Source organism: Streptomyces sp. HmicA12 (assembly GCF_000373565.1).
Classification (GTDB): Bacteria; Actinomycetota; Actinomycetes; order Streptomycetales; family Streptomycetaceae; genus Streptomyces.
The window spans coordinates 56,489-113,606 of sequence record NZ_KB891813.1; the positions used below are offsets into that span (position 1 = coordinate 56,489).

Genomic DNA, 57,118 nt, shown 5'->3' on the forward strand with positions numbered 1-57,118 from the left:
GGGAAAGGGGCGCACCGCATGACACCGCTGGCCACGCCCGCCTCCGCATTCGGGTCTGACGACAGGACCGTCTTCATGGCACCCCGCGCCGACTGCATCGCCGACTCCGCCGGCGGCCTCACCTTCGACGTCACCGACCACGGTGCGTCCGGCCCCGCCCACCTCGTGCTCCTGGAACGCGGCAGGGAACAGGAGGTCCGCCTCCCGCTCGCCCCGGTCGGCGACGGACGGCTGCGTGCCTCGCTGCCGATCGGCGTCGCGCTGCCCGAGGGACGCTGGGACGCGTACGCGCAGGTCGACGGGGGAGAGCCGGTGCGCCTCGAACCCGGGGTGAACGATCTGCGCTCGCTCGTGGACCGGGCGCCGAGCGGATCGCGCGGCTACGTCGCCGTCCGTATCCCGTACGCCACGAAGCACGGGAACCTCTCGGTACGCAGCTGGCATCGCGCCCCGCACGCCGAAGCCGGTGAACTGCTCATATCGGGTGCGGAGTTGACCGTGTGCGGGCGGGTCTACGGCACGCCGTGCACACCCAAGGCGTACGCCGAGGTACGGGCGCGGGACGCCGCCGGGACCGTGCTGCGCGGGGAGCTGGACGTGGCCGTCGACGCCGGGGCCGGGACCGGGTTCGTGGTGCGGATCCGGTACGACGAGCTCTCCGAGGGGCGCTGGGATCTGTGGGTGCGGCCGGGCGGCGAGGACGGGCCCGAGGTGCGGGTGGCTCGGTTGCTCGACGACATCGCCGACAAGAAGCCGATCTTCGCCTATCCGGTGACCCGGGTTGAGGTCGGGGGGCGGGAGCTGGGGGCCGAGCCGTATTACACCGCGGACAACGATCTTTCCGTTGTGGTGCGTGCGGTGACGGACTAGGGCCTGTCCGGCGGATCCGCCGGACAGGCCCTAGTCGCCGGGGGCGTCTCCCGCCGTTCCCCGCGCCCCTGACGGGGCACAATCGGCGCATGCTTGAGACCTCCGCCCGGTTGTTGCGACTGCTCTCTCTTCTTCAGGCCCACCGGGAGTGGTCCGGGCCCGAGTTGTCCTCGCGGCTCGGGGTCAGTGCGCGGACCGTGCGGCGGGACGTCGAGCGGTTGCGGGAGCTCGGCTATCCGGTGAACGCCAGCCCGGGGACCGGGGGCGGGTACCAGCTGGGCGTGGGGGCCGAGTTGCCGCCGCTGCTGCTCGACGACGACGAGGCCGTCGCCGTCGCGGTGGGGCTGCGGACGGCCGCGGGGCAGGGGATCGCCGGGATCGGGGAGACCTCCGTACGCGCCCTCGCCAAGCTGGAGCAGGTGCTGCCGCACCGGCTGCGGCGACGGGTGGGCGCCCTGAACGCCTACACCGTGCCCATGCTGCGCGGCGCCGGAGCCGCCGCCGTCGACCCCGGCGTGCTCAGCGAACTCGCCGCCGCCTGCCGGGACATGGAGCGGCTGCGGTTCGCGTACGTGGGACACGGAGGCGAGGAGAGCCGGCGGACCGTGGAGCCGCTGCGGCTCGTGTGCAGCGAGCGGCGCTGGTACCTGGTGGCGTGGGACGTGGAGCGGGACGACTGGCGGACCTTCCGCGCCGACCGCATCACGCCCAGGCCGCCGCACGGGCCGCGTTTTCAGCCGCGTACACCCCCTGCCGACGACCTCGCCGCGTACGTCTCCCGTGGCGTCTCCACGCGCGCGTACGCGACCGAGGCGGTGGTGCGGCTCCTGGTGCCGGTGGAGGAGGCGCGACAGCGGATCTCGCCCACCGCCGGGGTCCTGGAGGCCGACGGCGAGCACAGCTGCCTGCTGCGCACCGGAGCCGTCAGCCTCGACGTGATGGTGTGGCACATCGCCTCGGTCGGCTACGAGTTCGAGGTCGTCGAGCCGGACGGGCTCGCCGACTCCCTCAGGTCGGTTCGGGACCGTCTGGACCGTGCACTGCGGCGGTCGTCGACGACTGAGGATGCTCCTCGAACGCCGCGAACTCCGGATGGTGCAGATCGAACGCCGGGGACTCCGAGCGGATCCGGGGCAGCGTGACGAAGTTGTGCCGGGGCGGCGGGCAGGACGTCGCCCACTCCAGGGAACGGCCGTAACCCCAGGGGTCGTCGACCTCGACCTTCTCGCCGTACTTGGCCGTCTTCCAGATGTTGTAGAGGAACGGCAGCGTCGACAGTCCCAGGACGAAGGCGCCCAGGGACGAGATCGTGTTCAGGGCCGTGAAGCCGTCCGCCGCCAGGTAGTCCGCGTACCGGCGCGGCATGCCCTCCGCGCCCAGCCAGTGCTGCACCAGGAACGTGGTGTGGAAGCCGACGAAGAGCGTCCAGAAGTGGATCTTGCCGAGGCGTTCGTCGAGCATCTTGCCCGTCAGCTTCGGCCACCAGAAGTAGAAGCCGCCGAACGTCGCGAAGGCGACCGTGCCGAAGACCACGTAGTGGAAGTGCGCCACGACGAAGTACGTGTCCGAGACGTGGAAGTCCATCGGCGGCGAGGCCAGGATGACGCCGGTCAGGCCGCCGAACAGGAACGTCACCAGGAAGCCGACCGACCACAGCATCGGGGTCTCGAAGGACAGCGACCCCTTGAGCATCGTGCCGGTCCAGTTGAAGAACTTCACGCCCGTCGGCACCGCGATCAGGAACGACATGAACGAGAAGAAGGGGAGCAGTACCCCGCCCGTCACGAACATGTGGTGCGCCCACACGACCACCGACAGGCCCGTGATCGCCATCGTCGCGCCGACCAGCATCGTGTAGCCCCAGATCGGCTTGCGGCTGAAGACCGGGATGATCTCGCTGATGATGCCGAAGAAGGGCAGCGCGATGATGTAGACCTCGGGATGGCCGAAGAACCAGAACAGGTGCTGCCAGAGCAGCGCGCCGCCGAACTGGGCCTCGAAGACGACCGATCCGAAGCGGCGGTCCGCCTCCAGACAGAGCAGCGCGGCCGCGAGAACCGGGAACGCGAGCAGCACGAGGATCGATGTGAACAGCGTGTTCCACGTGAAGATCGGCATCCGGAACATCGTCATGCCGGGCGCCCGCATCCCGATGATCGTGGTCAGGAAGTTCACCGAGCCGAGGATCGTGCCGAACCCGGAGAGCGCGAGCCCCATGATCCACAGGTCGGCGCCGAGACCGGGGGAGCGGGTCAGGCTGTTGAGCGGCGCGTACGCGAACCAGCCGAAGTCGGCGGCCCCGCCCGGCACGACGAGCGAGCCGAGGACGATCAGGCCGCCGAAGAGGAACAGCCAGTACGAGAGCATGTTCAGGCGGGGAAACGCGACGTCGGGGGAGCCGATCTGCAGCGGCATGATCTCGTTGGCGAACCCGGCGAACGTCGGGGTCGCGAAGAGCAGCAGCATGATCGTGCCGTGCATCGTGAAGAGCTGGTTGTACTCCTCGTTGCTCAGCACCTGCAGCCCGGGGCGGGCGAGTTCGGCCCGCATCAGCAGGGCCATCAGCCCGCCGACCAGGAAGAAGCCGAAGGCCGTGATCAGGTAGAGGTGGCCGATCTTCTTGTGGTCGGTGGTGGTCAGCCAGTCGACGACGATGCGGCCAGGACGCCGCTCCCGGACCTGTTCCGCGGTGTGCGGTCCCGCCTCGACCCCGGTCGTTCCCATCGCTTGCCCCCTCGCCGCGCGCGCCTCGGGCCTGCTTCGAACTCCCGCCATGATGCTCGCGCCGACCCCGCCGCGACAGGGGGCGTACCCCTCTTTGTGGCATGGACAGGCAATTCCCGGACGACCTCAACTCGCCTGCCCGGCCGCCCGATTCGGAATGGCGAGAGAATGCGCGGAGCCGGTGGCGAGAATTGGCCGGGCGGCTTCGAGACAGTTATTGCGCGGCGATGCGGAATTCCGCGTACCGAGGCGCCTCGGTGGCGGGAAGGGGCCGCGTAAGAAGTAAGCAGAAAGTAAGGAACCCCTCGAACGTGTGAGGGAGTTCCGGGGAAACGACGCGTCGCGATTCGTCGTGATCTTGTGACGGAAGTGTGACAGTCGGACCCTGCGGCGGGGGTAGGGCGGGCGAACCTGGCGTCGCCCGAGCGCACCGCCTACGGTGGCCGTATGGCACCCATACCGGGATCACAGCCCCCGCCCGCAGAACCTCAGGACACCCCCGACGCCTACGTCGGCCTCGACGCGGAGAGCGCCGAGCGGCAGGCCCGCGGCCGGGGCTGGTCGGCCGTCCGGCAGCTGCCGCCGGGGGCGATCATCACCATGGAGTACCGCGCGGGGCGGCTGAACTTCGAGGTCCGCGACGGCACGGTGACGCGCTGCTGGAAGGGGTGACGCTCCCTCCGGTCCGAGCATGTGCGAAGGCCCCCCGAGCCGTTGGGCTCGGGGGGCCTTCGTCGTGCGGGGAGGTTGTGCGTACCGGCCCCGCTGTTCTTGGGACACCGCAGTGGGAGTGGTGCGGCTACGCCCGCTGCGGGTTCGTCGCGGCGGCTCGCGCCGTTGCCCGCGCCCCTTCGGGGCGCCTGCTGCCCGCCGGTGACACGGGTGTGCGTGGCGTGTGCGGGCCCTGTGGCAGCAGCGCCGAGGGGCGGGCGGTCGAGCGGGTCGCGCCGACCGGCTCCCGGGAACGTGCCGGGGCCGGTGCCGGGAGGGGCGTGGCGGGCGAACCGGCGCGGGAGCGGCCGCTCCACACGCGGTCGCGCACCGCGAGGATCCGGGCCTCGATCTTGGCGACCAGCGGCTCGCACCAGGGCAGCGCGAGCAGGATCAGCAGGCCCGCGGCCCAGCCCAGAAGCACGTCGCTCAGCCAGTGCGTACCGAGGTAGACGGTGGTCAGGCCGACGCTGAGGGAGATCACCGCGGAGACCGCGGAGAGCCAGCGGCGGGCCCGCGGGGTGGAGGCCAGGTAGGCGAGGATGCCCCAGGTCACCACAGCGTTCGCGGTGTGGCCCGAAGGGAATATGTCGCCGCCCTGCCACATCTCGTTCGAGCCGATCAGGGTGGCGTAGTGCGGTCCGGCCCGGCCCATGCCGTACTTGGCCGCGCCCACCGTCGCGTTGAGCAGGAGCAGCGCGGTGCCGAACATCAGCAGCGGCCGCAGTGTGTGCTGCCGCCACGAGCGCCAGCCCAGCCACGCCGTCACCATCACCGCGGTCGGGCCGCGCTGGCCGAGGACCACCCAGTAGTCCAGGAACGCGTGAATCTCCGGCCACTGCTGGTAGGGCCGGAAGAACATGACCTGCCAGTCGAACGCGACCAGCCAGGACGTGGCGAGCACGGCCACCACGATGGTGAGGTAGAAGGACAGGGTCAGCCCGAAGAGCACGACCCGGTGCCGGCTCATCGTGGGCATGCCCACGTGAGTCGGCCGTTCGGGCTCGCGGTCGAGCCGGGCGAAGACCCGCTCGACTCGGCGGGTCAGGTTTCGTTCGGTACGCACCCAATCGACGCTACAGCGACCGCGCGGTGGGCCGGCCCGAATCAGAGGCTTTGTGATGACGATGTGATGTGGGATTGATCTCAGCACGAGGTTTATTCCCCGGAAACCGATAATCGGTGAGCGCCGTTCCCGTGAATTCAGAGATCGTTCTCGTGATCTCGTTATATGCAGCTTATGAATCCGTTCACCGCTCGCTGGCACGGAATTCTCCGTCCGGTCAGGGGGCGGGCGCGGTCGATCACGGCGGCCCCGAGCCGTTCAGCCAGAACGCCCCGTAGCCCGCCGAGATCAGCGCGAGCCCGCCGACCACCCACACCGACCTGCTGATACGCCACCGGGCCAGCGCCACCGCGAGCGGCAGCAGCAGGGGGAACGCGGGCAGCATCAGCCGCGGCTTCGATCCGAAGTACCCCGAGGAACACAGAGCAAGCGCGAGAACGATGCCCGTGTAGACGAGGAGTGGCACCGGCTGGCGCTGCCGTACCCCGATCACGTACAGCCAGATGACGAGCGCGACCCCGACGATCAGACCGGTCCCGGCGAGCGCCCCGGGAAGTGACGTGAACTTGTCGGCGACGAACCGGGCGAAGGCCACGCCGCCGTCGAAGCCGTTGCCCCACTGCCCCTGCACGTCGAGATAGCCGAGGAGCAGGTCCCCGGTGCGGTGCCCGACCCACAGGACGTACGCGGCCGCGCCCGCCGGCGCGAGCACCACCCCGGCCACGAGACGCCACCCCGCTCGACGCTCGCGCCGCACCCACAGCGCGGCCGCCACCCAGACCGCGGCCACCACGGCCGCGCCGACCGGCCGGGTCAGCCCGGCGAGCGAGGCGAGCAGGCCGGCCGTCACCCAGTGGCGTCGCAAGGTCGCGTACAGTCCCCACGCCGCGAGCGCCGTGAACAGCGCTTCGCTGTACGCCATCGACGCCACGATGCCGACCGGCAGCGCTCCCCACAGGACCGCGAGCGTGATCCCCGTCCGGCGTCCGTACAGGTGGTCGCCGACGGCGAAGATCCCCCACGCCGCCGCGAGCGACGCGAGCCAGCTCACCACCATGCCCGCCTGGCCGTACGAGAGCGGGGTGAGCTCCGACACCAGGCGCTCCAGCCAGGGCAGCAGCGGGAAGAACGCGAGGTTCGAGTGGACACTGCCGTCGGGCAGCGTCACCGACCAGCCGTACCCGTGCTCGGCGACCCGGGTGTACCAGAGGGAGTCCCAGCGCGCGGTCAGCAGCGTCAGCCAGCTCTTGCCCTCGGCCGCGCTCCACAGGGCTAGCGCGAGCAGGCCGAGCGCGCGCACCCCCGCGTACCCGAGCAGGGCCGGGGCCGCCCGCCGCGGCGTGGGCCCCTCTTGCCGGTCTTGTCGATCAACGTCCGTCACGGCCCCGATTATCGGCGCTCGCCGCTCGGCTTCCGTGCGGCACCCCCTTCCGGCGAGTGGCGCACGCCACACGGGTCGCACCGCTCCATGAGAGCTCTGCCACGTGTCAGTGGCCTGAACTCGCGTACTCTGACGGCTCACTCGCCTTTCGCTGCGGGGCCGGGAGAACGCTCCTCCCGACCGGAGACCGAGGGACATCCCCAGCCCCCGGATCCGCCGAACGCGAGGACCACTGGGAGGTACGCACATGTCCGGGACGAGCACGGCCGCCGGGCGGCTGCGTGCGCGGCTGGCCGCCACGGGCGTCCGCACCAATCGCTGGGTCGTCCTTGTCGTCCTGTGCACGAGCCTGCTCCTGGTCGCACTCGACTCGACCATCCTGTACGTGGCTCTGCCCTCGGTCACCGAGGACCTCAAGCCCACCTCGGTCGAGCTGCTGTGGATCGGTGACGCGTACCCGCTGGTGTGCGCCTCGCTGCTGATCCTCTTCGGCACGCTCGGCGACAGAGTCGGCCGCCGGAAGATCCTGCTGCTCGGGTACGCCCTGTTCGGCGCGGCCTCCGCGCTCGCCGTGTTCTCCGACACCGCGCAGGTGCTCATCGCGGCCCGCGCGCTGCTCGGCATCGGCGGCGCGATGATCATGCCCGCGACGCTGTCGATCCTGCGGGACGTCTTCCCCGACCGGCACGAGCGGGCCGTCGCCATCGGCGTGTGGACCGCGGTCGCCGCGATCGGCGCCGCCACCGGACCCGTGCTCGGCGGCTTCCTCGTCGAGCACTACTGGTGGGGCTCCGTCTTCCTCATCAACATCCCGCTGATGGCCGTCATGCTGCCGCTGTGCCGGGTGCTCGTGCCCGAGTCCAAGGGGCGGGCGGACGGGCCGTGGGACCTGTTCGGCGCGCTGCTCGCCGCGCTCGGTGTGCTCGGTGTCGTGTACGGCATCAAGGAGTTGGGCATCGAGCGCGATCTGCTGGCGCCGGGTGCGGTGCTGCCGTTCCTGGCGGGCATCGTGCTCCTGATGCTGTTCGTACGGCGGCAGCGGCGCCGCGAGCACCCACTGATCGACATGCGCCTCTTCACGCGCGCCGCGTTCTCGACGTCCGTCGGCTGCATCGTCATCGCCATGCTGGCGCTGGTGGGCCTCGAGCTGATCGCCGTCCAGTACCTGCAGCTGGTGCTCGGGCTCAGCCCGCTGGAGACCGGTCTGCGGATGCTGCCGCTGACGTTCGCCGCGATGATCGCGGGCGTGCTCGGCTCCGCCAATCTGCGCCGCTTCGGGCCGCGCGGCATGGTCTCGTCCGGCTTCGCGCTCACCGCCTGCGCGGTGCTGCTGCTGTGCCTGATGGGCGAGCAGGACCGGCCGTGGCTGTTGAGCTTCGGCTTCATACTGCTCGGCTTCGGCTTCCAGACCACGCTGTTCGGGGCCTACGAATCGATGCTCACGGAAGCCCCGGCCGACGACGCAGGGGGCGCCGCCGCCATCGGTGAGACCTCGTACCAGCTCGGCGCGGGCATGGGCATCGCGCTGCTCGGATCGGTGATGAACGCCGCGTACGCGCCCGGCCTCTCCCACGTCACCGGGGTGTCGGGGACGGCGAGCGGCGCCGCGGGGAACTCGCTGGGGGAGGCGTACCAGGTCGCCGCGCGGCTCGGGGGCGCGACGGGGCACGCCCTGCGGGACGCCGCGCGCGCCGCCTTCGTGCACGGCCTGCACGTGACGCTGATCGTCAGTGCGGTGCTGCTGTTCCTCGGCGCGGTGGCCGCGCTGCGACTGCCCCGCCGGATGGAGTGCGAAGCACCGCCCGCAGAGGTCACCGCCCCGCGCAGGCCGTCACGCACCGAGTCGCCGGTCGTCTGACCGGGGGTGCGGGCCCGGCGGAGGCCGGTTGATTGCCCGGGGCCGCCCGTCCGGCCGGGGCCGGCTGTTGGACCGTGGCGGGGCGTCCGACAAGGGGCCCGTCCGACAGTGGCGGGTCTTCCGCCTGCGGTCGGCCGCCTGGTCGTGTGGGGCTGTCCGGTGGTGGTTGCCGTCCGACCGGGGCCGGCTGTCTGGCCATGGCGGGCGTCCGGCCGTGGCGGGGCGTCCGGGAAGGGCTCGCCGGACGAGGCCGACCCTGCCCGATCGTGGTGGGGCGTCCGGCGGGGGTGGGGCGTGCGCGTGCGGTTGGCTGCCTGGTGGTCGTTGCCCGTCCGACCGTGGCTGGCCGCGCCTGACCATGCGTGGCTGATGGCCCACGGTGGGTCGTCCCGTGGTGGTCGGTCGTGCGGCCGGGGCCGGGGCCGGCCGTCGGGCCGTGGTGGGTCGGCCGTGGGCGGCTGTCCGACCGGTTGGTCGTCCCGCGGTGGTGCCCGTACGACCGTGCCTGCCTGGTCGCGGCTGGTCGACCGGCGGTTGCCCGTCCGGCCGTGGTCGGCCGTCCAGCGGTGATCGGTCGTTCCGCCGTGACCGGCTGTTCTGTTGTGGGCGGGTGGCCGGGCGCGCGTGGGCGCCTGGTCGTGGGTGGTCGTCCGACCGTCGGGTGGGCGGGGACCGCGACCGCCCACCCGACGGTCAGCTCTGGTTGAAGAAACCGTCCTGCTGAACCTTGGCATCCCGGCCCGACACGATCTCCGTGTCCGCGGGGGTCAGCAGGAAGACCCGGGTCGCGACCCGGTCGATCGAACCGCGCAGGCCGAAGATGAGCCCCGCCGCGAAGTCGACGACGCGCTTGGCGTCGGCCGGCTCCATCGACGTGAGGTTCATGATGACCGGGACGCCGTCCCGGAACATCTCCCCGATCCGGCGCGCGTCCCTGAAGCTGTCCGGGGTCACGGTGCCGATGCGCCGGCCCGTCTCCTCCGCCTTGTCCTCGGCGACCTTCACGCGCGGGTCCGTCACCCAGGCGGCAGCGCCTGCGGCGGGCTCGGGGCCCTCGTCGTAGTCGTCGTCGTAGTAACGCTCGTCATCGTTGTCGTCGACGAGGCCAAGCCAAGCACTCGCCTTGCGCACCGATCCCATGGACGCCTCCTCTCACAGCGGTTCCTCTGAGTTCCGCATGTTGTGCATCCCAATGTTCATCCATGATGCGGATACCGCGCCAAGTGGATAGTCGCCGCGCGGGGTTTTCGTGACGGTACTGGTGCAGAGTCAACACGGTGTTGCCCCGGCGTTCCCAAGGGCTGTACGGGCTCCGGCTGCTGACTGTGAGTGAAATATGATTCTTCGCGGCGTATGGGTGACCTCCGGTGCGTACGGGTGAACGAGGAAGCGTACGACGGGTCGATACGATGCCGTCGTTCACGGTCACTTGGGCCTCGACGGGATCCGCCGGTCCCGTCGACGCACCGAGTTGACGCTTCGTCATCCGGCGCACGGGGGAGTCGCCTTGTTCGGGATCGTCCGGCCCTGCAGCCATCGGCTCGGGGAACATCTCAAGACCCAGTGGATGGCCCATCTCTGCGGCCTCTGTCTGGCGCTGCGCGGTGACCACGGGCAGTTCGCCCGGGTCGTCACGAACTACGACGGTTTGCTGGTATCGGTTCTGACGGAGGCTCAGGCCGAGCGGTCCGGGACGGCCGGGGACTGGCGGCGGCAGGCCGGACCCTGCCCGCTGCGCGGCATGCGGACCGCGTCCGTGGCGCAGGGCGAGGGGGCACGGCTCGCGGCGGCCGTCTCGCTCGTGCTCGCCTCCGCGAAGGTGCGCGACCACGTCGACGACCGGGACGGGCTGTTCGCCCGCAGGCCGGTCGCCCTCGCCGCCCGGAAGGTCGCGGCGAGCTGGGGCCGGGCCGGGGCGCGGACGGGAACCGACGTCGGGTTCGACACGGCGGTGCTGCTCGACGCCGTCGAGCGGCAGGCCGGGATCGAGGCGCTCGCCGGACCCGGTACGTCCCTGCTGACGATCACCGAGCCGACCGAGACCGCGACCGCCGCCGCCTTCGCGCACACGGCCGTGCTCGCCGGACGGCCGCACAACGCCGAACCGCTCGCCGAGGCGGGCCGGCTCTTCGGGCGGCTCGCGCATCTCCTGGACGCCGTGGAGGATCTGACCGAGGACGCCGCGTCGGGCGCCTGGAACCCCCTGGCCGCCACCGGCACCGGCCTCGGCGAGGCGCGGCGGCTCGCCGACGACGCCGTGCACGGGATCCGGCTGGCGCTGCGCGAGGTCGACTTCGTGGACGCGAAGCTGGCGCATCTGCTGCTCGCGCACGAGGTGGGCCGCTCGGTGGACCGGGTGTTCGGGGTGACCGGGGCGTGCGCGCACGCCGGCGGGCACTCCGGAGGGCAGGGTGGCTGGGCGCCGACCGGGGCGCCCGGGAGTCCGTACGTGCCGACGGGATCGGGCGCGTACGAGTCCAACAATCCCTACGGGGGCGGCAACCCGGGCGGCCCCGGCCCCGGCGGGTTCGGCGGGCCTGGCGGTCCCGGTGGGCCAGGTGGCCCCGGTGGCTTCGGTGGCGGGCCCTCCTTCCAGCCGCCCAAGCCCGGCAAGCGTGGCTTCCTCGCGGGGTGCGCCGTCGCCGTCGGGCTCTGCTGCACCTGCAAGGTGTGCTGCGCCGACGAGTTCGAGGGGCCCTGGTCGCGCAAGAAGCGGGAAGGCTGCTGCACCAACTGCGACTGCCCGGACTGTTCGTGCTGCGAGGCCTGTTCGTGTTGCGAGTGCTGCTCGTGTTGCGACTGCGGGCTGTGAGGCAGTGGCCCTGTATACGAGGCCGAGGGGGCCGAACGCCGGTGGCCGGGTCACCTGCGTGCCTTCGATGAGGCTGTTTCCGGGGCGTAAAACAAACACATGATCCGGTGACCGCAGTGCGAGAGATGTCGTTGGCCGGGCGCAGAAGCAGCGTTTCTGCCCCATCAACTGGCCCTCTCCATAAGGCACTTCAGTGGATCTCCAATCGCCGGCCTGGTTCAAGGCCGTCTCGTCCGGGACGGCCTCGTCCCGGACAGCCCCGTCCAAACCCAGAACCAACAGGACCATCCGTACGCGGCTGCTGCGCATCCTCGGACTCGCGCTCGCCGTGCTCCTCGCCCTCCTCGGGGTCTTCGCCGCCGAGCAGATCTCCGGCTACCGGGGCGCCTCCGCCACCGCGGCCAACGCACGCCTGGAGATCACCCTGCAGGGGCTCGTCCACGAGATGCAGAAGGAGCGTGGACTCACCACCGGATACGTCGGCGGCGTCCGCCAGTTCAGCGCCAAGCTGCCCGCCCAGCGCAAGGCCACCGACACCGCCCGCACCGCCCTGGAGGACGCGCTCGCCCGGGACGGCGGGTCCGCCGAGGCGCAGGACGCGCTCGGGCGGCTCGGCGGGCTCGCCAAGATCCGCAGGAGCGCGGACGGCGGCACGGGGCAGGTCAAGGCCACCTTCGACTACTTCACCGACACCATCGCCGAGCTGGTCAGGGCCGGCCGCGGCCTCGGCGACGTGGACGACGCGCGGCTGCGCGACGCCTACCAGTCGCTCCAGGTCCTGGGCACCGCCAAGGAGTTCATGGGCCAGGAGCGCGCCATCGTGCTCGGCTCCGTGCGGGCCGGCGGGCACTTCCGCGGTACCGACTACAGCCGGTTCATGGAGATCAGGTCCGGCCGGCTCGCCGCGCTGACCTCCTTCCCGCGCACCGCGACCGAGGCACAGCGGCACCGGCTCGCCGCCGCCTTCGCCACCCCCGACGCCGAGCGCGCCCTGGTGTACGAGTCGACCGCCGTGCGCGGCGCGGGCCGGCTCGCCGCCCGTGACGTCCCGCCCATGGCCTGGTGGGACACGATGACGTCGACCATCAACGGGCTGCGCGACGTGCAGATCTCGATCGGTGCCGACGTCGAGGCGCGGGCCGCCGAACTGGAGAGCGCGGCCCAGCGCGACCTGCTGCTCTTCGTGCTGCTCGCGCTCGCCGTGATCGGCGCCCTCGGCGCCCTCGCCTACGACTGTGTACGGTCCGTCTCCGCGCCGCTCAGCGGGCTCGCCCAGGAGGCCCGCGAGGTCGCCGGGGTCCGGCTGCCGCGGGCCGTCGCCGATGTGCAGGCCGCGTCCGGCGGCGCGGCGCCCGCACCGCCCGCGCCGCTCGGGCTCGACGCCCGGGCCGGCGCCGAGGTGCGCGAGGTGGCCGACGCCTTCGACAAGGTGCAGCGCGCCGCTTTCGACCTGGCCACCGAGCAGGCCGTGCTGCGCAGGAACGCCACCGAGTCGCTGGTCAGTCTCGGCCGGCGCAACCAGAACCTGGTGCGTCGTCAGATCGGCTTCATCAACAAGCTGGAGCACGAGGACGCCGACCCGGACACCCTTGCCAACCTGTTCGAACTCGACCACCTGGCCACCCGTATGCGCCGCAACGCCGAATCGCTGCTCGTGCTCGCCGGGGAGTCGAGCCCCAGGACCTGGGCGACCCCGCTGTCCGTCACGGACGTGCTGCGGGCCTCCCTCTCCGAGGTGGAGGAGTATCGCCGCGTCACCCTGCGCCGGGTCGAGCCCACGCAGGTATCCGGCTCCGTCGTCGCCGAACTCGCCCACCTGCTGGCCGAGTTGGTGGAGAACGCGCTGAGCTTCTCGCCGCCGGACTCGGACGTGGAGATCGAGGGGCGGCGCACCAGCGCCGGCTATCTCATCGCCATCGTCGACCACGGGCTCGGCATGGACACCCAGGCCCTCGCCGAGGCCAACGTGCGGCTCTCCGGCACCGCCAGTTTCATGGCCGAACCCACCCGGTTCCTCGGCCACTTCGTGGTCGGCGCGCTCGCCCGCAAGTGCGGCATCGAGGTGCGGCTCGGTGAGGCGCCCGCCGCCGGTGTGGTGGCCCGGGTGCTGATCCCCGCCACGCTCCTCACCGAGTCGGACGCGTCGGCACCGAAGACGGTGACACCGAAGGCGGCGGCCGCGAAGGCGATGGCGGAGGAAGCCGCTGCCGACGCGGCCGATGCCCTGCTGCCCTCCCCGCGCAAGGAGTTGGCGCCGACCGGAGCCGCCCCCGCGGCCAGGTCCGCGTCCGCGTCCTCCTCCGCTTCCTCCTCCGCGCCCGCCTCGTCGGCCGCCCGCACCCGCAACGGGCTCGTCAAGCGCCCGCAGCGCAGCTCCATCGCGAAGGCCGTGAACGAGACCGGTGCGTCCACCCGGCCCGCCCCCGAGGCGCCCGCCGTGGAACGGAGCCCCGAGGACGTCTCCGGAATGCTGTCCGGGCTGCGCAGTGCCCATATGCGCGGCGGTATCAGCGTGGAGCGGGAACGGGCCGCCCAAGAAGGAGCCAAGCAGGAGACCGGCGAAGGGCAGGGCGACAAGTGACCACCGTCGACATGCGGGGCGACTCGCAGACCTTCAACTGGCTGCTCGCCAACTTCGTCCGCCACACCGACGGAGTGCGGGACGCCGTCGCCGTGTCGTCGGACGGGCTGCTCATCGCCGTGTCCGAGGGCCTCGGGCGGACCGAGGCCGACCATCTGGCCGCCATCGTCTCCGGACTCTCCAGCCTCGCGCGCAGCGCGTCCAAGCGGTACAGCTTCGACGGGGTGAAGCTCATCATGATCGAGATGGGGCGCGGCTTCCTGCTCGTCTCCGCGATCCGGGACGGCTCCTGCCTCGGGGTGCTCGCCGACAGCAGCGGTGAACTCGGGCTCGTGGGCTACGAGATGGCCGTGCTCGCCGAGCGCGCCGGGGACCTGCTCACGCCCGCGCTCATCGCCGACCTGCGGGAGACGCTGCCGCGATGAGCGAGTCCAGCGGGTCCGGCGGGCCCGGTGAGAGCGGTGAGTCCTTGGAAGCGTTCGTACGCCCCTTCATCATCACCGGCGGGCGCGCGCTGCCCGCCCAGGCCGATCTGCGCCTGGAGACCCTCGTGGTCGCGGTGGGCGTCCCGGACGGCGGCGCGGTGCCGCTCGCGTTCGAGCACCAGCGCATCGTGACGATCTGTCGGGAACCCACCACGGTCGCCCACGTGGCCGAGGCCATCGGCGTGCCGCTCGGTGTCGCCAAGGTGCTCATCGCCGACCTCGTCGTCGGCGGCCGGCTGTCCTGCTCGCAGCCTGCCGAGCTGCCGCTCCATACGCTCGAAAGGATCAGGGACCATGTCAGGGCGCTCTGAACGCGTTGCTCCGCTGGCCGTGAAGATCGTGATCAGCGGTGGGCTCGGGGTCGGCAAGACCACCTTCATCGGGGCCGTCTCCGAGATCGAACCGCTCGACACCGAGGCAGCGATCACTCAAGTCTCGGTCGGCGTCGACTCGCTGGACGGCGTCGAGGGGAAGACGACCACGACGGTCGCCCTCGACTTCGGGCGGATCACCCTCGATCCGACGATCGCGCTGTACCTGTTCGGTACGCCCGGGCAGGACCGGTTCTCGTTCCTCTGGGACGACCTGGTGGAAGGGGCGCTCGGCACCGTGGTGCTCGTCGACACGCGGCGTATCGAGGACTGCTTCCCCGCGCTCGACTACTTCGAGGCGCACGGTGCGCCGTTCGTGCTCGCCGTGAACCGGTTCGACGGGTCGGAGCGGTTCGAACTCCAGGAGATCCGGGAGGCGTTGGGGGTCGGCGACGGGGTGCCGGTCGTCGAGTGCGATGCGCGGGCGCGGGCTTCGGTCCGGGATGTGCTCGGGGCGCTCATGGACCAGGTCATCGGGGTGCGGACCCGGGGGCGGCGGGTGCCGGCGATGTCTCGTTGACCCGGGTCGCCCCCGGCCCCGCTTCTTCCTCCGGCGGGGTCGGGGGCGCCTGTTCGTGTGACGGGTGCGCTTTCGTGGGCGGGTGCGGGTGCGGGTGCGGGTGCGTGGGGGCTTCTCGCGCAGTTCCCACCGGCCCTGAAGCGAGCTCCGCTCGCCCAGGGGCGCGGGGAACTGCGCGAGAAGCCCCCACCGGCCCGCGGACGACGAGCTACTCAGTCCTTGATCTCCGGCGGGGAGATCTGCGACTTCCCGATCGCCGACGGAGTCGTACCCCACTTGGCGAGGATCTTCCGGTACGTGCCGTCCGCGATCAACCTGTTCACCGCGGAGCGGAACGCGGGGGCGAGCGGCGTGCCCTTCTTGAAGGCGAAGCCGACGTCCAGGCGGTGGAACTCGTTGAGGAAGCGCAGGCCCTGCTGGTGGGCGACCCCGTAGCGCAGGCCGTTGATCGTGCTCATCACCACGTCGGTGCGGCCCTGCTGGAGCGAGGACCAGATCGCGCTCGGCTCCGCGTACGTCTTCACGTCGTACGCCTTCTTGCCCGCGGCCTCGCACTGGCTCTTGTTCTCCTCCAGCGTCGCCTCGAAGGTGGTGCCCGCGCCGGTCGCCACGTTCAGGCCGCACAACTGCTTGAGGTCGGTGACCTTCTTCAGGTCGCTGTCCTTGCGCACGGCGAAGCCCTGACCGTCGTTGATGTACGTGACGAAGTCGATCGTCCTGCGGCGTTCGTCGGTGACGCCGAAGTTGCCGGTACCGAGGTCGTACTTGCCGCTGTCGAGCGCGGGCAGGATCGCCTCGAAGCTCGCGACCTCCCGGTCGAGCTTGATGCCGAGCACCTTGGCGACCGCGTTCGCGAAGTCGACGTCCTGGCCGACGACCGTCTTCCCGTCGGGCAGGTAGGTGGAGTTCGGCGGGTTGCCGCCGACACTGACCGCGATCTTGAGCCGGCCGCTCTCGCGGACGTCGGCGGGCAGCAGCTTCGCCGACGCGGGGTCCTTCGCGACGGACGACACCACGTCCCGGGTGGGAATCTTGTCGTTCGCCGCGGCGGCGGGCGCCGCGTCGTCCGCGCCGCCGCCGGAGCCGCAGGCGGTCAGGCCCAGGGCGGCGACAGTGATCAACGCGAGTACGGAGGCATGGGTGGAGGAACGCATGGCGTGGAGTTCTGCCCTTCGGTGACAACACAGAGGGAACCGGCTACGCGAGGGGAGGGTGCAGCAGGGTGAAGGCGCGTCCGTGTGCGGACGCGATGAAGTGAGGAAAGTGCGGCGAACAGCCGTGGGACGACGCGCTCAGAGGCGTCGGAAGGGCATCAACAGGACGCGGACCACACTCGACCGAAGTCGATGTGGGAGCGCGTGACCAGCCACTGCTGCGGATGCATGGGGCTTAGTGGAACAGGCATCCGGTGCGGCGTCAACTCACTTGAGACGCACGGCTCATACTCTGGACAGCCTTGACAGGCGGTGTGACAGGACCCGTACTCTCGGTGCGGGACCGCTGCTGAGGGGCTCGGCCCACATCAGGTGTGAAGGCAGAACCGTGCTGGACGGGATTCCAGCCGACGGAGCCTCCCCATGTCATCGGACACCCTCGCCTCCTCAGGCAGCCCGGCCAAAGCGCCGCCCGCCACCGCTCCCCGCGCCGTGCCGCGTGTCGTCCCGCGCCGCCGCACCGGGCAGTGGATCGCCGCGGCCGCCGTGCTCGCCCTGCTCGGCCTCGCCGTGAACTCGGTGCTGCGCAACGACGCGTTCCAGTGGGGCGTCGTCGCCGACTACTTCACCACCGCCTCCGTGCTGCGCGGACTCTGGCTCACCCTGTGGCTGACCGCGCTCGTCATGGCGCTCGGCTTCGCCCTCGGCACCCTGCTCGCCGTCATGCGGCTGTCCGCCAACCCCGTGCTGCGCGCGGTGAGTTGGGGGTACGTGTGGCTGTTCCGGTCGATGCCCATCCTGGTGCAGCTGTTGTTCTGGTTCAACATCGGCGCCCTGTACCCGCACCTGTTCGGGGTGAAGACCGTCGACCTCTTCGGGCCGGTCACCGTCGCCATCATCGGGCTGACCCTGCACGAGGCCGCGTACGCCGCCGAAGTGGTGCGCGGCGGCATCCTCTCCGTCGACCGCGGGCAGATAGAGGCCGCCCAGGCGCTGGGCCTGAGCCGCTACCGGCGGTGGCGCCGGATCGTGCTCCCGCAGGCGATGCGGGCCATCGTGCCGCCGGCCGGGAACATGCTCATCGGCACCCTCAAGGGCACCTCCATCGTCAGCGTCATCGCCGTACAGGACCTGCTGTACTCGGTGCAGCTCGTCTACCACCGCACGTACCAGGTCATTCCGCTGCTGCTCGTCGCCACCATCTGGTACGTCGTGGTGACCTCGCTGCTCAGCGTCGGGCAGTACTACGTCGAGCGGCACTACGCGCGCGGGACGCAGCGATGAGTCCCGTACGGCAGTCCCTGGTGATCGTGGGGGCCGGGCCGCGGGGAACCGGGATACTGGAGCGCATCGCCGCCAACTCCCTCGACAGCGAAGGTGAGTTCGCGCTCGACGTGCACCTCGTCGATCCGTACCCGCCGGGCGGCGGGCGCATCTGGCGGCAGGAGCAGTCGCCGCTGCTGTGGATGAACTCGCAGGCGCAGGACGTCACCATGTTCACCGACGAGACGGTGGAGGTGGCCGGTCCCGTGGTGCCGGGACCCGTGCTGCACGAGTGGGCCGGCATCGACGGGCGGACCTTCGCCGACCGGCGCCGGCAGGGCGGCTATCTGCGGTGGGTGTACGAGCGGGCCGTCGCCCGGCTGCCCGAGGGGGTCGCCGTCCACCACCACGCGCGGCGCGCGCTGCGCGTGGGCGGACCCCGGCACGGACGCCAGCAGGTGTGGCTGGAGGGGCGGGCGCGGCCGCTGCTCGCCGATGTCGTCGTCCTCGCGCAGGGGCACCTCGACGCCGAACTCGACGACGAGCAGCAGGCGTTGAGCGCGTACGCCGTACGGCACGGTCTGGTGCACCTGCCGCCGGACTTCACCGCCGACACCGACCTGAGCGCGCTCGCGCCGGGCCAGGACGTGCTGGTGCGCGGCTTCGGCCTCGCCTTCGTCGACCTGATGGTGCTGCTGACCGAGGGGCGCGGCGGACGGTACGAGGAGGACGCCCGGGGAGAGGTGGTGTACCTGCCGTCCGGGCGGGAGCCCGTGCTGCACGTCGGCTCGCGGCGCGGGGTGCCGTACCACTCGAAGCTCGGCTACGACTGGGACGCCGAGGCGGGGGAGCGGCCACCGCTGCCGCGCTTCCTCGGGCCCGCGCAGATCGACGAACTCCTCGCACGGGACGGCGGGTTCGGCCCCGACGACTTCCGGCGCGACGTGTGGCCGCTCATCGACAAGGAGCTCGGCTACGCCCACTACCACCGGCTCTTCACCGCCCACCCCGAGCGGACGAACCTCTCCTGGGCGGTCTTCGAGGAGAAGTACGCCGCCGCGCAGCCGCTCGGCGCCGAACTGCGGGACCTCGTCGCCTCCGCCGTGCCCGACCCGGCCGACCGGCTCGACCTCGCCGCCCTCGACCGCCCGCTCGACGGGGTGCGACACGCCTCGTACGAGGAGCTGCAGGAGGGGCTGCGCGGCTACATCACCGCCGACCTGGAGCGCCGCCACGACCCCGCGCACAGCCCTGACCTGGCCGTCTTCCTCGGGCTGCTCTCCGTGTACGGACAGCTCACGCGGCTCGGCGACGTCGGCCCGTGGTGGCACGGATTCTTCAGCTACCTCGCGTCCGGGCCGCCCGGACCGCGCCTGCGCCAGCTGCGCGCCCTGTCCCGCGCGGGCGTCGTGAAGTTCGTCGGCGCCGACATGCGGGTCGAGGCGGCCGACGGAGTCTTCCGCGCCACCAGCGCCTCGGTGCCGGGTGCGCGCGTCGAGGCCCGCGCGCTCGTCGAGGCCCGCCTGCCGCAGCCCACGCTCGCCCGCACCCGGGACGTCCTCCTGCGCGAGCTGCACGAGGAGGGCGCACGGGCAACTGCCGCCGGACTCCTGGCCGTCGACTCCGCCGACGGACGGATTCTGTACCGCGACGGCTCCACGCACCCGCGCCGCTTCGCCCTCGGCCCGCACACCGACGCGCGCGGCGCCGGGGCCTTCACCCGGCCGCGCACCAACAGCCCGTCGTTCCGGCAGAACGACGCCACGGCCCGCGCGATCCTCGCGCTCCTGCGCGACCTCTCCTGTCGCGCCACCGCCGCCTGAGCCGTCGCCGCCCCGTACCTCCCCGTCGCCCTTCCCTCATGAGGACCCGTATGTCTCTGACCAGCGATCCACCCCGCGACAAAACCGTCACCCCGGTGCCGGACGACGACTACACGCACCTGAAGGTCGTCCCCGTACGCCACCCCTGGCGCTGGATCGCCATCGTCGCGACCGCCGTGCTGCTCGCCCAGTTCGTCCACGGCCTGGCCACCAACTCCGGCTGGGAATGGGAGGTGTTCGCCGAGTTCTTCACGGCGGACGTCATCCTCAAGGCCGTCTGGACCACGCTCCAGCTCACCTTCTACGGCACGGCACTCGGCTTCGCGCTCGGCATCGTCCTCGCCTTCATGCGCCTGTCGAGCAGCAGGTTCCTGCGGACGGTGGCGTTCGGCTACATCTGGGCGTTCCGCTCGATCCCGCTGATCGTGCAGCTGCTGTTCTGGTTCAACCTGGCTTATCTGTACAAGGAGTTGACCTTCGGGATCCCCTTCGGGCCCGGCTTCTTCGCCTTCGACACGATGGGGCTCGTCGGCGCCATGAGCGCGGCCGTGCTCGGGCTCGCCCTGCACCAGGCCGCGTACGCCGCAGAGATCGTGCGCGGCGGCGTGCTCGCCGTCGACGGCGGCCAGTTGGAGGCGGCCGCGGCCCTCGGCATCCCGCGCCTGCGGCAGATCCGCCGCATCGTGCTGCCACAGGCGATGCGGTCGATCCTGCCCAACGCCGCCAACGAGGTCATCTCCCTCTTCAAAGGCACCTCGATCGTCTCCGTCATGGCGATCGGCGAGCTCTTCTACCAGGTGCAGGTCATCTACGGCCGCAACGGCCGCGTGGTGCCCCTGCTGATGGTCGCCACCGCCTGGTACGTCCTCCTGACCAGCGCGCTCTCCGTACTCCAGCACTACGTGGAGCGCCACTTCGCGAAAGGTGCCACCCGATGAGCGCCCCCGCCCCCGTCGCCGCCCCCATGGTCGACATCAAGTCCGTGCACAAGAGCTTCGGCTCGCTGGAGGTGCTGCGCGGCATCGACCTGGAGGTGCGTGCCGGCGAGGTCACCGTCGTCCTCGGCCCGTCCGGCTCCGGCAAGTCGACGCTGCTGCGCACCATCAACCACCTGGAGAAGGTCGACAGCGGCTGGATCAGCGTCGACGGCTCCCTCGTCGGCTACCGGCGCTCCGGGGACAAGCTGTACGAGCTGCGCGAGCGCGAGATCCTCAAGCAGCGCACCCGCATCGGCTTCGTCTTCCAGAACTTCCACCTCTTCCCGCACCTCACGGTCCTGGAGAACGTCGTCGAGGCGCCCCTCTCCGCGCTGAAGCGCCCCCGCGCCCAAGTCCTCGAAGCGGCACGGAAGCTGCTCGACCGGGTCGGGCTCGCCGACAAGGCCGACACCTACCCGCGCCGGCTCTCCGGCGGCCAGCAGCAGCGCGTCGCCATCGCCCGGGCCCTCGCCCTGGAACCCAAGCTGCTGCTGTTCGACGAGCCGACGTCCGCGCTCGACCCCGAACTGGTCGGCGAGGTCCTCGACGTCATCCGGGACCTGGCGCACCAGGGCACCACGATGATCGTCGTCACGCACGAGATCGGCTTCGCGCGCGAGGTCGCCGACACGGTCGTCTTCATGGACGAGGGCCGCATCGTCGAGCAGGGCGCCCCCGGCGACGTACTGGACGCGCCGCGCGAGGAACGCACCCGCACGTTCCTCTCGAAGGTCCTCTGACCTCTCGGCATCCCTTCCCCATCATCACTTCGAGGAGTACGCACATGCTGTCCCGCCGCACCCTGACCGCCTCCGTCGCCGCACTCGCCCTCGCCCCGCTGCTCGCCGCCTGCGGGGGTGACAGCGACGCCGCCACGACTACGAACGGCGGCGGCACCAAGAAGGTCGGCAACATCAACATAGGGCCCGACCAGAACCGCATCCGCGGCAAGAAGGTCGACAAGATCGCCGCTCTGCTGCCGGCGGCCGTCCGCAAGCGCGGCACGCTGCGGCTCGGCGGCAGCGCCGACGCCTCGCCACCGCTCGGCTTCTTCGCGACCGACGACAAGACCCGGATCGGCTCCGAGATCGACATCGCCACCCTCGTCGCCGACACGCTCGGGCTCAAGGTCCAGCAGGAGCTGGTGAGTTGGGAGAACCTCTTCGTCGGCCTCGACAGCGGGAAGTTCGACGCCGTCTTCTCCAACGTGACGGTCACCGAGGAACGCAAGGAGAAGTACGACTTCGCCACCTACCGGCTCGACAACATCGCCTTCGAGGCGAAGAAAGGCACGAGCTGGCGGGTCAAGGGACCCGCGGACGTCGCGGGGAAGACCATCGCCGTCTCCTCGGGGACGAACCAGGAGAAGATCCTCGTCGACTGGAGCAAGCGGAACGAGAAGGCGGGGCGGGGGCCCGTCACCATCAAGTACTTCCAGAAGGACACGGACTACTACCTGGCGCTCCAGTCCGGGCGCATCGACGCCTACCTGGGCCCGAGTCCGGCCGCCGCCTACCACGTCGCGTCCGCCGGGCAGTCGCGGATCATCGGCACCATCTCGGGCGGTGGTGACCAGATCCAGGGGGAGATCGCGGCGACCACCAAGAAGGGGAGCGGGCTCGTCGACGCGTATGCCGCCGCGCTGAACCAGGTGATCTCGGACGGGTCGTACGCGCGGGTGCTGAAGCGGTGGGGGCTGTCCAGCGAGGCCGTGCCGAAGTCCGTGATCAACCCTGAAGGGTTGCCCAAGACGTAGGTGGGGGTCGCGACTTGCCGTCCTTCGGGCGCGGGTCTCGTCGTGGTTGCTCGCGCCCGCGCGACGGAGCCGCATATCGATACAGCCCCGCGCCCCCTACGGGGCGCCCCAGCCTCCCCCCTGCCGAAAGGTTCTCCCGTGCTTCATCTTTCCGCTGCCGTCGATCTCGTCGACACCTATGAACCCGCGCCCTATCTGGAGCTCGCCCGGCTCGCCGAGCACGGTGCGCTCGACTTCGTCACCCTGCACGACACCTTCGCCGCGCCCGGGCCCGACGCGCTCGCCGTGCTGTCGCGGCTCGCCCCGCGGACCTCCCGGATCGGGCTCGTGCCCACCGTCACCACCACCCACACCGAGCCGTTCCACGTCCAGGCCGCCGTCGCCACCCTCGACTGGGTGAGCCGCGGGCGGGCCGGGTGGCGGCCCGACGTGTCCCCGAGCGACGACGAGGCGCGGCTGTTCGGACGCAGGGACGCCGCGACCCCCGCCGACCTGTGGCACGAGGCCGGTGAAGTCGCCGACGTGGCACGGAAGTTGTGGGACAGCTGGGAGGACGACGCCGAGATCAGGGACGTCGACAGCGGGCGGTTCGTCGACCGGGAGAAGCTGCACCACGTCGACTTCGCGGGGCGGACCTTCTCGGTGCGCGGCCCGTCCATCGTGCCGCGGCCCCCGCAGGGCAACCCCGTCGTCGTCGTGGACGCCACCCAGCCGTACGCGTACGACGTCGCGGCCCGGCACGCCGACGTCGCGCTCGTCGGCGTCCCCGACCCCGCCCAACTCGCCGCCGCCCGCGCCGGGTTGCGGCGCCGCGCCGCCGAGCACGGCCGGGACCCGGACGGACTGAGGGTGCTCGCCGCCCTGCGCGTCGACCTCGGCGCCGGCGAGTACGCCGCCCAGCCCGGGCACGGGGGCGGGCCGCTGCCGACCGGCGAGGGGCCGGTCTACCGGGGCGGGCCCGTCGACCTCGCCGACCTGATCGCCGCCTGGTACCGCTCGGGCGCCGCCGACGGCTTCCACCTCACCCCGCTCGACCCGCGCCGCGACCTGGAACGCCTGGTCAACGGCACCGTGCCGCTGCTCCAGCACCGGGGCCTGTTCCGCACGTTCTATCCGGGCAGCACGCTCAGGGAGCACCTGGGGCTCGCCCGGCCCGTCAGCCAGTACGCCACCGTCGGGGAGCGATCATGACCCGCAACGTCCACCTCGCCGCCCATTTCCCGGGCGTCAACAACACCACCCTCTGGGCCGATCCCCGCTCGAAGTCCCAGATCGACTTCTCCTCCTTCGAGCATCTGGCCCGCACCGCGGAGCGCGGCCTGTTCGACTTCTTCTTCCTCGCCGAAGGGCTCCGGCTGCGTGAGCAGAAGGGCCGCATCCACGACCTGGACGTCGTCGGACGCCCCGAGTCGCTCACCGTGCTGAACGCGCTGGCCGCCGTCACCGAACGGCTCGGGCTCGCCGCCACCGTCAACGCCACCTTCAACGAGCCGTACGAGATCGCCCGCCGCTTCGCCTCCCTCGACCACCTCAGCGGCGGCCGGGCCGCCTGGAACGTGGTCACCTCCTCCGACGCCTTCACCGGCGAGAACTTCCGCCGCGGCGGTTACCTCGATCGCGCGGACCGCTACACCCGAGCCGCCGAATTCGTCGACCTTGCACGGGAGTTGTGGGACGCGGGCACCGAGCGCCCGTTCCGCCACCACGGGCGGCACTTCAGCGTCGAGGGCGACTTCACCGTGCCGCGCCCGCCGCAGGGGCACCCCGTCGTCATCCAGGCAGGGGACTCCGCCGAGGGCCGCGAGTTCGCCGCCTCCACCGCCGACGTGGTCTTTGCCGGCTGGGGGTCCGGGGGTCGTCCCCCGGGAAGACACAGCACCCGGCACGGCACCCTGGAGGCCGGGCAGGCCTTCTACGCCGACGTGAAGGCGCGGCTCGCCCGGTACGGACGCGACGAGGACGACCTCAAGATCATGCCCGGGGTCACCGTCGTGCTCGGCGACACCGCCGCCGAGGCCCAGGAGAAGGCCGCCGGGATCCGGCGCCAGCAGGTCTCCGCGCAGACCGCGCTGCTCACCCTGGAGCAGGTGTGGGGCGTCGACCTCTCCTCGTACGACCCGGACGGGCCGCTGCCCGACATCGACCCGGTGCCCGAGTCCAACCTCTCCCAGGGCCGGACCCGGCGCGGCGACGTCCTGGAGATCGCCGAGAAGTGGCGGGCCCTGTCCCGCGCCAAGGGCCTGTCCATCCGGCAGACCGTGATCGAGACGACCGGCCGGCAGTCGTTCATCGGGACGCCCGACGCGGTCGCCGCCGAGCTCGACGCCTTCGTGCAGGGACGCGCCGCCGACGGCTTCATCCTCGTACCGCATCTGACCCCCGGCGGCCTCGACGAGTTCGTCGACCGGGTCGTCCCGCTGCTCCAGGAGCGGGGTGCCTTCCGCACGGAATACGAAGGCGCCACTTTGCGCTCTCACCTGGGACTCCGCACGCCTGAAAGGACCCTCACCGCATGACCGACGCGACCGACGTCCCCGCCGCCGACGCCTTCGAGCAGTGGCAGGAGGAGCGGACAGCGTCCGTCTCCGCGCCCTACGGACCGCTCTCGCTCACCGGCACGCACTGGATCGACGACCATCCGGACGGCCGACTTCCGGCCATCCCCGGCACCTGGCGGGTGGACGGGGACACCGTCGTGCGCACCCTGGACGGCGAGGAGACACGGCTCGGCGCCGACGCGACCGTCACCCTCGGCGAGCGGCGGCTCGTCGTCATCGTGCGCGAAGGGCTGTGGGGCGTACGGGACTTCGATCCGGCCTCGCCCGCCCGCACCGCCTTCGTGGGCATCGACGCCACTCCGTACGACCCGGACTGGTCGGTGGAGGGCCGGTTCACCCCGTACGAGGGGGGACACACGGACATCCGCGTCGAGAACGCCGACGGCAGGAAGCGCGCGCTGGGGCTCGCCGGCGAACTGGCCTTCACGCTCGCCGGACAGGAGCACACGCTGCAGGTCGCGCAGCAGCCCGACGGCCGGCTGTGGGCCGTGTTCGCCGACGCCACCAGCGGGCGGAGCAGCTACCGGTTCCGCTTTCTGTACCCGCAGGCGCCCGACGCCGAGGGCCGCACCACCGTCGATCTCAACCGGGCGACGCTGCCGCCGTGCGCCTTCGCCGACCACTTCGTCTGCCCGTTCCCGCCCCCTGGCAACACGCTGACCGTGGGCGTCGAGGCGGGGGAGCGGAACCTGGCGACGGCCCCGTCCGTCTGACTCCGTACCGGTCCAGCCCCGGCGGCGTACGCACCGTAGCCACGAAGCCGTCGGGGCATGCCGTCGTGTATGGGGAGATCTGGCGGAAGTCCGAAAGGCGCTCTTGTGCCGCGTAGTTGAGAGCCCGAATACTCCCGAACAGCGCTTGTCAGGGTCACGGCGTGTCCGGAATCCGGACCACTCCTCGTCCCTGACCGCGCCTCACGGGCCCCGACCCCACGCGGGCCCCCGACTTCCCCTCGGGAGGAACGAGCAGTGAGGATCAAGCGCACCACCCCCCGCAGCGGCATAGCGAGACGGACTCGGCTGATCGCCGCAGGTTCCGGTTTCCTGGCCGCGGCAGCGTTCGCCGTCCCCTCCGCACACGCCGCGGAGACCCAGACGTTCAGTGCCACCCAGCTCACGCGGACCAGTGACGCGGTGCGCAGCGCCGACGTCGCCGGCACCGCGTGGTCCGTCGACGCGAAGACCAAGCAGGTTCTTCTCACCGTCGACAGCACGGTCTCGCAGGCCGAGATCAACAAGATCAAGAAGGAGGCCGGCAGCACCGCGGGAGCGCTCAAGATCGAGCGCACGTCCGGCACCTTCCAGCGCTACATCTCCGGCGGCGACGCCATCTATGCGAGTAGCTGGCGCTGCTCGCTGGGTTTCAACGTCCAGGACAACAGCGGGAACTACTACTTCCTGACGGCCGGGCACTGCACCGACGGTGCGGGCACCTGGTGGTCCAACTCCGGGCACACCACGACCCTCGGCACCACCTCGGGGTCCAGCTTCCCGGGGAACGACTACGGGATCGTCAAGTACACCAACAGCACGGTGACCAAGTCCGGCACCGTCGGCAGCGTGGACATCACGCGTGCCGCCACGCCGTCCGTGGGCACCACGGTCACCCGGCGCGGCTCCACCACCGGCATTCACAGCGGCAGCGTCACCGCGCTGAACGCCACCGTGAACTACGGCGGCGGCGACATCGTCTCCGGCCTGATCCGCACCACGGTCTGTGCCGAGCCCGGCGACTCCGGCGGCCCGCTCTACGGCGGTTCCACCGCGTACGGCCTCACCTCCGGCGGCAGCGGCGACTGCACGTCCGGTGGCACGACCTTCTTCCAGCCGGTCACCGAGGCGCTCAGCGCGTACGGGGTGCACGTGTACTGAGCCCCGCGCTCATGCCCCATGTGTGTCATGTACGTCCAACGCACGTCCTTGTACGTTCGTGAACCGCAGCCAGCAGCGGGAGCCCCTGTCCGGTATTGCACCGGGCGGGGGCTCTCCCCTTGTGTCCCTCGTGGCGTTACCGTCGAAGCACGCGCCTGAACCACGCGCCTGTTGCGCCCACTTCGGACCCTGGGGGGCCGTGAGATGGTCGAGGAACTGGTGGCGGCGGGAGTCGCCGTCTTCTGCGCCGGAGCGGTCTACGGGATGGCGGCGGCCCGTGTCGTCAAACAGTACGAGCGCGGGGTGGTGTTCCGGCTCGGCCGGCTGAGGTCGGCGGTGCGCGGGCCCGGGTTCACGATGATCGTGCCGTTCGTGGACCGGATCCGTAAGGTCAACATGCAGATCGTGACGATGCCGGTGCCCGCGCAGGACGGCATCACGCGCGACAACGTCACGGTGCGGGTGGACGCCGTCATCTACTTCAAGGTGGTCGACGCGGCCGAGGCCGTGGTCCAGGTGGAGGACTACCGGTTCGCCGTCTCGCAGATGGCGCAGACGTCACTGCGCTCGATCATCGGCAAGAGCGATCTCGACGACCTGCTGTCCAATCGCGAAAAGCTCAACCAGGGACTCGAGTTGATGATCGACAGCCCCGCCATCGGGTGGGGCGTGCAGATCGACCGGGTCGAGATCAAGGACGTGTCGCTGCCCGAGACCATGAAGCGGTCGATGGCACGGCAGGCCGAGGCCGACCGCGAGCGGCGGGCCCGCGTCATCAACGCGGACGCCGAGCTGCAGGCGTCCAGAAAGCTCGCGGAGGCGGCGCAGCAGATGGAGGCCACTCCGGCCGCGCTGCAACTCCGCCTGCTGCAGACCGTGGTGGCCGTCGCGGCGGAGAAGAACTCGACGCTGGTGCTGCCGTTCCCCGTGGAGTTGCTGCGGTTCCTGGAGCGGGCGACCCCGGGGGACGCGGCGCACGCCGCGAAGGCGGCCGTGCAGCAGCTGACGGAGCTGGACAAGGAGGCCCCGGCCGCCGACGACGGCTCCGCGCCCCGGGCGGACCGGCCGTCCACAGCGGCGATTACCGGACAGGACTAGTCCTTACCCTCTGGCGCACGACGCGCGCGCGGAGTGTTTGCCAATGGGATCGACGTGGGGCGGCGCCCCGGCGCTCAAGGGGTGAGGGGCGTGGCGGAGTTGCCGCACGCACGTCCTGAAGTCGACCTTGTGTGCCCCCTGTGACGGTCGGGATAGTGGGCGCGTCAGCCTCACGGATGCGGTCCACCCCCACATCGGGCCGTTTCCCTACCCCCCACAGGAGGACGTGAGTTGAAGCACCGACGCATACCCAAGCGGCGTGTCGCCGTGGTCGGAGCCGGGATCACCGCTCTGGTCGCCGCGGGCATCACCTTCCAGACTGCGAACGCCAGCACCGAGACCCCGGACGTGGCGCTGAAGAACCTCTCCGTCGCGAAGGCCGGAAATCTCGCCTCGGCCCTGCACAAGGACCTCGGCGCGGACACGGCCGGCAGCTACTACGACGCCAAGGCGAAGCACCTGGTCGTCAACGTGCTGAGCGAGGACGTGGCGCAGGCCGTCGAGGCGGCCGGCGCGCGGGCCAGAGTCGTACAGAACTCCCTGGCCGCGCTGAAGAGCGCCCGTACGACCCTGAAGAGCGACGCGACGATCCCGGGGACCTCCTGGGCCACCGACCCCGCCACCAACAAGGTCGTCGTCACCGCCGACCGCACGGTCAAGGGCGCCGACTGGCAGAAGTTGAACCAGGTCGTCGACGGGCTCGGCGCCAAGGCCGAACTCCAGCGCACCCAGGGTGAGTTCAAGCCCTTCGTCGCGGGCGGCGACGCCATCTCCGGCGGCGGTGGCCGCTGTTCCCTCGGCTTCAACGTGGTCAAGGACGGACAGCCGTACTTCATCACGGCGGGCCACTGCACCGAGGCGATCTCCACCTGGTCCGACTCCAGCGGCCAGGAGATCGGCGCCAACGAGCAGTCCAGCTTCCCGGACAACGACTTCGGTCTGGTGAAGTACACGGCGGACGTCCCGCACCCCAGCGAGGTGAACCTCTACAACGGCTCCGCCCAGCAGATCACCCAGGCCGGTGACGCGACCGTCGGTATGCAGGTCACGCGCTCCGGCTCCACCACCCAGGTCCACGACGGTTCGGTCACCGGACTCGACGCCACCGTGAACTACGGCAACGGCGACATCGTCAACGGCCTGATCCAGACCGACGTCTGCGCCGAGCCCGGCGACAGCGGCGGCTCGCTCTTCTCCGGCGACACGGCGATCGGTCTCACCTCCGGCGGCAGCGGCGACTGCACCTCCGGCGGCGAGACGTTCTTCCAGCCGGTCACGGAAGCGCTGTCCACGTTCGGCGCGGAAATCGGCTGACTCCAGCCTTTGGGTCCCGCCCCCGTTTCGCGGGGGCGGGACTTTTTCAGGAATTCTTGTGAAAACTTTCACAAAGGTGCAAGGGGCTTTGGTCCCGCCACGTTCTTGCAGGCGGGAGGGTGTTTCGGAGGTACTGGTCGACGATCGCAGGGACTTTGTTCCCCAGGGTTGAGGCCCTTTTCAGCCCGCCGGGAGACGCCTGGAGGTGTGGAATTGAGGCATCAGCGAAAAGGGTGCGAAAAAGGGAGTCCTGCCGTGGACACCAAGGGTGCGGAAGCCAAGGGCATGGTCGACGAACTGGTCGAGGGGGCGCTGAAGGCGCTCGCGCGGTTCGAGACCTACGACCAGGAGCAGGTCGACCACATCGTCAAGAAGGCGTCGCTCGCGGCGCTCGGCCACCACGGGGAACTGGCCAAGGCCGCGGTCGAGGAGACCGGGCGCGGCCTGTTCGAGGACAAGGCGGTCAAGAACCTCTTCGCGTGCGAGCACGTCGTGAACTCGATGCGCGGCCTGAAGACCGCCGGCGTGATCTCCCGGGACGAGATCAACGGCATCACCGAGATCGCCGAGCCGGTCGGCGTCGTCTGCGCGATGACCCCGGTCACCAACCCCACCTCGACCACGATCTTCAAGGCGCTGATCGCCCTGAAGACCCGTAACCCGATCGTCTTCGCCTTCCACCCCAGCGCCCAGAACTGCTCGGCCGAGGCCGCCCGGATCGTGCGCGACGCCGCCATCGAGGCCGGCGCCCCCGAGAACTGCGTGCAGTGGATCGAGCGGCCCTCCATGGAGGCCACCGGCTTCCTCATGAACCACGAGGGCGTCTCCACCATCCTCGCCACCGGCGGCAACGCCATGGTCAAGGCCGCCTACTCGTGCGGCAAGCCCGCCCTCGGCGTCGGCGCGGGCAACGTCCCCGCGTACGTCGCGAAGGACGCGAAGCTGGGCCGCGCCATCCACGACATCGTCCTGTCCAAGGCCTTCGACAACGGCATGATCTGCGCCTCCGAGCAGGCCGTCATCCTCGACACGGAGATCTACGAGGACGGCATCGCCGAGCTGAAGCGCCTGCAGGCCCACGTCCTGACGGCCGCCGAGAAGACCAAGCTGGAGGAGTTCGTCTTCGGGACGACCGCGTACGGGAGCGACTGCGCGGGCGCGAAGCTCAACGCCTCCGTCGTCGGCAAGCCGGCGACCTGGATCGCCGAGCAGGCCGGATTCGAGGTCCCGGCCGACACCTCGATCCTCGTCGCCGAGTGCGCCGAGGTCGGCCCCGGCGAGCCGCTCACCCGCGAGAAGCTCTCCCCGATCCTCGCCGCGCTGAAGGCGAGCGACACCGAGCACGGGCTCCGACTGGCCGCCCAGATGGTCGAGTTCAACGGCCTCGGACACTCCGCCGCCATCCACACCGAGAGCGAGGAGCTCGCCGAGGAGTTCGGGCGCCGGGTCAAGGCGATCCGCGTCATCGTCAACTCGCCCTCGACCTTCGGCGGCATCGGCGACGTCTACAACGCCTTCCTCCCCTCACTGACCCTGGGCTGCGGCTCCTACGGCCACAACTCCGTCTCCAACAACGTCTCGGCGGTCAACCTCGTCAACATCAAGCGGATCGGGCGGCGCAACACCAACATGCAGTGGTACAAGATCCCGCCGAAGATCTACTTCGAGCGCAACGCGGTGAAGTACCTCGGCGAGATGGCGGGCGTGCACCGGGTCACGCTGGTCACGGACAAGACGATGGGCGCCATCGGCTTCGTCCGGAAGGTCACCGACATCCTCAACTCCCGCCCGCAGCCCGTCACTCTGCAGGTGATCGACAACGTCGAGCCGAACCCGGAGTTGGCCACCGTGCAGGCGGGCGCGGCCGCGATGCGGGAGTTCGGCCCCGACACGATCGTCGCGCTCGGCGGCGGTTCGCCGATGGACGCCGCGAAGATCATGTGGCTGATGTACGAGCACCCGGAGATCGAGTTCGCGGACACGAAGGAGAAGTTCTTCGACATCCGCAAGAGGGCCTACAAGTTCCCGCAGCTGGGGGAGAAGGCGAAGCTCGTCGCGATCCCGACGACGTCGGGCACGGGCTCGGAGGTCACCCCGTTCGCCGTCATCTCCGACCCGGCCGCCGCGCAGAAGTACCCCCTCGCCGACTACGCGCTCACCCCGAACGTGGCGATCATCGACCCGATGCTGCCGATGAACCTGCCGCCGGCCGTGACGGCCGACTCCGGCTTCGACGCGCTGACCCACGCCACCGAGGCCTACGTCTCCGTCTACGCGAACGACTTCACCGACGGCCAGTGCCTCCAGGCCATCAGGCTCATCTTCGAGAACCTGGAGGCGTGTGTGACGCAGGGCGCCAAGGCCCCCGAGGCGCGCGAGAAGATGCACAACGCGTCGACGATCGCGGGCATGGCCTTCGCCAACGCCTTCCTCGGGCTGGTGCACGCCATGGCCCACACGCTCGGCAACACCTTCCACGTCGCGCACGGCCGCACCAACGCGCTGCTCCTGCCGCACGTCATCCGGCACAACGGCACGGTGTCCCACAAGGCGACCCCGTGGCCGAAGGCCGAGACGTACCGGGCGCCCGAGCGGATCCAGGAGATCGCGAAGATGCTGGGCCTGCCGGCCGCCACCCCGCAGGAAGGCGTGGAGTCGTACGCGAAGGCGGTCGAGGAGCTGCGGGACCGCTGCGGGATCCCCGCCTCGTTCCAGGCCGAGGGCGTCGACGAGACCGCCTTCCTGGAGGCCCTGCCGCAGCAGGCCATGAACGCCTACGCCGACCAGTGCGCGCCCGCCAACCCGCGGATGCCGATGATCGACGACATGCAGCGGCTGATGCGGCAGGCGTACTACGGGAACGCCGCCGAGTAAGACCGAGTAAGGCCGCGTAAGGCCGCGTAAGGCCTCGCCGGGGCTCAGCGTTTGGGCCAGTACCAGAGCGGTTCGTCCAGCAGTCCCTCGCGCCCCGCCACCGTCGTCCGGCCGGACTCCTTGATCAGTTCGATGGAGTTCACGTCGACCCGGTGGCGGGGCGCGCCGCGTGCCAGGGCGTCGGCCAGCGGCCGGGCGTGGGTGACCACGACGACCTGCGACGCGTTCGCGGCGGCGAGCACCAAGTGGGCAAGTGGGGCGAGGAGTTCGGGGTGCAGACTGGTCTCGGGCTCGTTCAGGACGAGGAGTCCGGGCGGGCGCGGGGTGAGCAGCGCGGCCGTCCACAGCAGATAGCGCAGGGTGCCGTCGGAGAGCTCGGCGGGGCCCAGCGGGCGCTTCAGGCCGCGCTGCGTGAGCTGGATCTCGAACCGGCCGCCCGCGCTGTCGACGATCCGCACCCGGCTGCCGGGGAACGCGTCCGCGACGGCCGCGTCGAGCGCCGCGTCGTCCCCGATCTCGTAGATGGTCTGCAGCGCGGCGGCCAGGTCGGAGCCGTCGTGTGCGAGGACCGGGGTGCGGGTCCCGATGCGAGCCGCGCGGGCGGGCGCATCGGCGTCGGTGCGGACATGGTCGTAGAACCGCCACGACCGGATCAGCTCCCTCAACCGCAGCAGATCCGGGGCCAGTTGAGGATCGGCCACCTCGCTGAGCATGCTGTCGTACAGGCGCAGGCCCTGGGTGCGGTGCCAGCCGCCGTCGGCCGTGCGGGTGCGCACGGAGGGGCCCGCGCGGTCGCAGAGCAGGGCGGCGGGGCGCAGCACCGGGCCCGCCCAGGTGGACTCGCGCTTGATCTCCGGGTCGAGGGCGAACATGGAGGCGGCGCCGCCCGGCCCCGCGCCGCTGGACGGGGGCATCCCGAAGTCGACCGCGTAGCCGAACTCGTCGCCCGCGAAGCCGAGCCGGAGGCCGACCGGTCCCGTGTCGCGCTCGCCCGCCCAGAGCACCGAGGGCAGGCCGCCCTCCTGGGCCAGCGCCCGGACGGCGCCGCCGCGCGCCGACGCGGCCAGCAGCCGCAGCGCCCGGTACAGGCTGGACTTGCCGGTGCCGTTCGCGCCGGTGATCACGTTCAGCCGGTCGAGCGGGACGACCAGGCGGCGCAGCGAGCGGTAGTTCTCGACGGCCAGCGTGGTGATCACCGGGTCACGCCTCCGCGGGTTCCGGCGGGGCCAGGAAGCGGCCCATCGGCAGCACCGGGCGGCCCCACGTCGACGCCATCACCTGCCCGGCGAGCAGATACAGCGCCCCGGCCGTGGCGGCCAGGCCGGACCAGCCCGCGACCCGGTTCCAGCCGACCAGGCCCGTGAAGCCGTTGCAGGTCATCGCGATGAAGACGACCAGGACGCAGCTGAAGGTGAGCAGCAGGACCAGATGGATGCGCCAGCTCGCCAGCCACAGGACGAAGACGACGAAGACCCAGGGAAGCGTGAACAGGCCCATCGCGTCGCCGCGCAGCGAGGGATCGAGGGACGGCAGCACCCACAGCAGCATCAGCGCCTTCGCCATCCAGAACAGGCCGAAGCCGCCGAAGACGGTGGCGTGCCAGGTGTCGCCGCGCTGCGCCTGGAACAGGCCGGCCAGGAGCTGGGCGAGGCCGCCGATGAAGAAGCCGACCACGGGGACGTCGGCCGCCGCCAGCCGCTCCGGGAAGATCCCCGCGTCGATGCCGGTGGCGATCATCGTGACGACGATGAAGCCCGTCAGGCCCAGCGGGCCGAGCTGGGCCTGAGCCGTCGGTTCCATGCGCTTGACCGAGCTGGCCTGGGCGGCCGGGCCCGAGCGGTGCGGAAGGTTCATGACGCCACCCCGACGTGCGAGGCCCCGCCCTCGCGCCTGCGGTGCGTGCCGCCGCCGCGCTTCTTCTCGCGCAGGGACGACACCAGCAGCGTCACCGCGACACCGGCCACCGCCCACGCCGACAGGACCAGCAGCGACTTCGTGACGTCGTTGCCGTCGAAGTACGCGATCGAACGCGCCGCCCAGGTGCCCGCGCCCGGCGGCAGCCAGGGCCCGATCGCCTGCCAGAACGGCGGCAGCATCGGCAACGGGAAGGCGCCGCCCGCGCTCGGGTTGCCCGCGACGACGATGAGGAGCACGGCCAGGCCGATGCCGACGACGCCGGTCAGCTCCTCCAGGGCCAGGGTGATCGCGCCGACCGCGAAGGTGACGAGCGCGCCCAGTCCGGTCAGGGCCCAGAAGGAGCCGGGAAGCGCGCCCAGGATCGAGTCGCCGATGATGAGCGAGCCGCCGAGGCCGCCCGCGATCGCGACCAGCGCCATCGCGCCGAGCCGGATCAGCGCGCGCTGCGGGCTCGCGGGCTTGGACCCGGCGCTGATCGACATGATCGAGGCACAGAGGTATCCACCCACGCACCAGCCGACGACCAGGTAGAACGCGGAGAGCCCGTCGAAGTCCTGGGGCGAGGCGGGGGCCACGTCGACCGTCTTCACCGTGCGCTGCTGCGCGCCGTCGACCTCGGTGGCGAGGGTCTCCAGGGCGGACGCGAGGACGGTGCCGCCGCCGGACGCGACGAGCAGGGTGTCCGTGGTGCCCTGGGGGTTCAGGACGAGGGCGCCGTCGATCTTCCGGTCCATGATCTGCTGCCGCGCCGTCCGCTCGTCGGCGACCACCCGCGGGTCCAGCGGGGACCCCGGCAGTTTCGACAGCTGCTGCTCGGCCTGGCGCGCGGCCGCGGGCGCCGGCGCGACCACGCCGAACGGCACGTCCTTCGGCTTCGGGTTGTGCAGCGCCCCCACGTACGAGGCGATGAACAGCAGCTGCAGGGCGAGCACGCCGATGACGAGCAGCGCGGCTCTGGGAGTGACGGCGTCCTTGAACTCACGGGCGAATCCATCGGCGAATTTCATGTCCCCACCGTCCGGCGGGCCCCGGGCCGATGCAGTCGGGGTGGGCCGAACGAGTGGCCCGAACGTCGACTCGTACGCACGTTCGAAATTGGTCTATGGTGGAGGTGGGGGAGGAGAGATCCGATTGGCTCGAGGTGTGCTGGAGGTGCGTGTGCCGGGCTTCACGCATCTGCACACCGTGTCCGGGTTCTCCGTGCGCTACGGCGCCACGCACCCGGAGCGGCTCGCCGAGCGCGCCGCCGAGCGGGGCATGGACGCCCTCGCCCTCACCGACCGGGACACGGTCGCGGGGGCGGTGCGGTTCGCGAAGGCGTGCGCCAAGCACGGGGTGCGGCCGCTGTTCGGGGCCGAGCTCGCGGTGGGCGTCCCGGAGCGGGGCGACCGGCGCCGGCCGCCCGTGCGCGGCGGCGCCTTCATCGACGAGTCGACACCCCGGGTCACCTTCCTCGCCCGGGACGGCGCGCACGGCTGGGCCGAGCTGTGCCGCATGATCACCGCCGCGCACGCCACGGGATCCGGCCCCGGCGACGTACGGCTGCCGTGGGAGGAGAACCACGGGGACGGGCTGACCGTGCTGCTCGGCCCCGGCTCGGACGTCGGCCGGGCGCTGGCCGCGGGCCGCCCCGACAAGGCCGCCAGACTGCTCACGCCGTGGCGCGAGATCTACGGAGACGCCCTGCGCCTCGAAGCCGTCCACCACGGGAAGAAGGGGACCGGGCCCGGCTCGCTGCGGCTCGCCGCCCGCACGGTCGGGTTCGCCGCCGAACAAGGGGTGCGGCCCGTCCTCACCAATGACGTCCGGTACGCCGATCAGGGCGCCGGCCCCGTCGCCGACGTGCTGGACGCCGCGCGCCGCCTCGTGCCCGTCGACCCGGCCAAGGAACTCGACGGCGGGGAGCGGTGGCTCAAGGGCGCCGACGCCATGCTGCACGAGGCCGAGCGGATCGTGGAGGCGGCGGGGTTCCGCCGCGACACCGCCCACCGGCTGCTCGAACAGACGCGGGCGACCGCCGCCGAGTGCCTCGTCGACCCCGAGGAGGACCTCGGTATCGGCTCCGTCCGCTTCCCCGAACCCCGGCTCGTCGGCGCCGACCGCCGCACCGCACAACGCGTCCTCGCCTCGCGCGCCACGGCGGGCATGGTCCGTCTCGGGCACGCGGGCGACCGGGCGTACTGGGAGCGGCTGCACCGCGAACTGGACATCGTCGCCCACTACGACTTCGCCTCCTACTTCCTGACGGTCGCCCGGGTCGTCGACGACGTGAAGGAGATGGGGATCCGGGTCGCGGCCCGCGGCTCCGGCGCGGGCTCACTGATCAACTACCTGATCGGGATCGCGAACGCCGACCCCGTCGAGCACGGTCTGCTCATGGAGCGCTTCCTCTCCAAGCGCCGCTCCGTGCTCCCCGACATCGACATCGACGTCGAGTCCGCGCGCCGCCTGGAGGTCTACCGGGCGATCCTCGACCGGTTCGGCACCGAGCGCGTCGCCACCGTCGCGATGCCGGAGACGTACCGGGTGCGCCACGCGATACGCGACGTCGGCGCGGCCCTGTCCATGGACCCCGCCGACATCGACCGGATCGCCAAGGCGTTCCCGCACATCCGCGCCCGTGACGCCCGCTCCGCGATGGAGGAACTTCCCGAACTCAAGGAGATCGCCGGGGAGTTCGGCGACCGCGCGCGGCTGTGGCAGCTGGTCGAGGCGCTCGACGCGCTGCCCCGCGGAGTCGCCATGCACCCGTGCGGCGTGCTGCTCTCGGACGCCTCGCTGCTCGCCCGCACCCCCGTCGTGCCGACCAGCGGCGAGGGCTTCCCGATGTCCCAGTTCGACAAGGAGGACGTGGAGGACCTCGGGCTGCTCAAGCTGGACGTGCTCGGCGTGCGGATGCAGTCGGCGATGGCGCACGCGGTGGGCGAGATCGAGCGGGCGACGGGGAACTCCGTCGACCTCGACGATCCCGCGCAGGTGCCGCCGGGCGACCCGAGGACGTACCAACTCATCAAGTCCGCCGAGACGCTCGGCTGCTTCCAGATCGAGTCGCCGGGCCAGCGCGACCTGGTCGGGCGGCTCCAGCCGGCCACCTTCCACGATCTGGTCGTGGACATCTCGCTGTTCCGGCCCGGGCCCGTCGCCGCCGACATGGTGCGGCCGTTCATCGAGGCGCGGCACGGACGCGCGCCGGTCCGCTACCCGCACCCGGACCTCGCGGAGGCGCTGGAGGAGACGTACGGCGTCGTCGTCTTCCACGAGCAGATCATCAAGATCGTCGACATCATGACGGGCTGCGGCCGCGACGAGGCCGACCGGGTGCGCCGGGGCCTGTCCGACCCCGCGTCGCAGGGGCGCATCCGGTTCTGGTTCGCGCAGGCCGCGGCGGCGCGCGGCTACGACGCCGACACCATCGGCCGGACCTGGGAGATCGTCGAGGCGTTCGGTTCGTACGGCTTCTGCAAGGCGCACGCCGTGGCCTTCGCGGTGCCCACGTACCAGTCGGCGTGGCTGAAGGCGCACCACCCGGCGGCGTTCTACGCGGGGCTGCTCACCCACGACCCCGGCATGTACCCGAAGCGGCTGCTGCTCGCGGACGCGCGGCGCCGGGGAGTGCCCGTGCTGCCGCTGGACGTGAACCGGTCCGCGGTCGCCCACCGGATCGAACTGGTGTCTGGTTTCAAGGGTGCGCCGGGGGACGTGTGGGGCGTACGGCTCGCGCTCTCCGACGTGTACGGGATCAGCGAGGCGGAGAGCGCGCGGATCCAGGACGGACAGCCGTACGCCTCCCTGCTCGACTTCTGGCAACGGGCCCGGCCGAGCCGGCCGCTCGCGGGACGGCTCGCGCAGGTCGGCGCGCTGGACGCGTTCGGCGCCAACCGCCGTGACCTGCAACTGCATCTGACGGAGCTTCAGCGGGCGGGGCGCGGTACGCGCGGCTCCGGCGGCCCGGGCGGGGAGCAACTGCCGCTGGCCGGCGGACGGCGCACCGCCTCGGCCGGGCTGCCCGACCTCGGCGACACGGAACGGCTCAGCGCCGAGCTCGGCGTCCTCGGGATGGACGCCTCCCGGCACCTCATGGACGACTACGCGGAATTCCTGCGGGAGTTGGGCGTGGTGTCGGCCCGGCGGCTGAGGGAGGCCGAGCACGGGCGGACCGTGCTCGTGGCCGGGGCGAAGGCGGCCACCCAGACGCCGCCGATCCGGTCCGGGAAACGGGTCGTGTTCACCACGCTCGACGACGGCACGGGCCTGGTCGACCTCGCCTTCTTCGACGAGGCGCACGCGGCGTGCGCGCACACCGTCTTCCACTCGTGGCTGCTGCTGGTACGGGGAGAGGTGCAGCGGCGCGGGCCGCGCAGCCTGAGCGTGGTGGGCCAAGCGGCCTGGAACATGGCCGAGTTGGTGGAGGTGTACCGGGAGAAGGGACTCGACGAGGTGGCCCGCAGGATGGCGGCTCCGCCCCCGTCCGACGACGCGGAGGAGGCAGGCGCGGAGGAGACCGGCGCGGAGGGGGCGGTGGCCGACAGCGGCCGCCGTATCCGCATGCCCACCGGTTACGAGATGCACCCGTGGGCGGATCTGCGCCCCGCGGGTCCCTCGGGTCCGCCGGGACCGCCCGGCGGACGCACGTTCTGGCACCGAAGTCCGGGAAGCGCGGGGTGAGTCCGATGAGTTCGATGAGTTCGACGAGTTCAGCGACCGATGTGCTCTGTGTGCGGTTCCTGCTGCCGCCGGAGCGGGAGGCCGAGCTGCCGCGGCTCCTGGAGCTGCTCGGCGAGTTCAGCCCCGTCGTCGAGGCGCTGCCGCCCGACTCCGCGCTGGTGGAACTGCGCGGCGCCGCACGGTACTTCGGCTGGGACACCCGGCAGATCGCCTCCGTCGTGCGGGTGCGGGCCGTCGCCCTGTACGGGGTGGAGTGCGTGATCGGCGCCGGACCCGGGCCGATGGCCGCGCGGATGGCGGTCCGGGAGGCCGAGGCCGGCACCACCCGGATCGTCACGGATGTCACCGCCTTCCTCGCCGGGCAGCCGGTCGCCGCGCTGCCCGGGGTCGGCGCGGCGACCGCCCGCACCCTGTGCGAGTACGGCCTGGACACGGTCGACCGGGTGGCCGCCGCCCCGCTGTCCACGCTCCAGCGCCTCACCACCGCCCGCACCGGCCGCGAACTCCACGAGAAGGCGCGCGGCCTCGACCGCACCCGGGTCGTCCCGAACGCCACCGCCCGCTCCCTCGCCGCCGAACGCGCCTTCGGGCGCGACGAGTTGGACCCCTACCGGCATCGCCGCGCCCTGCTCGCCGCCGCCGACGAACTGGGCGCCCGGATCCGGGACGAAGGCCAGGTGTGCCGCTCCCTGACCCTCACCGTCCGCTACGCCGACCGCTCCTCGACCGTCCGCACCCGCCGCCTGTCCGAGCCGACCGCGCACTCCGCGGCGCTCACCTCGGCCGCGTACCGGATGTACGAGGCGCTCGGGCTGCAGCGGGCCCGGGTGCGGGGCGTCTCCCTGCGCGCGGAGGGGCTCGGTCCCGCCGAGCACGCGTCGCGGCAGCTGACCTTCGACCCCGTCGACGAGCGGACCCGGGCCCTTGAGGCGGTGGCCGACCGGGCCCGTGCCCGGTTCGGCCCGGGGGCGCTCGTGCCGGCGACCCTCGCCGCGTAGGCGTCGGGGCGGGCCTCAAAACCCCGTTGACCTCGGATTACGGGCCCCCTAAGGTGCGCCGCATGTCAACCGCCCCGCGCCTGTGCGCCATCACCCCCGACAACCTCGACGCCGCCCTCGCGGTACGGGTCCGCCCGGACCAGGAGCATCTGGTGGCGCCGGTGGTGAAGTCGCTGGCCGAGGCGTACGTCCACGGCGACGTGGCCTGGCCCCGGCTCATCCTCGACGGGGACCGGCCCGTCGGCTTCCTGATGGCGTTCTTCGACATCGACTGGAAGGCCGACGGCTCCCGCAGCGACATCCGCTCCGGCCTGTGGCGCCTGAACATCGCGGACGGCGAACAGGGGCGTGGCTACGGCCGCTTCGCCGTCGAGGCCGTGGCCGCGGAGATCCGCCGCCGCGGCGGCGACCGCCTGTACGTCACCTGGGACGCGGACCCGAACGGCCCCGAGGGCTTCTACCTGGGCCTCGGCGTCCGGCGGACGGGGGAGACCAGCGGCGACCAGCTCGTGGGCGAACTGGACCTGCGACAGGCCTGAGCGCGCCGGGCGGACGAGAGTTTGCGGACGCGCCCCCAACCTCACAGGGCAATACACCTAGCTCGCCCACGGCGGAGTGATCCGCGTCCCGTCCGCCAGCTCGGCCTCCAGGCCCACCGACGTCGTCACCCACATCGTGGCCGTCTCCTCCGTCGGGTTCTCGACCGCGAGCGTCGTGCCCGCGTTCACGATCGCCGTGTCGCCGGGGGAGAGGGTGTGCGTCTCGCCGTCGAGGGTCAGCCGCAGCGTGCCCGTGAGCAGGTGCAGGATCTCCTCGTGGGTCACCGTGTGGGCCGGCGCCTTGGTGCCACCGGGGATCTCGCCCCGCCAGGCCGCCAACTGCTTGCTGCCGGTGCGGGGAGTGGCGTACGAGACGAAGCGGGCGCCGTGCATCTCGTGGACGACGGCCTCTGTCGAGCGGACTACGGGCATGACTTCTCCTGACGATGACGATGACGATGACGATGACGATGACGATGACGATGGCGGGTGAGCCCGACCAATTGGTCAAGCTCCTTGACCATATAGTCAGGCCGCTTGACCATCTCGTCAAGGGTGTTTCAATGTGCCCGTGCAGAAATCCGAAGCCCTCGCCCTGTCCTCCGCCCTGCTCGCCGCCGCGGGCGAGCTGACGCAACGCCTGCACGAAGGCGTCGTGGCCAGGGGATTCGAGGGGCTGCGCCCCGTGCACGGCTTCGCGTTCGCGCGGCTGTCCCACGGGGGCGCCACCGTCACCGAACTCGCCGGCCACCTCGGCGTGACCAAGCAGGCCGCCAGTCAGCTCGTCGACGAGATGGTCCGCAAGGGGTACGTGGAGCGGCAGCCGCATCCGCACGACGCGCGGGCCCGGCTGCTCGTGCTCACCGAGCGGGGGTGGGCGTGCACCCGGGCCGCCGAGGAGGCCGCGGGCGATGCTGTCGAGCCCTGGGTGGAGGAGTTCGGCGAGGCGGAAGTCCGGGCCCTGGCCGCCCGGTTGCTGGCCATCGCGCCCAACGGGCCCATCCGGCCCATCTGGTGACATGACGTCAGGGATTCCTGACGCAAGCGACTCCGGAAGTTTTTACCGACGCGTAACTTCACGTCTCTACTACTCGCGCGTAACTTGACGTGGGCACGGCAACCTCCCGTACCTCCTGCAACTCCCTTGAGCCGCAAGGAGTTTCACGATGCTGCCCAGAAACAGGCTGTCCAGAAACAGCCGGCGGCGGGCGCTGCGCGCCGCGACCGTCGCCGCGGCCCTCTTCGCCGCCGTCCTCGTCCCGTCCCAGGCCGCCTCCGCGTCGAGCTCCGGCTGGAACGACTACTCCTGCAAGCCGTCCGCCGCGCATCCGCGGCCCGTCGTCCTGGTGCACGGCACGTTCGGCAACTCCGTCGACAACTGGCTCGTCCTCGCGCCCTACCTGGTCAAGCGCGGCTACTGCGTCTTCTCGCTGGACTACGGGCAGCTGCCGGGCGTCCCGCTCTTCAACGGGCTCGGGCCCATCGAGAAGTCCGCCGGGCAGCTCGACGCCTTCGTGGACAAGGTGCGCGGGGCCACCGGTGCGGCGAAGGTCGACCTCGTCGGCCACTCGCAGGGCGGCATGATGCCGCGCTACTACCTCAAGTTTCTCGGCGGCGCCGCCGAGGTGAACGCGCTCGTCGGCATCGCGCCCGACAACCACGGCACCACGCTCTCGGGACTGACGAAGCTGCTGCCGTACTTCCCCGGCGTGAAGGACCTGCTGACGCTGGCCACGCCGTCCCTCGCCGACCAGATAGCCGGGTCCGCCTTCATCAGCAAGCTCAACGCGGGCGGCGACACCGTGCCCGGCGTCCACTACACCGTCATCGCCACGAAGTACGACGAGGTCGTCACCCCGTACCGGACCCAGTTCCTCGACGGGCCCGACGTGCGCAACGTGGTGGTGCAGGACCTGTGCCCGGCCGACCTGTCCGAGCACGTGACCATCGGCACCGTCGACCTGGTGGCGTACCACGAGGTCGCCAACGCCCTCGACCCGGCGCACGCCACCCGGACCGACTGCTTCAACTAGCCGTCGGTCCGGGGCGTGCACCGGGGCGTGCACCGGGGCGTGCACCGGGGCGTACTCCTGGGTGTACGAGGGCGGGTGAGGGTCAGCGGCTGTGCCGGCCGCCCGTCACCGCGCGGCGGCGCACCGAGGCGAACATGCCCGCCGCGCCGATCGCCAGAGCGGCGGCGCCGCCCATCGCGATGTACGGGGTGGTGGAGTCGCCGCCGGTCTCGGCGAGGTTCTCCGAACTGCCGTTGACGGAAGGAGTGTTGGCGTCGCCCGCGGCGGCCGGCGACGCGGACTCGCCCGCGGTGTCGTGGGCCTCGTGCGCGGCGGCGTCGTCACCGGAGTCACCGGCGTCGCCGCCCATGTCCATGCCGCTGTGGTCGACCGTCGTCTTGTCGGCGTCCTGCTCGATCTGCGCCTCGGACGGGGTGGACGCCTCCGGCGCAGCCGCGCTCGTGCCGGAGCTGCCGCCGTACGTCACGTCCGAGCAGGAGTAGAACGCCTCCGGGCTGTCCGAGCGCTGCCAGATGCCGTAGACCAGCTGGCGGCCCGTGCGCTCGGGCAGCGAGCCGGAGAACGTGTAGTAGCCGCCCTCCGCCACCGGGTCCGTCTTCGTCGCGACCGGGTTCTCCAGATCCAGGTCGGACCACTTCAGCGGCTTCGACGCGTCGTAGCCCTGCTTCGTCAGGTACAGCTTGAAGGTGCCCTTGTGCTGGGCGGTCACCTTGTACTTGAAGGTGTACGAGCCCGCCGAGACCTTCGTCGCGGGCCAGTCGTCGCGCGCCAGGTCCATGCCCTTGAACTCGTCGGAGTTCGCCGAGCACAGCTTGCCGTCCGGGATCCTCTCCTGGTGCCGGCCGCCGGCGTCGCCGATGCGGATGCCGTTCCAGTCGTACAGGGCCTGCGAGCCGCCGGCCGCGACGGCCGCCTTGCACGCCGCGGACGTGGGGTTCTCGGCGCCCTCCGCGTAACAGGCGGCGACGCGGCTGGCGGGGTCGCCGAGGGTGCCGTGCGCCGCCGCGGGGGTCGCGGAGAGCGCGGTGAGGCCTCCGGCGACGGCGAAGGCGGAGAGTACGGCGAGGCTGCGGCGTGCGGACATGGGGGCTCCTTGAACGTGTCGAACGTGGGGGTGTGCCAAGGAAGTTAGCCCGGGAAAACGCGCAGGTCGGCCCTTGCGGGCGCGCTGGGTCGATCTTTATGGCGCGCTTAAGGTGCGGCTCAGACGGAGATCAGAATGGCGGGCCGGGGCGCCTTCAGGACGTCCACCGGTACTGGCGTTCCGGGCGGCCCGTGCCCCCGTACCGCAGGGACACCCGCGCCCGGCCCGTCTCCGTGAAGAACTCCAGGTACCTGCGCGCGCTCACCCGCGACAAGGAGCCCGCCCGCTCGGCGCACTCCGCCGCCGACAGGCCCTCGGGATGGGCGCGCAGGGTGCGTTCCACCAGCTCCGCCGTGTGTGCCGCGAGACCCTTCGGGAGTTCCCTGGAGCCGGGCGGCCGGGCGCCGAAGATCTGGTCGACGTCCTCCTGGCGGGCCTCGCCGAGGTCGTCGAGGCGGGCCCGCAGCGCCGCCACATGCGTCAACTGCTCGGCCAGAGCGGCCCTGTTGAAGGGTTTGATGAGGTAGTGCAGGGCCCCGGCCCGCAGCGCGGCCCGCACGATCTCGGCGTCCCGCGCCGCCGTGATGAACAGCGCGTCCACCCGCGTACGGGACGGGTCGCGCTCCTCGGCCGCCCGCAGTTCGCGCAGCACGTCGATGCCGTCCATGTCCGGCAAGTACACATCGAGCAGCACCAGATCGGGACGTATCGCCTCCGCCGCGCGCAGCGCCTCGGCGCCGCTGTGCGCCACACCGGCCACCGTGAATCCGTCCATCGCGGACACATACCGGCTGTGCAGCTTCGCGACCATGAAGTCGTCGTCCACGACCAGCACCTTCGTCACGGGCGCAGGGTAGGCGCGCGACCGCAACGACCACAACGTTCCTTAGGTGCCAAAGAGAGACAGGCCGTTAACGCGTGGGCAACATGTGGGCCACTTCACAGAATCCGAGAACTGAATCCGAGAACTGAATCCGAGAACTAGGTGGTGGCACCCGTGCGCCTGCGCACACCCCTCGCCCTGCTCGGGGCCGCGGCTCTCGTCCTGGTGGGGCCGCCGCTGCTCACCACGGGCAGCGGCGCCGACACCGGCACCCAGATCCCCGGCCTGCGCCTCATGGTCCCCAACACCCCGGGCGGCGGCTACGACATCACGGCCCGCACCGCCGCCAAGAACGCCGAGGACGCCGGACTCACGCACAACATCGAGGTGTTCAACCTGCCCGGCGCCGGCGGCACCGTCGGCCTGACCCGGCTCGTCGGCGAGCACGGCAACGGCAAGCTCGCCATGTCCATGGGCCTCGGCGTCGTCGGCGCCGCCCGCTCCAACCACGCGCCGAAGACCCTCGCCGACACGACCCCCATCGCCCGGCTCACCGAGGAGCCGGACGTCGTCGTGGTCGCGAAGGACTCCCCGTACAAGGACATCGGGCAGCTCGTCGACGCCTGGAAGAAGAACCCGGGCAAGCTGCCGGTCGGCGGCGGCTCCTCACCGGGCGGCCCCGACCACCTCGCGCCCATGCTCATGGCGCGCGCCGCCGGGATCGCCCCGAAGAAGGTCAACTACGTGCCCTTCGACGGCGGCGGCGAACTCCTCGCCTCCATCCTCGGCGACAAAGTGGCCTTCGGCGTCTCCGGCGTCGGCGAGTACCTCGACCAGATCAAGTCCGGCGAGCTGCGCCTGCTCGCCGTCACCGGACCCGCGCGCGTCCCCGGCCTCGACGGCCCCACGCTCAAGGAGTCCGGCTACGACGTGAACTTCACCAACTGGCGCGGCATCGTCGCCCCACCCGGCCTGACCGACACCCAGCGCGACAAACTCACCACGCTCGTAAGGAAGTTGCACGCGTCCGAGGAATGGAAGCAGTCGCTGAAGAAGAACGGCTGGGACGACGCGTTCCTCGTCGGCGACAAGTTCGGCGACTTCCTCGACGCGCAGGACAAGAACGTCGTGTCCGTACTGAAGGAGCTGGGCCTGTGACCCTCACCGAGAACCGGGAAGCCGCCACCGACCGGCGCTCCTGGCTGCGCGACCACTCCGAACTCGGCGTGTGTGTCCTGCTGTTGGCGCTCGGCGTGCTCGTCCTCACCGACGCGCTCACCATGGACGTCGACATCGCACAGCGCGGCCCCGTCGGGCCGAGGACCGTCCCCGTCGTCGTCGGCGTCGGACTGCTCGTCGTCTCCGCGCTGCTCGCCGTCGACGTGCTGCGCGGCGGCAGGGGAGAGGCCGAGAGCGGCGAGGACGTCGACCTGTCCGAACCCGCCGACTGGCGCACGGTGCTGCTCCTCGCCGGTGTCTTTCTCGCCACCGCCGTCCTCATCGAACCGCTCGGCTTCCCGGTCGCGGGCGCGCTGCTGTTCTGGGGCGCCGCCTACGCGCTCGGCAGCAGGCACCTCCAACGCGACCCGCTGATCGCCGCCGGACTCTCCCTGCTCACCTACGTCGTCTTCGACAACCTGCTCGGCGTGCCCCTGCCGGGCGGGCCCCTGATGGGAGTGCTGTGACGCCATGAATGCCCTCAACTCCCTCATGGACGGCTTCAGTACCGCCCTCACCCCGATCAACCTGTTGTGGGCGGCGGTGGGCGTCCTCCTCGGCACGGCCATCGGCGTCCTGCCCGGCATCGGCCCCGCCATGGCCGTCGCCCTGCTCCTCCCGGTGACGTACGGACTCGAACCCACCGGCGCGTTCATCATGTTCGCGGGCATCTACTACGGCGCCATGTTCGGCGGCTCGACGACCTCGATCCTGCTGAACACCCCGGGGGAGAGCGCCGCCGTGGTCGCCGCCATGGAGGGCAACCCCATGGCCAAGTCCGGGCGCGGCGCCCAGGCCCTCGCGGCCGCCGCCATCGGGCACTTCGCCGGCGGCATGATCGGCACGATCCTGCTGGTCGCCCTCGCGCCCAAGGTCGCCTCGCTCGCCGTCGACATCGGCGCGCCCGACTACTTCGCCATCATGGTGCTCGCGTTCATCGCGGTGACGTCGGTCCTCGGCGCGTCCCGCGTCCGCGGCCTCGCCTCCCTGCTCATCGGCCTCACCATCGGGCTGGTCGGCCTGGACCAGATGACCGGCCAACAGAGGCTCACCTTCGGCTCGTTGCAGCTCGCCGACGGCGTCGACGTCGTCATCGTCGCCGTCGGTCTCTTCGCCATCGGCGAGGCACTGTGGGTGGCCGCGCACCTGCGCCGCACCAGCGGGGAGGCCATCCCGGTCGGCCGCCCCTGGCTCGGCAGGTCGGACGTGAAGCGCACCTGGAAGTCCTGGCTGCGCGGCCCGCTCATCGGCTTCCCGTTCGGCGCGATCCCCGCGGGCGGCGCCGAGATCCCCACGTTCCTCTCGTACGTCACCGAGAAGCGTCTGTCGAAGCACAAGGACGAGTGGGGCAAGGGCGCCATCGAGGGCGTCGCCGGACCCGAGTCGGCGTCCTCCGCCTCGGCGGCGGGCACCCTCGTCTCCATGCTCACGCTCGGCCTGCCCACGACGGCGGTGGCGGCCGTGATGCTGGCCGCCTTCCAGCAGTACGGGATCCAGCCGGGCCCGCTCCTCTTCGAACGCGAACCGGAGCTTGTCTGGGGCCTGATCGCGTCGCTGTTCGTCGGCATGGTCCTGCTGCTCGCCCTGAACCTGCCGCTCGCCCCGGTCTGGGCGAAGCTCCTGCGGATCCCGCGCCCCTACCTCTACGCGGGCATCCTCTTCTTCGCGGCGGTCGGCGCGTACGCGGTCGGCGGCGAGGCCCTCGACCTCGTGATCCTGCTGATCATCGGCCTCATCGGCTTCGGCATGCGCCGCTACGGCCTGCCGGTCCTGCCCGCCGTCGTCGGCGTCATCCTCGGCCCGAACGCCGAGCAGCAACTGCGCCGCGCCCTGCAGATCAGCGACGGCAGCGTCGGCGGCCTGATCGACACACCGTTCTCCGTGACGGTCTACGCGATCGTCCTCGTCGTCGTGGCGTGGCCGCTGGTCAGGAAGCTGGTGGTGCGCGGGCGGGGCGGTGCCGTAGACAAGGAGGCATGAACAGCGAAGAACCCGAGGTGCTCGCGGTACGCCCGGCCGTCGCCGCCGACGTCCCCGCGATCAGGGCCGTCACCGACGCCGCGTACCGGCACTACATCGCCCGCATCGGCGTCGTCCCCCAGCCCATGGAGGCCGACCACGCCGCGAACGTGGCCGCGGGCCTGGTGCACGTCACCGGGGACCCGGACATCGTCGGACTCGTGGTGGTCGAGGCCCGTCCCGACCACCTCTTCCTGGACAGCATCGCGGTCCACCCCGACGCCCACGGGCGAGGGGTGGGCCGCCGCCTGCTCGGCTTCGTCGACGAGCACGCGCGCGCCCTGGGCCTGCCCGAAGTCAGGCTCTACACCAACGCGTTGATGTGGGAGAACCAGGAGATCTACCCGCGGTTCGGATACGAGATCGTGGAGCGCCGCACCGACGGCCCCTACGACCGCATCCACTACCGCAAGAGGCTGCGCCCGGACCCGGTCTGATCCCGGCTGGTCCCGTCACGTCTCATCGGGCCGGCGCCCCTTCCCGCCCTACTCGTCCGGCCACCACGTCTTGCGGACGTCCTTGCGCACTTCCGGGCGCTCGCGCACCCGCTCCGCCGCTTCCTCCTGAAGCCGACGCGAGACGGTGCTGCGCGCGGTCGGCTTGTGCATGGTCACTCGGCGCATGATGCCTCCTGTACCTACACGGGTCCCAACGTGTCGCCGTTGTAGACCTGTTCCCGGAGCGTGGCTCATCGAAGCGCAATTGTCAGTGGCGGTTGTCACGTCCTTCAACCGCTGTGCCCGCGGGAGACAGGTCGCGTTGTCAGTGCCGCGTGATCTGATCCGGCCCATGACCGAGACAGTCGAGAGTTCCGAGAGAACCGCGCACGCGTCGTGGGACCGCATCGAGGCGTGGCTGCGCGAGCACGCTCCGTCGACGTACGCGACGCTGCGCCCGCCCGTCGAGGCGGACCGGGTCGCCGCGGTCGAGCGGGACCTGGAACTGCGGCTGCCCGCGGACTTCACGGCGGTCCTCGCCCGCCACGACGGGGTCACCCCGGGCCCGGCCGCCTTCACGTTCCCCGGCAACGACCGGCCGCATTCGCTGGCGGAACTCCTCGACCACGCCCGGATGTGCCTCGATCTGTGGGAGGACGACGAGGACGCGGACTTCTTCCTCGGCGGCGACTACTGGCACCGGCAGTTCGTCCAGTTCACCCGCTCCAACACCGCGGACGGCCTGGTCCTCGACTGCCGCCCCGGAGACACGTACGGGGCGGTGGGGGACTTCTTCAACGGCGACGGCGCGCGCTTCGACCGGTGGCCCTCGTACGCCCGGTTCCTCGCCGACGTCGCCGACGCACTGGAGAACGGGACGCCCGTGGGGGAGCCGCTGCCGTACGTGGGCGTCCCGTTCGACGGCGAACTGCTGTGGGAACCGGCACCTCCGACCACGGCCCCGGCCGAACCGGTCTCGCTGTTCGAGCGCGCCGCCCGGGAGCCCGCCCCGGCTCCGGCCGAGCCTCTGGAGGCACGGTTCCGGCCGCGCGCCGAGGACGGCCCGGCCGGGGAGTACGGCGACTTCTGCCTCACCTTCGCCGAAGGGCTCGACCCCGCCGAGCTGCTCGACCGGTACGGGGCGCTGCCCGGGACCACCGCCGCGCGCACCCGCGTCGAGGCCGTCGAGGACAGCACCCGCTGGACGAGCTGCTACCTGCCGACCGTGCGCGCCGGGAGCGCGGGCACCTGGGGCTTCGGGATCGAGCAGGGGCACGCCCTGGGCGCCCGCGAGGCGGTACTGCGCCGCCTGTCGCGGGGCACGCGCGCGGTGTCCCTGCACTTCTCCGGCTTCACCGCGCTGTCCCTCTACGAGGACGGCCGCCTCGTCACCCGCTACGACACCCGGCGCATCGGCCGCCCCGACGGCGAGCGCGCTCCCCACGACGTGTTCCCCGGGCTGCCCGGGGAGGCGGAGCGGCCGGGCCCCGAGGGCCCCGGCCACCGCGACGTCCTGCGCCGGGTGTACGCCGCCCTGACCGCGACGCTCGGTATACGACTGCCGCCCGACGCGCTGAGCGGCGCACTGCCCAGCGCCCGCGTGCTGCCCCTCCTCGAACCGCTGCCCGTGAACAGCGGCGGCGTGCCGCACCTGGACGAGCGCCTCGACCGGGCCGACCGGGAAGCCCCCGAGCGGCTGCGCCGGGCACTCACCGCCCAGGCTGCCCAGCTCGCGGAGGAGACCGGCCTCGCCCGGTACCCGGAAGTGGTCGCCGCCCTCACCGAGGGCGGCGACACGGGGCCCGTCGACGACGACTCCCCGCTCGGGGCGCGACTGCGCACCGTGACGGCCGAGTTCCGGGCCACGCTCGCGGCGAGCACCGCGCAGGAGGGCCGACACCTGGTCACCTGGGACGACCGAGAGGTGTGGCAGCGCCGTGACAGCGCGGTCCGGGCCTTGCGCGCACTGCGCGAGCTGCCCGCCCGCCGGGCGGCGACCTGGATCCTGCCGGCCCGCGAGGACCCGCACTGGCGCACCGGCTTCGTCGCCGACCTGGACATCGACACCGCACGTACCGACACCGCACGTACCGACACCGCTGACATCGAAGGGCAGGAGCAGGCATGAGCACGAGTCCGAGCAGGAGCACGACCTGGGACGCGGCGGCAGCGGACTTCGACGACGAACCGGACCACGGCCTGCGTGACCCCGCGGTCCGGGCCGCATGGGGGCGGCGGCTCGACGGCTGGCTGCCGGAGCGCCCCGGAGACCTGCTCGACCTGGGCTGCGGCACCGGCAGCCTCTCGCTGCTCGCCGCCGAGCGCGGACACCGGGTGACCGGCGTGGACTTCGCCCCGGCCATGCTGGAGCGGGCCCGCCGCAAACTCGCCGGGCACGACGCCGACTTCCTGCTCGGGGACGCCGCGGCACCACCGGTCGAGCAGGGCGCGTACGACGTGGTGCTCGCCCGGCACGTGCTGTGGGCGCTGCCGGACACCGAGGCGGCGCTGCGCCGGTGGGTGTCGCTGCTGCGGCCCGGAGGCAGGCTCGTGCTGATCGAGGGCGTGTGGGGTGAGCTGAGCCCCACGGGGGTGCCGGGGGAGCGGCTGGTCGCGCTGGCCCGGGACGTCCTCGACGACGTACGGCACGAGCCCCTGTCGCAGGACGCCCTGCTGTGGGGGAAGCAGGTGTCCGACGAGCGCTACGCGGTCATCGCAGCAGCGCGGTGAACTCGCCCTGACGCGCGAGGAGTTCGAGCTCGTCGAGGGCCCGCTCCGCGGCCTGTGCCGCGGCCGGGTCCCGCTCGGCGAGGCCGCTCTCGGCGAACTCGTCCTCGTCCAGGCGGATCACCCGCGCGCCGTCCGCCGACACCCACAGGTCGAGGTCCAGGTCCTCGGAGAGGATGTCGCCCGCGGTGTCGCGGACGGCGGGCCGGGTGATGTCGCAGTACCAGCCCTTCAGGGTGCCGTCGCCCGCGCGGACCTCCTTGATCGCGTACCAGCGGTCGCGCCAGTAGTGCTCGGTGAAGACGTCGCCGGGCGCGAACCGCACGAAGCCGAAGTCGCGGACGCCCTCGCCCGCCCAGTCGGCGCGGACCGTGACGCGCGTGCCGTCGTCGGCGAGCAGCACGGCCGGGTAACCGATCTTGGTGCGGCCGGCCTTGACCAGGCGGACGCGCAGGGTCGTGGTGTCAGGTGCCGAGGGTGCCGAGGGTGCCGAGGGTGCGGACATGGCGGATCTCCGTCGCGTCGAGTACGTAGCCGAACCACTTGTTGATCGCGAGCATCGGCCCGTTGTCCGCGTCGTTGCCCGTGTACGCCACCGTGATCCCGGCCTCCCGGGCGCGGTGCAGCGAGTCGTTCTTGGCGAGCTTGGCCAGGCCCCGGCCCCGGAAGGCGCGGGCCGTGCCGGTCATCCCCGACCAGTAGCGGCACTCACCGTCGGTCTGGGCGAGGGAGAACGCGGCGGGGCGGCCGTCCACCGTCGCCACCGTCGTCAGCTCGTGGGAGAGCAGCGGATCGCGCCAGGTGTCCGCCAACCACTGCTCGTGGTCGGTGAGTTCGGACGCGATGTCGCCCGGCTCGTCCGCCACCGTCGCCGCGAACAGGTCGAACAGGGGGCGCGGATCGTCCGCGTAGTCGGCCGCCGTGCGCAACTCGGCCCCGGGGGAGAGGAGTTCGCGGGGCGGGAGTGCGTCCGGCGTCAGGTCGAGACGGAGGAAGCGGGCGCTTCGGCTGCCTCGGTAGCCACGGTCCGCGGCCCACGCCAGGTTCCGCGGGCCGTCGAGCACCCAGCTGTACACCTCGCGCGCACCGTGCTGGGCGAGATGCTCCTCCGCGGTGCGCAGCAGCTGGGTGCCGGCGCCCCGGCCCTCGTGGTCCGGATGCACATAGACGTTCGCGTAGCCCTGGCCCGGCTCCGGACTGTCGTACGCGAGGCCGACCTGCGCGGTGCCGATCAGCGTGCCGTCGCCGGTCAGCGCGATCAACTGGCGGTAGTGCGCGTCGGGGTGGGCGTGCGCCGCGTCGTGCGCGACCGAGGCGGGGGTCGCGAGCATCGCGGGCAGACAGGCGCGGCGGACCCGCGCGAAGCCCTCGGTCTCGGCCGGGGAGTCAGGGAGCAGCGGGCGGACGATCACGGTCATGTGGCCGCACGCTACGCGCCGACCTCGCCCGGGTGCCTCTCATTTTCCGGGCCTGCGGGAGAATCGCCCCGTGACCTTGAAGATCCGCATTGACGACAGCGCGGCCCCCTACGAGCAGGTGCGGGCGCAGATCTCCGAGCAGGCGCGGGGCGGGGTGCTGCCCGTCGGGTACAAGCTGCCCACGGTGCGCGGACTCGCGGAGGAGTTGGGGCTCGCGGCGAACACCGTGGCCAAGGCGTACCGGGCGCTCGAGTCGGACGGGGTGATCGAGACGCGGGGGCGGAACGGGACGTTCATCGCGTCCGCTCGGGACGCGGCTTCTCGGGAGGCCTCCACCGCGGCGCAGGTCTTCGCCGAGCGCGTTCGGCGCCTCGGTCTCTCCGAGGAGGCGGCGCTGGAGGCGGCCCGGGACGCGGTGCGGGCCGCTTATTCGTAGTTCGTCGGGTGCGGCTCCGGTGGGGGCTGGCCGCGCAGTTCCCCGCGCCCCTGAAAGGCCTGCGGCCTTCAGGGGCGCGGGGAACTGCGCGAGCAACCCACCACCACCCGCACCCGCGAGACGAACAGCGACCCGGCAGACGCGAAGGCGAAAGGGGCGCGGGGAACTGCGCGACCAGCCCCCACCGACCCGCACCCGGCGACGAACCCCCGGCTACAGATACAACCCCGCGTCGCCCCCGCCCCGCTGATCCGGTACCGCCGTCGGAGACACCCCGCGGCGCAGGGCGTACAGCTCCGCCAGCGTCGCGCCCTCCCGGTTCAGGCCCTCCTCCGTGCCGAGCCACGTCACCGCCTCGCGCCGGGTCAGCGGCCCCACCTCGATGCGGGCGAGACAGCGGCCGGGCCGGACCACCGCGGGGTGCAGGCGCTCCAGGTCCTCGTTCGTGGTGACGCCCACCAGAACGTTCCTGCCCTGGCCCAGCAGGCCGTCCGTCAGGTTCAGCAGCCGCGACAGCGCCTGGCCCGCCGTGTGCTTGGCCTCGCCGCGGATCAGCTCGTCGCAGTCCTCCAGGAGGAGCAGCCGCCAGCGGCCCTTCGCCGTGCCGTCGTCCTCGCCGATCGCGATGTCCATCAGATAGCCGACGTCGGAGAAGAGACGCTCCGGGTCGAGGACGCAGTCGACCTGGCACCAGTCGCGCCACGAGCGGGCCAGCGTGCGCAGCGCCGACGTCTTGCCGGTGCCGGGCGGACCGTGGAGCAGGAGCAGGCGGCCCGCGATGTCGTCGGGCCGCGTCTTCATGAGGCTGTCCATCGCCTCGGCGACCGGTGCCGTGTAGTTGGTGCGGACCTCGTCCCACGTACCCGCCGAGATCTGCCGGGTCGTACGGTGCGGGCCGCGCCGCGGCGACACGTACCAGAACCCCATCGTCACGTTCTCCGGTTGCGGCTCCGGCTCGTCGGCGGCGCCGTCCGTGGCCAGCTTGAGGACCTTCTCGGCCAGCTCGGTGGTGGTCGCCGTGACCGTGACGTCCGCGCCCCTGTTCCAGCGGGAGATCAGCAGCGTCCACCCGTCGCCCTCGGCGAGTGTCGCGCTGCGGTCGTCGTCGCGGGCGGAGCGCAGGATGCGGGCGTCAGGCGGCAGCAGCGTGGCGCCGGACCGGACCCGGTCGATGTTCACGGCGTGCGAGTGCGGCTGCTCGCCCGTGGCGAAGCGGCCGAGGAACAGCGCGTCGACGACATCGGAGGGCGAGTCGCTGTCGTCGACGCCCAGCCGTACCGGCAGCGCGTCGAATGGGTTCGCAGACATGCCGCCATGATCCGGCACACAGGGGCCGCCCGCACGGGATTTCCGCAGCGCGTCACCCGGGCGGCACGACGTTCCTCCCGCCCCGGGGCTCGTTACGAGGCTGTGGCAACGGAGCCTGTCGCTCCGCCAACTGCCCTGGTTACTCTTGACCTTGATGGGACGTCATGGGTGGAAATCGGGGGCTCGGCGATGGCGGCTCATCGCCCTGCTCGGCGTGGGGATGGCCGCTCTGGCCCTGGTGCTGACCGTGATCGGCACGCTTCCTGACAACAAGGACCTCAGCTCGGGCACCACGCCGGACGGCGACAAGGTCCACGGCACCCCGGCCGACCCTCCCGAGCAGCAAGGACCCGCCGTGGGCTGGGGCTTCACCCACAACCAGCACTCCGCGGACGAGGGGTCGAAGGCCGCCGTCGAGCGCGCGAAGAAGCTGCTCGGCGAGACGCCGATGCCACAGAACCAGGCGATCATGGGCTGGGGCGCGGACAACCCCGAGCCGGTGAAGGGCGGTTACGACTTCGAGGCGATGGACCGCCGCATCGACTTCATCCGTGCGTCCGGCGGCACACCGGTGGTCACGCTGTGCTGCGCGCCCGACTGGATGAAGGGCGGCAAGCCCGGCGTCGACAACACGGACTGGAGCCAGTCGAACCTGGAGAAGGCCCCGGACCCCGACCACTACCAGGACTTCGCGAACCTCGCCGCCACGGTCGCCAAGCGGTACCCGTACGTACGGCACTTCATCGTCTGGAACGAGTTCAAGGGCTTCTGGAACGACAGCGAGTCCCGCTGGGACTACGAGGGCTACACGAAGCTCTACAACCTCGTCTACAAGGCGCTGAAGAAGATCGACAAGGACATCGACGTCGGCGGCCCGTACCTGGTCATGGACAGCCTCGACCCGAAGCGGACCGAGGGCACGTCGGACGCCGTCACGGGACCGTGGGGGCGCATGGACCAGAGGATCGTCGACGCCTTCGAGTACTGGAACGAGCACAAGACCGGCGCGGACTTCGTCGTCGTCGACGGGTCGAGCTACACGAACGACGACGAGATGCTGCCGGACGAGTTCGCCGCGACCGACAAGTTCACCGCGGTGAGCAGGTGGATCGAGGAGCGGACCGGCGATCTGCCGCTGTGGTGGGCCGAGTACTACGTGGAGCCGGCCGACAGCAAGGACGAGCGCGACGACTGGAGCGAGCCGCACCGGGTCGCCGTGCAGGCGGCCGGGATGATGGCCCTCGCCAGGGGCGGGACGACGTCCGCGTTCTACTGGAACCCGGAGGACGAGAAGGGCACCTCGTGCCCCGGCTGCCTGTGGCGGCCGACGGACCGGTCCTCGGGCGGCGGCCCGCTGCCGATGTACGACCTGGTGTCGCGGTTCAACGAGGAGTTCGGGCCCGGGACGACGTTCAGGAAGGTGTCGGTCGCCGCCGACGACAGGCCGAACGTGCGGGTGCTCGGCGACGACAAGGCCGTGCTCGTGGTCAACACGCTGAACCGGTCGATCAGCGCGAAGGTCGACGGCAAGCGGTTCGAGATGCAGGGGTACGAGGTGAAGTGGCTGAAGCGGTAGCGCCCCCGCAACCCCGGAGCACTGCCGCCCACGCCTCAGTTCAGGCCCATCAGTTCAGGCCCATCGTGATGAACCGCTGGATCAGCGACGCCACCACCACCGCGAGCAGCGGCAGCGAGAACCAGAACGTGCTCTGCAGCCACCGCAGCCGACGCACACTCGGACGGGTCGCCACCCGGACCACCTCGCGCGTCGTCAGCAGCACGAGCAGCGCCAGGGCCGCCAGCGCGCCGACCACCGACCACGGTGTCCAGGTGATCTGCGGACCGATCGGCCCCGGGTCCGCCTTCGCGACGGCGCCCGATGGCTCCTTGCGCAGCTGGTACATGGTCACGTCCTCATTGACGTAGACCTTCTTCAGCTCCGTACGGCGGTCGAGGTTGTCGACGAGACGCGTGGACCACGTCTTCGAGTAGCCGACGTCGAGCTGCAGATACACCACCTGACTCTTGTTGATCATCAGGTACGAGCGCGGGCCCGCGTCCTTGAGCGCCTTGACGAGGCCGCCGACGAGGACCGGGTCGACGGGGGCGAGCGTCGGGACGTAGGTGACCTTCTCCATGTCCCGGGTGCCCCACGGCAGCGCGGGCGTGACGTTGTCGACCGGGTCGTCGCTCATCCACAGCAGGCGCACGGTCGGCTTGTCGTGGGCGTAGACGTAGTCCATCGCCGCGACCTCGCCGGGCCGGATCCGCTCGAACGGCTCGTTGCCCCACCGCGCCACCAGGAAGCCGCCCACGAGCAGCAGGCCCGCCATGAGCGCGGCGAGCGGGGCGAGGCTGATGCGGTCCTTGTCGCGTTCCTTCGCGGTGACGCCGGTGCGCGGGAAGAGCGCGAGGCCCGCGAGGAGCGCGGCGCCGGGCAGCGCGAACATGAAGACCCGCAGCGCCATCTCACCGCCGTACGACTGCATGCCGAAGCCGAGGAACGGCACGAAGGTCAGCACGACGAGCGAGCGCTCGCGGTACTTCCAGTCGCGGCGGCGCCACCAGCCGTAGCAGGCGAACGCCAGCACACCGCCGGCCAGCAGCACGCGCGTGTACAGGACGAGCTTGTGGGTCGAACTGCCGTCCTGGATACGGCCGGAGACGGAGGACGAGACATTGCCGCCGACGCCGCCGACACCGCCGAACAGGTCGTTGAAGTGCCCCGACCAGTACGGCTCGGCGAGGAACCCCAGCCAGACGGCGACCATCACGCCGAGCAGGAGCGGCAGCCCCCGCAACTCGCTGCGGCCGACGAGGACCAGGACCGTGAGCACGCCCAGCATCACGAAGGGGGTCAGCTGGTGGGCCGGGACCGTCGCCGCGTACAGCGCGATCAGGACGACGAGCAGCACCGCGCGCTGACGGCGGTCCGTCGGCTCGACCTCCGTCTCGCCCGGACGGCGCTTGGTCCACAGCACGCGCGGCGCCCTGAACCAGACCAGCAGGATCGCCACGAACATCAGATACAGCAGGTACGTGAAGCCCTGCGGCGAGAAGTAGTCCTGGCCCACCCAGCCGCTCAGCACGAAGATCCACAGCCCGCTCCACTTGGCCTTCCAGCTCGCCCGCACCGAGCGCAGGAGCAGGAACATCGGTGCCAGGTAGAGGAGTTGGATCGCCGTCGGCCACCAGCGGATGACCTCGCCGAGGTCGCTGACACCGCACGCCTCGGCGACGAAGGCGGCCGCGGCGAAGAAGCCCGGCCAGCTCCAGCGGGCGTCCAGGTCCGGCACCGCCGAACCGGTCCGGTCGATGTAGTCCATGAAGCCCAGGTGCTGCCAGGCCGTCGCGAACCGCGGTTCCGCCTCGATGACGGCCGGCAGCGCGTGCAGCGACACGACGGTGGCGAGCAGCGTGGCCAACAGC

50 protein-coding genes and 1 pseudogene (2 of these 51 cut by a window edge) are annotated in these 57,118 nt (G+C 71.5%); 35 read left to right on the top strand and 16 right to left on the bottom strand.

Annotation, left to right across the window (positions count from 1 at the left end):
- From B072_RS0123195 to B072_RS46745, 3 genes are all read left to right on the top strand, one after another.
- On the top strand, window positions 1-22 hold the 3' end of the coding sequence (locus B072_RS0123195; protein ID WP_018532373.1) for a glycosyltransferase family 4 protein. It extends 1,238 nt beyond the left edge of the window; the window shows 22 of its 1,260 coding nt (coding positions 1,239-1,260); its start codon lies off the left edge, out of view; the stop codon is at window positions 20-22.
- A complete protein-coding gene (locus tag B072_RS0123200) occupies window positions 19-870 on the top strand; it encodes a hypothetical protein (RefSeq protein WP_234018908.1) in 852 nt (283 codons plus the stop codon). The genes B072_RS0123195 and B072_RS0123200 overlap by 4 nt, the downstream gene beginning before the upstream one ends.
- A gap of 89 nt (window positions 871-959) precedes the next feature.
- Window positions 960-2,012 carry a helix-turn-helix transcriptional regulator gene (locus B072_RS46745; protein ID WP_078506555.1) on the top strand — a complete coding sequence of 351 codons (1,053 nt, stop codon included), beginning with the start codon at window positions 960-962 and terminating at the stop codon, window positions 2,010-2,012.
- On the opposite strand, the pseudogene ctaD reads toward B072_RS46745, so the two are convergent.
- Window positions 1,900-3,594, bottom strand: a pseudogene (gene ctaD / locus B072_RS0123210) (cytochrome c oxidase subunit I); the annotation flags it as partial. The gene B072_RS46745 and the pseudogene ctaD sit on opposite strands and share 113 nt — an antisense overlap.
- 447 nt (window positions 3,595-4,041) lie before the next feature.
- On the opposite strand from ctaD, the gene B072_RS0123215 reads away from it, so the two are divergent.
- Window positions 4,042-4,266: an I78 family peptidase inhibitor gene (locus B072_RS0123215; RefSeq protein ID WP_018532377.1), complete on the top strand. Its 225-nt coding sequence runs from the start codon at window positions 4,042-4,044 to the stop codon at window positions 4,264-4,266.
- A 127-nt stretch (window positions 4,267-4,393) separates the two neighbouring features.
- Here B072_RS0123215 and B072_RS0123220 read toward each other — a convergent pair whose 3' ends face one another.
- On the bottom strand, window positions 4,394-5,371 hold the full coding sequence (locus B072_RS0123220) for a phosphatase PAP2 family protein (RefSeq protein WP_018532378.1): 978 nt from the start codon (window positions 5,369-5,371) through the stop codon (window positions 4,394-4,396).
- A 238-nt stretch (window positions 5,372-5,609) separates the two neighbouring features.
- The gene (locus tag B072_RS0123225; RefSeq protein ID WP_026246198.1) at window positions 5,610-6,752 is read right to left on the bottom strand and encodes a membrane protein; all 1,143 of its coding nucleotides are present in this window, start codon (window positions 6,750-6,752) and stop codon (window positions 5,610-5,612) included.
- 247 nt (window positions 6,753-6,999) lie between these two features.
- On the opposite strand from B072_RS0123225, the gene B072_RS0123230 reads away from it, so the two are divergent.
- On the top strand, window positions 7,000-8,610 hold the full coding sequence (locus tag B072_RS0123230; protein ID WP_018532380.1) for an MFS transporter: 1,611 nt from the start codon (window positions 7,000-7,002) through the stop codon (window positions 8,608-8,610).
- Between the two features lie 693 nt (window positions 8,611-9,303).
- On the opposite strand, the gene B072_RS0123235 is transcribed toward B072_RS0123230, so the two are convergent.
- A complete protein-coding gene (locus tag B072_RS0123235; protein ID WP_018532381.1) occupies window positions 9,304-9,750 on the bottom strand; it encodes a cell division protein SepF in 447 nt (148 codons plus the stop codon).
- Between the two features lie 367 nt (window positions 9,751-10,117).
- Between B072_RS0123235 and B072_RS0123240 the strand changes: the two genes are divergently transcribed.
- The 5 genes from B072_RS0123240 to B072_RS0123260 all read left to right on the top strand — a co-directional run bounded on the left by B072_RS0123240 (window position 10,118) and on the right by B072_RS0123260 (window position 15,379).
- Window positions 10,118-11,422, top strand: a complete 1,305-nt coding sequence (locus B072_RS0123240) for a DUF5685 family protein (RefSeq protein WP_018532382.1) — start codon at window positions 10,118-10,120, stop codon at window positions 11,420-11,422.
- A 193-nt stretch (window positions 11,423-11,615) separates the two neighbouring features.
- Window positions 11,616-14,003 (top strand): ATP-binding protein, encoded by a 2,388-nt coding sequence (locus B072_RS43895; RefSeq protein ID WP_078506556.1) that lies wholly within the window; start codon window positions 11,616-11,618, stop codon window positions 14,001-14,003.
- Window positions 14,000-14,428, top strand: coding sequence for a roadblock/LC7 domain-containing protein (locus B072_RS0123250; protein WP_018532383.1), 429 nt, complete (start codon window positions 14,000-14,002; stop codon window positions 14,426-14,428). Before B072_RS43895 ends, B072_RS0123250 begins: the two co-directional genes overlap by 4 nt.
- Window positions 14,425-14,799, top strand: coding sequence for a DUF742 domain-containing protein (locus B072_RS0123255; protein ID WP_018532384.1), 375 nt, complete (start codon window positions 14,425-14,427; stop codon window positions 14,797-14,799). Before B072_RS0123250 ends, B072_RS0123255 begins: the two co-directional genes overlap by 4 nt.
- Window positions 14,783-15,379: a GTP-binding protein gene (locus B072_RS0123260; RefSeq protein ID WP_026246200.1), complete on the top strand. Its 597-nt coding sequence runs from the start codon at window positions 14,783-14,785 to the stop codon at window positions 15,377-15,379. Before B072_RS0123255 ends, B072_RS0123260 begins: the two co-directional genes overlap by 17 nt.
- A gap of 212 nt (window positions 15,380-15,591) precedes the next feature.
- Here B072_RS0123260 and B072_RS0123265 read toward each other — a convergent pair whose 3' ends face one another.
- Window positions 15,592-16,533, bottom strand: a complete 942-nt coding sequence (locus B072_RS0123265; RefSeq protein WP_018532386.1) for an ABC transporter substrate-binding protein — start codon at window positions 16,531-16,533, stop codon at window positions 15,592-15,594.
- Window positions 16,534-16,956: 423 nt separating this feature from the next.
- Here B072_RS0123265 and B072_RS0123270 point away from each other — a divergent pair, with 423 nt between their 5' ends.
- From B072_RS0123270 to adhE, 12 genes are all read left to right on the top strand, one after another.
- Window positions 16,957-17,817, top strand: coding sequence for an amino acid ABC transporter permease (locus B072_RS0123270; protein ID WP_018532387.1), 861 nt, complete (start codon window positions 16,957-16,959; stop codon window positions 17,815-17,817).
- The gene (locus B072_RS0123275; protein ID WP_018532388.1) at window positions 17,814-19,619 is read left to right on the top strand and encodes an FAD/NAD(P)-binding protein; all 1,806 of its coding nucleotides are present in this window, start codon (window positions 17,814-17,816) and stop codon (window positions 19,617-19,619) included. The genes B072_RS0123270 and B072_RS0123275 overlap by 4 nt, the downstream gene beginning before the upstream one ends.
- Window positions 19,620-19,669: 50 nt before the next feature.
- Complete coding sequence (locus B072_RS0123280) at window positions 19,670-20,557, top strand: amino acid ABC transporter permease (protein ID WP_018532389.1); 888 nt, start codon at window positions 19,670-19,672, stop codon at window positions 20,555-20,557.
- On the top strand, window positions 20,554-21,336 hold the full coding sequence (locus tag B072_RS0123285; protein WP_018532390.1) for an amino acid ABC transporter ATP-binding protein: 783 nt from the start codon (window positions 20,554-20,556) through the stop codon (window positions 21,334-21,336). Before B072_RS0123280 ends, B072_RS0123285 begins: the two co-directional genes overlap by 4 nt.
- Before the next feature lie 44 nt (window positions 21,337-21,380).
- Window positions 21,381-22,352, top strand: coding sequence for an ABC transporter substrate-binding protein (locus B072_RS0123290; RefSeq protein ID WP_018532391.1), 972 nt, complete (start codon window positions 21,381-21,383; stop codon window positions 22,350-22,352).
- Between the two features lie 138 nt (window positions 22,353-22,490).
- Window positions 22,491-23,543 carry an LLM class flavin-dependent oxidoreductase gene (locus tag B072_RS0123295; RefSeq protein ID WP_018532392.1) on the top strand — a complete coding sequence of 351 codons (1,053 nt, stop codon included), beginning with the start codon at window positions 22,491-22,493 and terminating at the stop codon, window positions 23,541-23,543.
- A complete protein-coding gene (locus B072_RS0123300) occupies window positions 23,540-24,868 on the top strand; it encodes an LLM class flavin-dependent oxidoreductase (protein ID WP_018532393.1) in 1,329 nt (442 codons plus the stop codon). The genes B072_RS0123295 and B072_RS0123300 overlap by 4 nt, the downstream gene beginning before the upstream one ends.
- Entirely contained in the window at window positions 24,865-25,623 is a 759-nt protein-coding gene (locus B072_RS0123305; RefSeq protein WP_018532394.1) for a DUF1684 domain-containing protein, read from the top strand. Before B072_RS0123300 ends, B072_RS0123305 begins: the two co-directional genes overlap by 4 nt.
- A gap of 255 nt (window positions 25,624-25,878) precedes the next feature.
- A complete protein-coding gene (locus B072_RS0123310; protein ID WP_018532395.1) occupies window positions 25,879-26,781 on the top strand; it encodes a S1 family peptidase in 903 nt (300 codons plus the stop codon).
- Window positions 26,782-26,985: 204 nt separating this feature from the next.
- Entirely contained in the window at window positions 26,986-27,879 is an 894-nt protein-coding gene (locus B072_RS0123315) for a slipin family protein (protein WP_018532396.1), read from the top strand.
- Between the two features lie 231 nt (window positions 27,880-28,110).
- Complete coding sequence (locus B072_RS0123320) at window positions 28,111-29,193, top strand: S1 family peptidase (protein WP_018532397.1); 1,083 nt, start codon at window positions 28,111-28,113, stop codon at window positions 29,191-29,193.
- Window positions 29,194-29,448: 255 nt separating this feature from the next.
- Window positions 29,449-32,067, top strand: coding sequence for a bifunctional acetaldehyde-CoA/alcohol dehydrogenase (adhE, locus tag B072_RS0123325; protein WP_018532398.1), 2,619 nt, complete (start codon window positions 29,449-29,451; stop codon window positions 32,065-32,067).
- A gap of 44 nt (window positions 32,068-32,111) precedes the next feature.
- Here the strand turns inward: adhE and B072_RS0123330 are convergent, their stop codons facing one another.
- From B072_RS0123330 to B072_RS0123340, 3 genes are read right to left on the bottom strand one after another with little or no spacing between them, the layout of a single operon-like run.
- Window positions 32,112-33,263, bottom strand: coding sequence for an AAA family ATPase (locus B072_RS0123330; protein ID WP_018532399.1), 1,152 nt, complete (start codon window positions 33,261-33,263; stop codon window positions 32,112-32,114).
- A gap of 4 nt (window positions 33,264-33,267) precedes the next feature.
- Complete coding sequence (locus tag B072_RS0123335) at window positions 33,268-33,921, bottom strand: acetate uptake transporter (RefSeq protein WP_018532400.1); 654 nt, start codon at window positions 33,919-33,921, stop codon at window positions 33,268-33,270.
- The gene (locus B072_RS0123340) at window positions 33,918-34,991 is read right to left on the bottom strand and encodes a hypothetical protein (RefSeq protein ID WP_018532401.1); all 1,074 of its coding nucleotides are present in this window, start codon (window positions 34,989-34,991) and stop codon (window positions 33,918-33,920) included. Before B072_RS0123340 ends, B072_RS0123335 begins: the two co-directional genes overlap by 4 nt.
- Before the next feature lie 151 nt (window positions 34,992-35,142).
- On the opposite strand from B072_RS0123340, the gene B072_RS0123345 reads away from it, so the two are divergent.
- The 3 genes from B072_RS0123345 (at window position 35,143) to B072_RS0123355 (ending at window position 40,186) form a co-directional block, all read left to right on the top strand.
- Window positions 35,143-38,649, top strand: a complete 3,507-nt coding sequence (locus B072_RS0123345) for a DNA polymerase III subunit alpha (RefSeq protein ID WP_026246202.1) — start codon at window positions 35,143-35,145, stop codon at window positions 38,647-38,649.
- A 5-nt stretch (window positions 38,650-38,654) separates the two neighbouring features.
- The gene (locus tag B072_RS0123350; RefSeq protein WP_158689234.1) at window positions 38,655-39,647 is read left to right on the top strand and encodes a DNA polymerase Y family protein; all 993 of its coding nucleotides are present in this window, start codon (window positions 38,655-38,657) and stop codon (window positions 39,645-39,647) included.
- Window positions 39,648-39,709: 62 nt separating this feature from the next.
- A complete protein-coding gene (locus B072_RS0123355; protein ID WP_018532404.1) occupies window positions 39,710-40,186 on the top strand; it encodes a GNAT family N-acetyltransferase in 477 nt (158 codons plus the stop codon).
- A gap of 57 nt (window positions 40,187-40,243) precedes the next feature.
- Here the strand turns inward: B072_RS0123355 and B072_RS0123360 are convergent, their stop codons facing one another.
- The gene (locus B072_RS0123360; protein WP_018532405.1) at window positions 40,244-40,618 is read right to left on the bottom strand and encodes a cupin domain-containing protein; all 375 of its coding nucleotides are present in this window, start codon (window positions 40,616-40,618) and stop codon (window positions 40,244-40,246) included.
- A 139-nt stretch (window positions 40,619-40,757) separates the two neighbouring features.
- Here B072_RS0123360 and B072_RS0123365 point away from each other — a divergent pair, with 139 nt between their 5' ends.
- Both B072_RS0123365 and B072_RS0123370 read left to right on the top strand, forming a co-directional pair.
- On the top strand, window positions 40,758-41,204 hold the full coding sequence (locus B072_RS0123365; protein ID WP_018532406.1) for a MarR family winged helix-turn-helix transcriptional regulator: 447 nt from the start codon (window positions 40,758-40,760) through the stop codon (window positions 41,202-41,204).
- A gap of 148 nt (window positions 41,205-41,352) precedes the next feature.
- Window positions 41,353-42,219: an esterase/lipase family protein gene (locus B072_RS0123370; protein ID WP_018532407.1), complete on the top strand. Its 867-nt coding sequence runs from the start codon at window positions 41,353-41,355 to the stop codon at window positions 42,217-42,219.
- Window positions 42,220-42,301: 82 nt separating this feature from the next.
- Here the strand turns inward: B072_RS0123370 and B072_RS0123375 are convergent, their stop codons facing one another.
- Window positions 42,302-43,303: a lytic polysaccharide monooxygenase auxiliary activity family 9 protein gene (locus tag B072_RS0123375; protein WP_018532408.1), complete on the bottom strand. Its 1,002-nt coding sequence runs from the start codon at window positions 43,301-43,303 to the stop codon at window positions 42,302-42,304.
- A 154-nt stretch (window positions 43,304-43,457) separates the two neighbouring features.
- Window positions 43,458-44,147, bottom strand: coding sequence for a response regulator (locus B072_RS0123380; protein WP_026246203.1), 690 nt, complete (start codon window positions 44,145-44,147; stop codon window positions 43,458-43,460).
- 153 nt (window positions 44,148-44,300) lie between these two features.
- On the opposite strand from B072_RS0123380, the gene B072_RS0123385 reads away from it, so the two are divergent.
- From B072_RS0123385 to B072_RS0123400, 4 genes are read left to right on the top strand one after another with little or no spacing between them, the layout of a single operon-like run.
- On the top strand, window positions 44,301-45,284 hold the full coding sequence (locus B072_RS0123385) for a Bug family tripartite tricarboxylate transporter substrate binding protein (RefSeq protein ID WP_018532410.1): 984 nt from the start codon (window positions 44,301-44,303) through the stop codon (window positions 45,282-45,284).
- The gene (locus B072_RS0123390; RefSeq protein ID WP_018532411.1) at window positions 45,281-45,811 is read left to right on the top strand and encodes a tripartite tricarboxylate transporter TctB family protein; all 531 of its coding nucleotides are present in this window, start codon (window positions 45,281-45,283) and stop codon (window positions 45,809-45,811) included. Before B072_RS0123385 ends, B072_RS0123390 begins: the two co-directional genes overlap by 4 nt.
- A 4-nt stretch (window positions 45,812-45,815) precedes the next feature.
- Window positions 45,816-47,324 (top strand): tripartite tricarboxylate transporter permease, encoded by a 1,509-nt coding sequence (locus tag B072_RS0123395; RefSeq protein ID WP_018532412.1) that lies wholly within the window; start codon window positions 45,816-45,818, stop codon window positions 47,322-47,324.
- A complete protein-coding gene (locus B072_RS0123400; RefSeq protein WP_018532413.1) occupies window positions 47,321-47,800 on the top strand; it encodes a GNAT family N-acetyltransferase in 480 nt (159 codons plus the stop codon). The genes B072_RS0123395 and B072_RS0123400 overlap by 4 nt, the downstream gene beginning before the upstream one ends.
- A gap of 48 nt (window positions 47,801-47,848) precedes the next feature.
- Here B072_RS0123400 and B072_RS48760 read toward each other — a convergent pair whose 3' ends face one another.
- Window positions 47,849-47,986, bottom strand: a complete 138-nt coding sequence (locus B072_RS48760) for a hypothetical protein (protein WP_086020389.1) — start codon at window positions 47,984-47,986, stop codon at window positions 47,849-47,851.
- 166 nt (window positions 47,987-48,152) lie between these two features.
- Between B072_RS48760 and B072_RS45660 the strand changes: the two genes are divergently transcribed.
- Together B072_RS45660 and B072_RS0123415 are read left to right on the top strand one after the other, a co-directional pair.
- Window positions 48,153-49,928 (top strand): SMI1/KNR4 family protein, encoded by a 1,776-nt coding sequence (locus B072_RS45660; RefSeq protein ID WP_018532415.1) that lies wholly within the window; start codon window positions 48,153-48,155, stop codon window positions 49,926-49,928.
- Window positions 49,925-50,530 (top strand): class I SAM-dependent methyltransferase, encoded by a 606-nt coding sequence (locus B072_RS0123415; RefSeq protein ID WP_018532416.1) that lies wholly within the window; start codon window positions 49,925-49,927, stop codon window positions 50,528-50,530. Before B072_RS45660 ends, B072_RS0123415 begins: the two co-directional genes overlap by 4 nt.
- Here B072_RS0123415 and B072_RS0123420 read toward each other — a convergent pair.
- On the bottom strand, window positions 50,511-51,032 hold the full coding sequence (locus B072_RS0123420; RefSeq protein WP_018532417.1) for a DUF402 domain-containing protein: 522 nt from the start codon (window positions 51,030-51,032) through the stop codon (window positions 50,511-50,513). The two genes, B072_RS0123415 and B072_RS0123420, sit on opposite strands and share 20 nt — an antisense overlap.
- Entirely contained in the window at window positions 50,992-51,945 is a 954-nt protein-coding gene (locus tag B072_RS0123425) for a GNAT family N-acetyltransferase (protein WP_018532418.1), read from the bottom strand. The genes B072_RS0123420 and B072_RS0123425 overlap by 41 nt, the downstream gene beginning before the upstream one ends.
- Before the next feature lie 70 nt (window positions 51,946-52,015).
- Between B072_RS0123425 and B072_RS0123430 the strand changes: the two genes are divergently transcribed.
- Window positions 52,016-52,381, top strand: a complete 366-nt coding sequence (locus B072_RS0123430) for a GntR family transcriptional regulator (RefSeq protein ID WP_018532419.1) — start codon at window positions 52,016-52,018, stop codon at window positions 52,379-52,381.
- 213 nt (window positions 52,382-52,594) lie between these two features.
- Here the strand turns inward: B072_RS0123430 and B072_RS0123435 are convergent, their stop codons facing one another.
- Entirely contained in the window at window positions 52,595-53,689 is a 1,095-nt protein-coding gene (locus B072_RS0123435; protein WP_018532420.1) for a DUF5925 domain-containing protein, read from the bottom strand.
- A 154-nt stretch (window positions 53,690-53,843) separates the two neighbouring features.
- Here B072_RS0123435 and B072_RS0123440 point away from each other — a divergent pair, with 154 nt between their 5' ends.
- Window positions 53,844-55,265 carry a GH39 family glycosyl hydrolase gene (locus B072_RS0123440; RefSeq protein WP_026246204.1) on the top strand — a complete coding sequence of 474 codons (1,422 nt, stop codon included), beginning with the start codon at window positions 53,844-53,846 and terminating at the stop codon, window positions 55,263-55,265.
- 49 nt (window positions 55,266-55,314) lie between these two features.
- Here the strand turns inward: B072_RS0123440 and B072_RS0123445 are convergent, their stop codons facing one another.
- Window positions 55,315-57,118 carry the 3' end of a membrane protein gene (locus tag B072_RS0123445; RefSeq protein WP_043244551.1) on the bottom strand. It continues 2,336 nt past the right edge of the window, so 1,804 of the gene's 4,140 nt are visible here — the last part of the coding sequence; its start codon lies beyond the right edge, outside the window; the stop codon is at window positions 55,315-55,317.

What these genes read in the sequence shown, in the direction of transcription:
- B072_RS0123315 (WP_018532396.1), top strand. Translation starts at nt 26,986, where the DNA reads ATGGTCGAGGAACTGGTGGCGGCGGGAGTCGCCGTCTTCTGCGCCGGA.
- B072_RS0123360 (WP_018532405.1), bottom strand. Translation starts at nt 40,618, where the DNA reads ATGCCCGTAGTCCGCTCGACAGAGGCCGTCGTCCACGAGATGCACGGC.
- B072_RS0123280 (WP_018532389.1), top strand. Translation starts at nt 19,670, where the DNA reads ATGTCTCTGACCAGCGATCCACCCCGCGACAAAACCGTCACCCCGGTG.
- B072_RS0123400 (WP_018532413.1), top strand. Translation starts at nt 47,321, where the DNA reads ATGAACAGCGAAGAACCCGAGGTGCTCGCGGTACGCCCGGCCGTCGCC.
- B072_RS0123395 (WP_018532412.1), top strand. Translation starts at nt 45,816, where the DNA reads ATGAATGCCCTCAACTCCCTCATGGACGGCTTCAGTACCGCCCTCACC.
- B072_RS0123230 (WP_018532380.1), top strand. Translation starts at nt 7,000, where the DNA reads ATGTCCGGGACGAGCACGGCCGCCGGGCGGCTGCGTGCGCGGCTGGCC.
- B072_RS0123435 (WP_018532420.1), bottom strand. Translation starts at nt 53,689, where the DNA reads ATGTCTGCGAACCCATTCGACGCGCTGCCGGTACGGCTGGGCGTCGAC.
- B072_RS0123305 (WP_018532394.1), top strand. Translation starts at nt 24,865, where the DNA reads ATGACCGACGCGACCGACGTCCCCGCCGCCGACGCCTTCGAGCAGTGG.
- B072_RS0123260 (WP_026246200.1), top strand. Translation starts at nt 14,783, where the DNA reads ATGTCAGGGCGCTCTGAACGCGTTGCTCCGCTGGCCGTGAAGATCGTG.
- B072_RS0123370 (WP_018532407.1), top strand. Translation starts at nt 41,353, where the DNA reads ATGCTGCCCAGAAACAGGCTGTCCAGAAACAGCCGGCGGCGGGCGCTG.
- B072_RS0123415 (WP_018532416.1), top strand. Translation starts at nt 49,925, where the DNA reads ATGAGCACGAGTCCGAGCAGGAGCACGACCTGGGACGCGGCGGCAGCG.
- B072_RS0123440 (WP_026246204.1), top strand. Translation starts at nt 53,844, where the DNA reads ATGGGACGTCATGGGTGGAAATCGGGGGCTCGGCGATGGCGGCTCATC.
- B072_RS0123335 (WP_018532400.1), bottom strand. Translation starts at nt 33,921, where the DNA reads ATGAACCTTCCGCACCGCTCGGGCCCGGCCGCCCAGGCCAGCTCGGTC.
- B072_RS0123290 (WP_018532391.1), top strand. Translation starts at nt 21,381, where the DNA reads ATGCTGTCCCGCCGCACCCTGACCGCCTCCGTCGCCGCACTCGCCCTC.
- B072_RS0123375 (WP_018532408.1), bottom strand. Translation starts at nt 43,303, where the DNA reads ATGTCCGCACGCCGCAGCCTCGCCGTACTCTCCGCCTTCGCCGTCGCC.
- B072_RS0123425 (WP_018532418.1), bottom strand. Translation starts at nt 51,945, where the DNA reads ATGACCGTGATCGTCCGCCCGCTGCTCCCTGACTCCCCGGCCGAGACC.
- B072_RS0123350 (WP_158689234.1), top strand. Translation starts at nt 38,655, where the DNA reads ATGAGTTCGATGAGTTCGACGAGTTCAGCGACCGATGTGCTCTGTGTG.
- B072_RS0123285 (WP_018532390.1), top strand. Translation starts at nt 20,554, where the DNA reads ATGAGCGCCCCCGCCCCCGTCGCCGCCCCCATGGTCGACATCAAGTCC.
- B072_RS0123215 (WP_018532377.1), top strand. Translation starts at nt 4,042, where the DNA reads ATGGCACCCATACCGGGATCACAGCCCCCGCCCGCAGAACCTCAGGAC.
- B072_RS48760 (WP_086020389.1), bottom strand. Translation starts at nt 47,986, where the DNA reads ATGCGCCGAGTGACCATGCACAAGCCGACCGCGCGCAGCACCGTCTCG.
- B072_RS0123300 (WP_018532393.1), top strand. Translation starts at nt 23,540, where the DNA reads ATGACCCGCAACGTCCACCTCGCCGCCCATTTCCCGGGCGTCAACAAC.
- B072_RS0123255 (WP_018532384.1), top strand. Translation starts at nt 14,425, where the DNA reads ATGAGCGAGTCCAGCGGGTCCGGCGGGCCCGGTGAGAGCGGTGAGTCC.
- B072_RS0123420 (WP_018532417.1), bottom strand. Translation starts at nt 51,032, where the DNA reads ATGTCCGCACCCTCGGCACCCTCGGCACCCTCGGCACCTGACACCACG.
- B072_RS0123275 (WP_018532388.1), top strand. Translation starts at nt 17,814, where the DNA reads ATGAGTCCCGTACGGCAGTCCCTGGTGATCGTGGGGGCCGGGCCGCGG.
- B072_RS46745 (WP_078506555.1), top strand. Translation starts at nt 960, where the DNA reads ATGCTTGAGACCTCCGCCCGGTTGTTGCGACTGCTCTCTCTTCTTCAG.
- B072_RS0123270 (WP_018532387.1), top strand. Translation starts at nt 16,957, where the DNA reads ATGTCATCGGACACCCTCGCCTCCTCAGGCAGCCCGGCCAAAGCGCCG.
- B072_RS45660 (WP_018532415.1), top strand. Translation starts at nt 48,153, where the DNA reads ATGACCGAGACAGTCGAGAGTTCCGAGAGAACCGCGCACGCGTCGTGG.
- B072_RS0123265 (WP_018532386.1), bottom strand. Translation starts at nt 16,533, where the DNA reads ATGCGTTCCTCCACCCATGCCTCCGTACTCGCGTTGATCACTGTCGCC.
- B072_RS0123235 (WP_018532381.1), bottom strand. Translation starts at nt 9,750, where the DNA reads ATGGGATCGGTGCGCAAGGCGAGTGCTTGGCTTGGCCTCGTCGACGAC.
- B072_RS0123200 (WP_234018908.1), top strand. Translation starts at nt 19, where the DNA reads ATGACACCGCTGGCCACGCCCGCCTCCGCATTCGGGTCTGACGACAGG.
- B072_RS0123355 (WP_018532404.1), top strand. Translation starts at nt 39,710, where the DNA reads ATGTCAACCGCCCCGCGCCTGTGCGCCATCACCCCCGACAACCTCGAC.
- B072_RS0123340 (WP_018532401.1), bottom strand. Translation starts at nt 34,991, where the DNA reads ATGAAATTCGCCGATGGATTCGCCCGTGAGTTCAAGGACGCCGTCACT.